Annotated in this window: 56 protein-coding genes, 1 tRNA gene and 1 other RNA gene (2 of these 58 cut by a window edge); 14 read left to right on the top strand and 44 right to left on the bottom strand. The window is 38.4% G+C overall.

Annotated elements, in window-relative coordinates:
* The 10 genes from BMX18_RS07640 to lacA form a co-directional block, all read right to left on the bottom strand.
* Positions 1-835, bottom strand: partial view of a glycoside hydrolase family 53 protein gene (locus BMX18_RS07640; RefSeq protein ID WP_093815932.1) — the 5' portion only. It extends 776 nt beyond the left edge of the window; 835 of the gene's 1,611 nt are visible here — the first part of the coding sequence; it begins with the start codon at positions 833-835; the stop codon falls past the left edge of the window.
* Positions 836-858: 23 nt separating this feature from the next.
* Positions 859-2,544 (bottom strand): PTS lactose transporter subunit IIBC, encoded by a 1,686-nt coding sequence (locus tag BMX18_RS07635; protein ID WP_074965336.1) that lies wholly within the window; start codon positions 2,542-2,544, stop codon positions 859-861.
* 89 nt (positions 2,545-2,633) lie between these two features.
* On the bottom strand, positions 2,634-2,945 hold the full coding sequence (locus BMX18_RS07630; RefSeq protein ID WP_074965335.1) for a PTS sugar transporter subunit IIA: 312 nt from the start codon (positions 2,943-2,945) through the stop codon (positions 2,634-2,636).
* Between the two features lie 13 nt (positions 2,946-2,958).
* Positions 2,959-4,359 (bottom strand): 6-phospho-beta-galactosidase, encoded by a 1,401-nt coding sequence (gene lacG, locus BMX18_RS07625; protein ID WP_093815930.1) that lies wholly within the window; start codon positions 4,357-4,359, stop codon positions 2,959-2,961.
* 10 nt (positions 4,360-4,369) lie between these two features.
* Complete coding sequence (locus BMX18_RS07620; protein ID WP_074965333.1) at positions 4,370-5,206, bottom strand: PRD domain-containing protein; 837 nt, start codon at positions 5,204-5,206, stop codon at positions 4,370-4,372.
* Positions 5,207-5,410: 204 nt separating this feature from the next.
* Positions 5,411-6,307 carry an aldose 1-epimerase family protein gene (locus BMX18_RS07615; RefSeq protein ID WP_093815928.1) on the bottom strand — a complete coding sequence of 299 codons (897 nt, stop codon included), beginning with the start codon at positions 6,305-6,307 and terminating at the stop codon, positions 5,411-5,413.
* Between the two features lie 98 nt (positions 6,308-6,405).
* The gene (gene lacD, locus BMX18_RS07610; RefSeq protein ID WP_093815926.1) at positions 6,406-7,401 is read right to left on the bottom strand and encodes a tagatose-bisphosphate aldolase; all 996 of its coding nucleotides are present in this window, start codon (positions 7,399-7,401) and stop codon (positions 6,406-6,408) included.
* Positions 7,402-7,405: 4 nt separating this feature from the next.
* Complete coding sequence (locus BMX18_RS07605) at positions 7,406-8,338, bottom strand: tagatose-6-phosphate kinase (protein WP_093815924.1); 933 nt, start codon at positions 8,336-8,338, stop codon at positions 7,406-7,408.
* 11 nt (positions 8,339-8,349) lie between these two features.
* The gene (lacB, locus tag BMX18_RS07600; RefSeq protein WP_093815922.1) at positions 8,350-8,865 is read right to left on the bottom strand and encodes a galactose-6-phosphate isomerase subunit LacB; all 516 of its coding nucleotides are present in this window, start codon (positions 8,863-8,865) and stop codon (positions 8,350-8,352) included.
* Positions 8,866-8,881: 16 nt separating this feature from the next.
* Complete coding sequence (gene lacA / locus BMX18_RS07595; RefSeq protein WP_093815920.1) at positions 8,882-9,307, bottom strand: galactose-6-phosphate isomerase subunit LacA; 426 nt, start codon at positions 9,305-9,307, stop codon at positions 8,882-8,884.
* Between the two features lie 299 nt (positions 9,308-9,606).
* Here lacA and BMX18_RS07590 point away from each other — a divergent pair, with 299 nt between their 5' ends.
* Entirely contained in the window at positions 9,607-10,377 is a 771-nt protein-coding gene (locus BMX18_RS07590; protein ID WP_039697489.1) for a DeoR/GlpR family DNA-binding transcription regulator, read from the top strand.
* Positions 10,378-10,515: 138 nt separating this feature from the next.
* Here the strand turns inward: BMX18_RS07590 and BMX18_RS07585 are convergent, their stop codons facing one another.
* The 6 genes from BMX18_RS07585 to BMX18_RS07560 all read right to left on the bottom strand — a co-directional run bounded on the left by BMX18_RS07585 (position 10,516) and on the right by BMX18_RS07560 (position 17,432).
* Positions 10,516-11,649, bottom strand: a complete 1,134-nt coding sequence (locus BMX18_RS07585) for an ABC transporter ATP-binding protein (protein ID WP_074482989.1) — start codon at positions 11,647-11,649, stop codon at positions 10,516-10,518.
* Between the two features lie 100 nt (positions 11,650-11,749).
* The gene (locus BMX18_RS07580; protein ID WP_093815918.1) at positions 11,750-12,598 is read right to left on the bottom strand and encodes a helix-turn-helix domain-containing protein; all 849 of its coding nucleotides are present in this window, start codon (positions 12,596-12,598) and stop codon (positions 11,750-11,752) included.
* A 29-nt stretch (positions 12,599-12,627) separates the two neighbouring features.
* On the bottom strand, positions 12,628-13,071 hold the full coding sequence (dtd, locus tag BMX18_RS07575) for a D-aminoacyl-tRNA deacylase (protein WP_074561204.1): 444 nt from the start codon (positions 13,069-13,071) through the stop codon (positions 12,628-12,630).
* A 385-nt stretch (positions 13,072-13,456) separates the two neighbouring features.
* Positions 13,457-15,679: a RelA/SpoT family protein gene (locus tag BMX18_RS07570; RefSeq protein ID WP_039697485.1), complete on the bottom strand. Its 2,223-nt coding sequence runs from the start codon at positions 15,677-15,679 to the stop codon at positions 13,457-13,459.
* 141 nt (positions 15,680-15,820) lie between these two features.
* Positions 15,821-16,684: an ROK family protein gene (locus BMX18_RS07565; RefSeq protein WP_074561203.1), complete on the bottom strand. Its 864-nt coding sequence runs from the start codon at positions 16,682-16,684 to the stop codon at positions 15,821-15,823.
* Positions 16,685-16,718: 34 nt separating this feature from the next.
* Positions 16,719-17,432: a GntR family transcriptional regulator gene (locus BMX18_RS07560; protein ID WP_074561202.1), complete on the bottom strand. Its 714-nt coding sequence runs from the start codon at positions 17,430-17,432 to the stop codon at positions 16,719-16,721.
* A 442-nt stretch (positions 17,433-17,874) separates the two neighbouring features.
* On the opposite strand from BMX18_RS07560, the gene BMX18_RS07555 reads away from it, so the two are divergent.
* The 4 genes from BMX18_RS07555 to panD all read left to right on the top strand — a co-directional run bounded on the left by BMX18_RS07555 (position 17,875) and on the right by panD (position 21,601).
* Positions 17,875-19,317, top strand: a complete 1,443-nt coding sequence (locus tag BMX18_RS07555; RefSeq protein WP_093815916.1) for an RICIN domain-containing protein — start codon at positions 17,875-17,877, stop codon at positions 19,315-19,317.
* A 174-nt stretch (positions 19,318-19,491) separates the two neighbouring features.
* Complete coding sequence (gene panB, locus BMX18_RS07550) at positions 19,492-20,319, top strand: 3-methyl-2-oxobutanoate hydroxymethyltransferase (protein ID WP_093815914.1); 828 nt, start codon at positions 19,492-19,494, stop codon at positions 20,317-20,319.
* A gap of 23 nt (positions 20,320-20,342) precedes the next feature.
* Positions 20,343-21,185 (top strand): pantoate--beta-alanine ligase, encoded by an 843-nt coding sequence (gene panC, locus BMX18_RS07545; protein ID WP_074561199.1) that lies wholly within the window; start codon positions 20,343-20,345, stop codon positions 21,183-21,185.
* Between the two features lie 14 nt (positions 21,186-21,199).
* On the top strand, positions 21,200-21,601 hold the full coding sequence (gene panD / locus BMX18_RS07540; RefSeq protein WP_074561198.1) for an aspartate 1-decarboxylase: 402 nt from the start codon (positions 21,200-21,202) through the stop codon (positions 21,599-21,601).
* A gap of 55 nt (positions 21,602-21,656) precedes the next feature.
* Here panD and manA read toward each other — a convergent pair whose 3' ends face one another.
* The 3 genes from manA to celB all read right to left on the bottom strand — a co-directional run bounded on the left by manA (position 21,657) and on the right by celB (position 24,741).
* Positions 21,657-22,607: a mannose-6-phosphate isomerase, class I gene (gene manA, locus BMX18_RS07535; protein WP_093815912.1), complete on the bottom strand. Its 951-nt coding sequence runs from the start codon at positions 22,605-22,607 to the stop codon at positions 21,657-21,659.
* Between the two features lie 87 nt (positions 22,608-22,694).
* On the bottom strand, positions 22,695-23,420 hold the full coding sequence (locus BMX18_RS07530; RefSeq protein ID WP_093815910.1) for a GntR family transcriptional regulator: 726 nt from the start codon (positions 23,418-23,420) through the stop codon (positions 22,695-22,697).
* Between the two features lie 52 nt (positions 23,421-23,472).
* Positions 23,473-24,741 carry a PTS cellobiose transporter subunit IIC gene (gene celB, locus BMX18_RS07525; protein ID WP_093815908.1) on the bottom strand — a complete coding sequence of 423 codons (1,269 nt, stop codon included), beginning with the start codon at positions 24,739-24,741 and terminating at the stop codon, positions 23,473-23,475.
* Positions 24,742-24,891: 150 nt separating this feature from the next.
* Between celB and BMX18_RS07520 the strand changes: the two genes are divergently transcribed.
* A complete protein-coding gene (locus BMX18_RS07520; protein ID WP_074603457.1) occupies positions 24,892-26,292 on the top strand; it encodes a glycoside hydrolase family 1 protein in 1,401 nt (466 codons plus the stop codon).
* 187 nt (positions 26,293-26,479) lie between these two features.
* Here BMX18_RS07520 and BMX18_RS07515 read toward each other — a convergent pair whose 3' ends face one another.
* Both BMX18_RS07515 and BMX18_RS07510 read right to left on the bottom strand, forming a co-directional pair.
* Positions 26,480-26,800 carry a PTS cellobiose transporter subunit IIA gene (locus BMX18_RS07515; protein WP_014334244.1) on the bottom strand — a complete coding sequence of 107 codons (321 nt, stop codon included), beginning with the start codon at positions 26,798-26,800 and terminating at the stop codon, positions 26,480-26,482.
* A 16-nt stretch (positions 26,801-26,816) separates the two neighbouring features.
* Entirely contained in the window at positions 26,817-27,131 is a 315-nt protein-coding gene (locus tag BMX18_RS07510) for a PTS cellobiose transporter subunit IIB (protein ID WP_074561193.1), read from the bottom strand.
* 219 nt (positions 27,132-27,350) lie between these two features.
* Between BMX18_RS07510 and nrdI the strand changes: the two genes are divergently transcribed.
* Positions 27,351-27,833, top strand: coding sequence for a class Ib ribonucleoside-diphosphate reductase assembly flavoprotein NrdI (gene nrdI / locus BMX18_RS07505; RefSeq protein ID WP_093815906.1), 483 nt, complete (start codon positions 27,351-27,353; stop codon positions 27,831-27,833).
* 101 nt (positions 27,834-27,934) lie between these two features.
* Entirely contained in the window at positions 27,935-28,972 is a 1,038-nt protein-coding gene (locus BMX18_RS07500; protein ID WP_093815904.1) for a M42 family metallopeptidase, read from the top strand.
* A 54-nt stretch (positions 28,973-29,026) separates the two neighbouring features.
* Here the strand turns inward: BMX18_RS07500 and BMX18_RS07495 are convergent, their stop codons facing one another.
* The 7 genes from BMX18_RS07495 to BMX18_RS07465 all read right to left on the bottom strand — a co-directional run bounded on the left by BMX18_RS07495 (position 29,027) and on the right by BMX18_RS07465 (position 36,221).
* The gene (locus BMX18_RS07495; protein ID WP_074482899.1) at positions 29,027-29,197 is read right to left on the bottom strand and encodes a DpnD/PcfM family protein; all 171 of its coding nucleotides are present in this window, start codon (positions 29,195-29,197) and stop codon (positions 29,027-29,029) included.
* Positions 29,198-29,338: 141 nt separating this feature from the next.
* Positions 29,339-30,154: an endonuclease/exonuclease/phosphatase family protein gene (locus BMX18_RS07490; RefSeq protein ID WP_159427432.1), complete on the bottom strand. Its 816-nt coding sequence runs from the start codon at positions 30,152-30,154 to the stop codon at positions 29,339-29,341.
* A 102-nt stretch (positions 30,155-30,256) separates the two neighbouring features.
* Positions 30,257-32,437 (bottom strand): PTS transporter subunit IIBC, encoded by a 2,181-nt coding sequence (locus BMX18_RS07485; protein WP_093815902.1) that lies wholly within the window; start codon positions 32,435-32,437, stop codon positions 30,257-30,259.
* Between the two features lie 262 nt (positions 32,438-32,699).
* Positions 32,700-33,713, bottom strand: a complete 1,014-nt coding sequence (locus BMX18_RS07480; RefSeq protein ID WP_093815900.1) for a LacI family DNA-binding transcriptional regulator — start codon at positions 33,711-33,713, stop codon at positions 32,700-32,702.
* Positions 33,714-33,809: 96 nt separating this feature from the next.
* Positions 33,810-34,553 carry a 16S rRNA (uracil(1498)-N(3))-methyltransferase gene (locus BMX18_RS07475; protein ID WP_093815898.1) on the bottom strand — a complete coding sequence of 248 codons (744 nt, stop codon included), beginning with the start codon at positions 34,551-34,553 and terminating at the stop codon, positions 33,810-33,812.
* A complete protein-coding gene (prmA, locus tag BMX18_RS07470) occupies positions 34,554-35,507 on the bottom strand; it encodes a 50S ribosomal protein L11 methyltransferase (protein ID WP_180366648.1) in 954 nt (317 codons plus the stop codon). It lies immediately after the preceding gene.
* 243 nt (positions 35,508-35,750) lie between these two features.
* Positions 35,751-36,221, bottom strand: coding sequence for a DUF3013 family protein (locus BMX18_RS07465; protein ID WP_003067791.1), 471 nt, complete (start codon positions 36,219-36,221; stop codon positions 35,751-35,753).
* Between the two features lie 63 nt (positions 36,222-36,284).
* On the opposite strand from BMX18_RS07465, the gene BMX18_RS07460 reads away from it, so the two are divergent.
* The 4 genes from BMX18_RS07460 to BMX18_RS07445 all read left to right on the top strand — a co-directional run bounded on the left by BMX18_RS07460 (position 36,285) and on the right by BMX18_RS07445 (position 38,412).
* Positions 36,285-36,779 (top strand): GNAT family N-acetyltransferase, encoded by a 495-nt coding sequence (locus BMX18_RS07460; protein ID WP_093815896.1) that lies wholly within the window; start codon positions 36,285-36,287, stop codon positions 36,777-36,779.
* Positions 36,769-38,037, top strand: a complete 1,269-nt coding sequence (locus tag BMX18_RS07455; protein WP_074561183.1) for a replication-associated recombination protein A — start codon at positions 36,769-36,771, stop codon at positions 38,035-38,037. Before BMX18_RS07460 ends, BMX18_RS07455 begins: the two co-directional genes overlap by 11 nt.
* Positions 38,038-38,146: 109 nt before the next feature.
* Positions 38,147-38,337: non-coding RNA, 6S RNA (gene ssrS / locus BMX18_RS07450), on the top strand.
* Positions 38,338-38,339: 2 nt separating this feature from the next.
* Positions 38,340-38,412 (top strand) — tRNA-Lys (locus BMX18_RS07445).
* Between the two features lie 101 nt (positions 38,413-38,513).
* Here the strand turns inward: BMX18_RS07445 and BMX18_RS07440 are convergent.
* The gene (locus BMX18_RS07440; protein ID WP_093815894.1) at positions 38,514-39,938 is read right to left on the bottom strand and encodes an isopeptide-forming domain-containing fimbrial protein; all 1,425 of its coding nucleotides are present in this window, start codon (positions 39,936-39,938) and stop codon (positions 38,514-38,516) included.
* 624 nt (positions 39,939-40,562) lie between these two features.
* Here BMX18_RS07440 and BMX18_RS07435 point away from each other — a divergent pair.
* The gene (locus BMX18_RS07435; protein WP_093815892.1) at positions 40,563-41,129 is read left to right on the top strand and encodes an NAD(P)H-dependent oxidoreductase; all 567 of its coding nucleotides are present in this window, start codon (positions 40,563-40,565) and stop codon (positions 41,127-41,129) included.
* 30 nt (positions 41,130-41,159) lie between these two features.
* Here the strand turns inward: BMX18_RS07435 and BMX18_RS07430 are convergent, their stop codons facing one another.
* The 3 genes from BMX18_RS07430 to BMX18_RS07420 form a co-directional block, all read right to left on the bottom strand.
* Positions 41,160-42,194, bottom strand: a complete 1,035-nt coding sequence (locus tag BMX18_RS07430) for an aldose epimerase family protein (protein WP_093815889.1) — start codon at positions 42,192-42,194, stop codon at positions 41,160-41,162.
* A 154-nt stretch (positions 42,195-42,348) separates the two neighbouring features.
* Positions 42,349-44,850 (bottom strand): leucine--tRNA ligase, encoded by a 2,502-nt coding sequence (gene leuS / locus BMX18_RS07425; protein WP_093815884.1) that lies wholly within the window; start codon positions 44,848-44,850, stop codon positions 42,349-42,351.
* Between the two features lie 118 nt (positions 44,851-44,968).
* A complete protein-coding gene (locus BMX18_RS07420; protein WP_093815882.1) occupies positions 44,969-45,826 on the bottom strand; it encodes a patatin-like phospholipase family protein in 858 nt (285 codons plus the stop codon).
* A gap of 108 nt (positions 45,827-45,934) precedes the next feature.
* Here BMX18_RS07420 and BMX18_RS07415 point away from each other — a divergent pair, with 108 nt between their 5' ends.
* Positions 45,935-46,651, top strand: a complete 717-nt coding sequence (locus BMX18_RS07415) for an ion transporter (protein ID WP_093815880.1) — start codon at positions 45,935-45,937, stop codon at positions 46,649-46,651.
* A 44-nt stretch (positions 46,652-46,695) separates the two neighbouring features.
* On the opposite strand, the gene BMX18_RS07410 is transcribed toward BMX18_RS07415, so the two are convergent.
* The 12 genes in view from BMX18_RS07410 to BMX18_RS07355 are tightly spaced (at most 56 nt apart) and all read right to left on the bottom strand, a layout consistent with a single transcriptional unit that may run on beyond the window.
* A complete protein-coding gene (locus tag BMX18_RS07410; protein WP_180366647.1) occupies positions 46,696-47,241 on the bottom strand; it encodes a CylK protein in 546 nt (181 codons plus the stop codon).
* The gene (locus BMX18_RS07405; RefSeq protein WP_093815878.1) at positions 47,213-48,436 is read right to left on the bottom strand and encodes a glycosyltransferase; all 1,224 of its coding nucleotides are present in this window, start codon (positions 48,434-48,436) and stop codon (positions 47,213-47,215) included. The genes BMX18_RS07410 and BMX18_RS07405 overlap by 29 nt, the downstream gene beginning before the upstream one ends.
* Positions 48,437-48,445: 9 nt before the next feature.
* Positions 48,446-50,638 carry a beta-ketoacyl-[acyl-carrier-protein] synthase family protein gene (locus tag BMX18_RS07400; protein WP_093815876.1) on the bottom strand — a complete coding sequence of 731 codons (2,193 nt, stop codon included), beginning with the start codon at positions 50,636-50,638 and terminating at the stop codon, positions 48,446-48,448.
* Positions 50,638-51,588, bottom strand: a complete 951-nt coding sequence (locus tag BMX18_RS07395) for an aminomethyltransferase family protein (protein ID WP_093815873.1) — start codon at positions 51,586-51,588, stop codon at positions 50,638-50,640. The genes BMX18_RS07400 and BMX18_RS07395 overlap by 1 nt, the downstream gene beginning before the upstream one ends.
* A 2-nt stretch (positions 51,589-51,590) precedes the next feature.
* Positions 51,591-53,558 carry a cylE protein gene (locus tag BMX18_RS07390; protein ID WP_093815868.1) on the bottom strand — a complete coding sequence of 656 codons (1,968 nt, stop codon included), beginning with the start codon at positions 53,556-53,558 and terminating at the stop codon, positions 51,591-51,593.
* Positions 53,555-54,433 carry an ABC transporter permease gene (locus tag BMX18_RS07385; protein ID WP_093815865.1) on the bottom strand — a complete coding sequence of 293 codons (879 nt, stop codon included), beginning with the start codon at positions 54,431-54,433 and terminating at the stop codon, positions 53,555-53,557. The genes BMX18_RS07390 and BMX18_RS07385 overlap by 4 nt, the downstream gene beginning before the upstream one ends.
* Positions 54,426-55,355, bottom strand: coding sequence for an ABC transporter ATP-binding protein (locus BMX18_RS07380; RefSeq protein ID WP_093815863.1), 930 nt, complete (start codon positions 55,353-55,355; stop codon positions 54,426-54,428). The genes BMX18_RS07385 and BMX18_RS07380 overlap by 8 nt, the downstream gene beginning before the upstream one ends.
* Positions 55,345-55,821, bottom strand: coding sequence for a 3-hydroxyacyl-ACP dehydratase FabZ (gene fabZ / locus BMX18_RS07375; protein WP_093815861.1), 477 nt, complete (start codon positions 55,819-55,821; stop codon positions 55,345-55,347). The genes BMX18_RS07380 and fabZ overlap by 11 nt, the downstream gene beginning before the upstream one ends.
* Positions 55,808-56,110 carry a phosphopantetheine-binding protein gene (locus tag BMX18_RS07370; RefSeq protein ID WP_074564877.1) on the bottom strand — a complete coding sequence of 101 codons (303 nt, stop codon included), beginning with the start codon at positions 56,108-56,110 and terminating at the stop codon, positions 55,808-55,810. Before BMX18_RS07370 ends, fabZ begins: the two co-directional genes overlap by 14 nt.
* Positions 56,103-56,825 carry a 3-oxoacyl-ACP reductase FabG gene (gene fabG / locus BMX18_RS07365; RefSeq protein ID WP_093815859.1) on the bottom strand — a complete coding sequence of 241 codons (723 nt, stop codon included), beginning with the start codon at positions 56,823-56,825 and terminating at the stop codon, positions 56,103-56,105. The genes BMX18_RS07370 and fabG overlap by 8 nt, the downstream gene beginning before the upstream one ends.
* Entirely contained in the window at positions 56,822-57,607 is a 786-nt protein-coding gene (locus BMX18_RS07360; RefSeq protein ID WP_257609279.1) for an ACP S-malonyltransferase, read from the bottom strand. The genes fabG and BMX18_RS07360 overlap by 4 nt, the downstream gene beginning before the upstream one ends.
* Positions 57,608-57,663: 56 nt before the next feature.
* Positions 57,664-57,671, bottom strand: partial view of a cylX protein gene (locus BMX18_RS07355; RefSeq protein ID WP_093815855.1) — the final stretch only. It continues 301 nt past the right edge of the window; only the last 8 of its 309 coding nucleotides appear in the window; its start codon lies off the right edge, out of view; it ends in the stop codon at positions 57,664-57,666.

The raw sequence follows: 57,671 nt of genomic DNA, 5'->3' as shown, positions 1-57,671 counted from the left end.
TTTCAACCACAACCACTTTTTTATTGTAGCTTTCGCTGATATTATCCATGTTGGCTGAAAGATCAGCTAGGCTACCATGCCAATAAGGATAATAAGAAATGCCAACAATATCAAAGTCAACGGATTGATTGGTAATCTCATCTAACCACCATTGAAAAGTTGATTGGTTACCACCGTCTGCTAAGTGAAGCATGATTGGAGTGTTACTACTTTGGGTGTCTTTTACCGCTTGAACACCAGATTTTAGAAAAGTGGCTAGGCGGGTAAATTCTTTTCCATCACCGCCCCAACTTTTTCCATATGGCCATAGCATACCGCTGTTTAATTCGTTTCCGATTTGCACCATGTCAGGGTAAATGCCTTTTGCTTTCATCTGATTAAGGACATCAGCTGTGTAAGAATAGACACTTGAATTTAATTGTTCAAAGGATTGATTTTGCCAAGCTTTTGGAAGATTTTGTTTTCCTGGGTCTACCCAAAAATCACTGTAGTGAAAATCAAGTAAGACTTTTAAGCCTTTCTTTTTAGCACGTTTCGCTAATTTTAGTGTTCTGTTTAAGTCATTCGTTCCTGCACCGTAAGGATTGCCATTTGCATCATAAGGGTCAACCCACAAGCGCAAACGAACATAGTTGACACCATTATCTTTTAAAATGGTCAGCGGATCTTTTTGAGTTCCATTACTTTTATAAACCGCTCCGCTATTTTCCATTTCATCAAGAATGGAAATATCAGCTCCGTTGATAAAGTCATCGGCTTTGACTAGGCTAGCATTTCCTGCCGTTAAGCCTAGTACAGCCGCGCTTACTAAAATCAGTTTCTTTAGCTTTTTCATAATCGTATCCTGCTTTTGTTCTTTTAAGCAAAGTAAGACATTACGAAGGCTACAGCACCTTCTGGGTCACGCGTTAATTTAATGTATTCAGCACCTTTTGTGGCAGCTAGTTTGATACCAAGGGCATCAGTATCTTTCTTGATATCTTCGTAGAATGAGTTAACTTGCGGAGCAAGGACAATCATATCGAAGTTTTTCATGATTTCATAGTGTGAGCCATAAGCACCAGCTGAAGCTGTGATATTTGCGCCTGTGGCAGCAGCACCTTCAGTAAGAGCGTTAGCAAGCATTGCACTGGTACCAGCACCAGCACAAAGGACCAAGACGTTAATTGGTTTATCAGTTGTGACTGTTACAGCTGGTTTAGCGTCAGCAACTTCTTCTACAGCTTTGACTGGTTTAACAGGAGCTTCACTTTCACTAGCAGTTTCTTGCGCAGCATTGGCAGCTTCTTCTTCAAGAAGAGATGCGTCGTAAGCTTTGATGAATGGGAAGTAGATAATCGCATCAACAGCGATAAGAACAAAGACAAGGACAATAGCTAGAAGACTAACACCTGTACCAAGAACAAGTCCGATTGGAGCTGGAGTTGCCCAAGGAAGAACGTACATAAAGCTGTTCATCTTAAGCACGTCAACGAAGAATTTGAAAATCCAAACGTTGGCAATCGGTGCCAAAAGGAATGGAATAAAGAAGTAAGGGTTAAGAATGATTGGTGTGGCAAAAAGCAAAGGTTCATTTACCGCAAAGCTGACTGGAATAAATGAAGCTTTACCAACAGCTTTCAATTGTTCTGATTTTGCAAATAGTAAGAATAAGAATGGCACGACAAGTGTGGCACCAGTACCACCCATAGTACCAACGAAGTTACCAAGACCAACAGTCAAGACGTTTGAAGCATGTTCACCAGCTTTAAACAATTGAAGGTTAGTTTCAACATTGGCATAGATAATAGCTGCAATGGCTGGTTCTACGATTGATGGACCATGCACACCAACGAACCAGAAGAGGGCCATAGCTCCCCAGATAATGGCAATTCCAAGATAACCATCAGCTGCTGTGAACAATGGTTGAAGAAGAGTGATAACAGCTTCGGCAAATGATGTGCCAAAGAAATGACGGATAACCGTATCAATGATAACCGCAGCAAACACTGCAAATGAGAATGGGAAAATGTCACGGAATGTTTGAGAAATAGTACCAGGTACTTCTTTTGGCATCTTGATTGTGATGTCACGAAGCACACAGAATTTATAAACATTGACAGTGATGAAGGCTGCTACAAAGGCTGCTAGGATACCTTTTGTCCCCATGTATCCAGTAGCAAGACCACCTTCGATTTCATCAGCACTCAACATCAAAAAGCTGACGATTGAGGCAAGCATGACAGATACCGCATTGATTTTTTTATTGCCAGGCATCTTACGGTTAACAGATTCAGCCAAGCAACGTGCAGTTGTTGATGAAACAAGAAGGGCAACCACACCCATTGAATAGTTGTAAATTTTCCAAAGCCAGTTTGAAAAGTCTTCTGGTAATTTGACACCAAGAACATCTGGAATAGATGCAATCAAGATGAAAATACTAGAAAAGAGAATAGCTGGCATAGCAGCTAGGAAACCATCACGAATGGCACCTAGATAAATATTTCGAGAAACTTTTTCAAAAAAAGGTTTTCCCTTTTCAATTTGTTGAATGAGTTTGTTCATGATACAACTCCCCAAAAACCTAGGCTTGGCAAATGAGAGGAGATTATACAGTTACCAAGCCCTAGTTTTCTTCCTTTCTTTTTCAAAAATTAACGATTTTTATATAATTCAATAAAATCCGAAATGATATCACGCAACAACAAAGTTGTCATCAAGTGGTCTTGACCGTGAACGAAGATAAAACCAAGTTCCAAATCTTCACCACCTGCTTCTTGAGCTAACAGAGCAGTTTGTGCATTGTGGGCTTTTGCCAAATTGTCATCAGCGTCCTTGAGCGCTTTATCGATATTGTCAAAGTTGCCAGAACGCACTTCTTTGAGCAATTGAAGAAGTGTACTTCTTGCATCACCTGAGTAAGCCACAATTTCAAAACCCAACATTTGTAATTCTTTTTTATCCATTTTCAAAATCCCCTTATTCTACAATTTTTGTATCGCTAATGTGTTTGTACCAATATGCTGACGCTTTTGGATAACGTTTTTGTGTTTCAAAATCCACATAGAACAAACCGTAGCGTTTATTATAGCCATTTGACCATGAGAAGCAATCCATCAATGACCATAAGAAATATCCCTTAACATTAACACCTGCATCGATTGCTTTAGCAAGTGATTGAAGGTAAACTTTCAAATAATCGATACGCGGTTGGTCCATGATGATGCCGTCATCAAATTCATCTTTGTAGCCCATACCATTTTCTGTGATGTAGATTTTATTATAGTGTGAGTAATCTGCTTTGATACGAAGAAGCAAGTCATACAAACCTTCAGGATAGATAATCCAGTCCCAATCTGTTCTTGGAATTCCTTCTTTGTAAATACGTTCCCCGATACCTTTCACTTTGTAAACTGATGTTCCTTTATCACCTGTACCGTTGTGATGAATAGCATTTTCACCATTGTAGGCTTTAACAAAATGACATTGGTAATGATTGATACCAAGGTAGTCATTACGGTGACTAGCTTTTTTCATTTCTTCAAAGTCACTATCAAGAAATTCGTAACTTGCATTGTTAGCAGCACATATTTCTTTAAGCGCTTTCATTGTTTCGTTTGAATAATAACCTAGGTAAGTTGCATCAAGTAAGAAACGAATTGATAACGCATCATCTAGGAAAGCGGCATGTTTATCTTCTTCACTATCAGTTGCAGGGTATTTGGTTTCAAGAGAATGAACCACACCAATTTCTCCTTGGTAGCCACCATCTTTAAACAAGTTAACCACACGCGCATGCGCATACATCATATTGTGCAAACATTGGATAACTTTTGAAAGGTCATATTTGATTCCTGGTGGGAAAATTCCAAGCAAATATTGGTTGGTTGCAACTGGATAGATTTCATTAAAAGTACTCCAGTGACGAACTTCTGTGAATTCTTCAAAACAGAATTTAGCATAATCGACAAATGCCTCAATCGTGTCACGGTTTAGAAAATCACCATTATCAAACAAAACTTTTGGCGTATCAAAATGATGAAGGGTTACGAAAGTTGTGATACCACGTTTTTCACATTCTGCAAAAACTTTGTGGTAAAAATCAACACCTTCTTGGTTAACCTCACCTCTACCATTTGGGAAAATACGACTCCAAGCAATCGATAAACGGAGTCCATTAACACCAAATTTTTCACAAAGCTCAATATCTGTTGGGTATTGGTGATAAAAATCGCTAGCTGGATTTGGACTGAAACGTCCTTGTTCTGCTAGGAAATCATCCCAAGCCACAGGTCCTTTGCCACCTTCATTTGTTGAGCCTTCAACCTGGTAAGCTGCTGTTGCGCCACCAAAAATAAAATCATCAGGTAATTTGTACATTATTTTCTCCTTATTTTAATAAACGTTGAATATGTATAACCAGATAAACACGTTCACTGCGTGATAAATCCAGCTGCAATTCTTCTTCAATCAAGTTGTAAATGGCTCGACCAATTTGATAAGCTTTTGGATAATCTGCTTTAACAAATTCTTCCATGCTTATCAAAGATGTTTCATCTTGCTGATTAGTCTGTAATCGATTGATTAGATAAGTGAGATGAATCATTAAGCGGTCGTAAAGATTGCCATTAGCACTACTACGCTTGATACCATTCTTGGCTAATTCATCCTCGACTAATTCCAAGACGCGTTTTCTAGCGCTCTCTTCTTTCGTCGCTGAAACATCGTAGTCACCTTTAGCATTAATGAAATGCAGTGCCATGCGCCCAACTTCGTCATCAGGAAAAGTTACTGATAACTTTTGACTCAATATCTCAACAGCTTCTCTTGCCATCTCAAACTCTGTCACGTATTCTTTCGAAATGTCTGGCAAATGACTTTCTTGATAGGTCCCTTTTAATAACTTCTGATAAACAGAATAAACGTGATCGGTAAGCGTGACATACAAATATTCTTGCACAGGGAATTGATGTTTTTTCACCAATTCATCAATCATATTGTAAGTAACCGTTAAGATATCAAGCGGAATGTTCTTCAAGAGCGTTAAAAAGTTTTCCTTAGATTCCTCAGTTTTTAAAGAAAAGACTTTTTCAACTTTATCTGGTGTGATTAAATCACCTTTTCTCTTGTGAAAAACAATTCCTAGTCCCATAACGACAGCCTGTTGTCCTTGTTCATTTTTAACTAGGGCAACATTATTGTTGAGCGCTTGTATAATCCGAAACATTCTACCCCTCCCCAGTGGTTTAGACAAATAAAAAACCACAAACAAGCTAGACTTCTTCCGTCTAGATTATTTGCGGTCTTGCCTAATGTCTTAGTTACAATCCACTCTATTTAATTTCTATGGTTATAATATATCACACATTTTTAGTTTTGTAAACCCTTTCTTGTTTATTTTTTGAGTTTTTTTGTTTGTTTATAAACATTTTCAAAAAATGGTAATAGCAAAGGATTTTTCACTCGTTTGACCGCTATCCACAAAAGTAACCTGACGTTTGTCTTCTAAAACATCACTTTCATCTAAGGATGTTGACAAGCCACTCCAAGGTTCCAAAGCGATAAAAGGACTCTTATTAGCTGTCGACCATAAAACCAAGTTTGGAAAATCAGCAAAGTCTAATCGCAAACCTTTAGCATGCTTGTGAGATTTCAAAGAAATGCTGCGCGAAGCTAAACGATCCAAAGTAATAGCATCTTTAGCAAACAAAGCGTAATCTAGCTCTAGCACCTTTTGATGGTTTAAAAATGGCGTCCGCTTTGTCACATCAAGTAAACCAGTCTCTGGAAAAGTTTCTGGTACCGAGCAAGTTTCTTCTTTTTCAAATTCAAGATAATAATCTTCGTATTCCTCATCATTTAGCAAAGGACAGTTAAAGCCTGGATGTCCCCCGATAAAATACGGCATCCGCTTTTCTGGCTCACGATTGCTAACTTGATAAGTCACCTTGATAGTCTTTTCAATTAAGGTATAAATGATTTTAAGTTCAAAATCGTAAGGATAATTCGCTAACATATCACTGTCGGGTGTAATGCTAAAAGCAACACTGTCTTCTGATATGAGGTGATAATTAAAATTTTTCTTACGCACCAAGCCGTGACGTGGGATGATTCCTGTAAAATGCGGACGAACATTTGGACGATAAATCGCTTCATCATCACGTAAGCTACCACAAATCGGAAAGAGGACAGGTGCCTGTGAACTCCAATATTTTGGATTTCCTTGCCACAAATATTCGATGCCGTCTTTATCTTTGATAGAAGACAAAGCTCCCCCAAATTCTTTAAATTGAACTGTCAAGAAATCATTTTTTAATTCGATGACCATAATTTCCTTCCCTTTCTAAAAAAGGGAATGTTCATCCTCACAATCAACATTCCCAGTATCAAAAAACAAAGTATATCAAAGAAGTTTTGCTAATTGCTTTAGGCAAAAGCAACTTCAACTACTTTCTCAGTCCAAGGACTAGCTGTCTTCACAAGCACTTTATTGAGATCTTCAATATTTTTGCGTCCTTGCGTTTGAAGCCATTCACGCGCAGCAGCTTCACCTTGTTCAATATAGATTTGAACACAACCAGCCCATGTCGCACGTCCACAAAGCACACCATTGAAATTAGCACCAGATTCAGCCGCAAATGCCAACGTTTCTTGGAAAAGTTTTGCTGACACACCAGCACTTAGGTAGATATATGGCAAATGGCTAGCCGCTTCTTGGTCTTTAAAGGCTTGTGCTGCTTCTTCTCTTGTGTAAACCACTTCACCATCCGCAAAACCTTCAACATATTTCATATTGACAGGGACTTCAACTTTTAGCACATCGATACCAAAACGTTCATCTGAGAAGACTTTCATCGCTTCATTAACTTTGTGTGGTTTGACTTTGGCAAATGCTGTGCTAGTATTGTCAGAAATGTTTTCATCATAAGTCAAGATTTCAAGGAAGAATGGCATGTCTTCAGCCTTACATTCATCACCAATGCGTTCGATATAAGCTTGCTTTTGAAGATTAATGTATTCATCGCCATCGACATCATAGTAAAGCAAGAATTTCACCGCATCTGCGCCTTCTTCTTTCAGGCGCTTAGCTGACCATTCTACCAAGCAATCTGGTAAGCGGCTAGTTGTTGTGGTATCATAGCCTGTTTTTTCATAAGCCAGCAACAATCCTGCATTGCTATCTCTGACTTTGCTTGCAGGCAAGCCATATTCAGGGTCAAGAAGAATAGATGAGGCATATGGTGTTAATTCTTCAGAAACCAAGGCTTTCAATTGTTCAATTTGTGCAACACTTGGTTCTTCAGTTTGATATTTTGCCATCATGCGCTTGAGAGCCCCACGTTGGTCAAATGCCAAAGCAGAAATAACACCCTCACGACTAAGTTTTTCCAGTAAGTTACGTTTTCCTTGTGTTAATACCATTTTTCTATACCTCTTCTACCTGAATTTGATTAAATAAATTTTCGTAATGTTTCATATTGACATGCCCAGTCATTTTTTCTTGAGCGTTTAACATTCCAAGAACATTAGCATGGCATAAGAAATCTTTATCTGAAAGGCTGTGAGTAATTGCTGAAGCAATCCCAGCCACTGTCGAATCCCCTGAACCGACCGGATTTACCACATCGATTTTTGGAATAGTGACGCGATAAAAATGATTGTCATGTTTTGCAAAAGCCCCTTTGCCACCAAGTGAGACAACCACCCAATCAATGCCATCAAATAAGTCATCTTGCAAGATTGCTTTTAGCTCTGCTACATCATCAGTAACCGTTTTTCCAACAAGTTGAGACAACTCTTCGGTATTTGGTTTGATAACAAATGGTTTGTCAGCACCAGCTAAAACAGCTTCTAACGCTTTGCCAGAACAATCCAGCACAACTTTTTTACCTTGAGAATTTGCTAGACTAATCATCTTTTGATAGTAATTATCCTCAAGACCAGCTGGAAGACTTCCTGAAATCGTGATGACATCATACGACGGGCAAAGATAGCGGAAATGATTAAGGAAACCATCTGCTTCATCTGGGTCAATCATGGGACCAGCTTCTAAAATTTCTGTTTGCAATCCGTTATGTAAAATCGCAATACAATTACGCGTCTCACCATGAATCTTAAAAAAGCGGTGATTAATCTGACTTTTATCCAATTGCCCTGTCAAAAAATCTCCTAGCTTTCCACCAACAAAACCTGTTGCTGTCACATGGTCGCCAATCTCTGATAATACTCGAGTGACATTCAAACCCTTACCACCTGCTGTTTTTCGTACGTCAGCAACACGGTTTACAGTATCCAACTTTAAATCATCTAGCGGATAAGAAATATCAATCGATGGGTTCAACGTTACAGTAAGAATCATCTGATTTTCTCCTAATCGTGATATTCGCCACGGTCCCATTTTTCAAGAAATTCATCAAAGAAATCTGGTGAACTTTGTTCTTCGTTGATGGTTTCAACTGCTGCAATTTTTTCAATTAAAGCTTTATTTTCTGCTGTTGGTTTGTATTCAGCCTTGATGAAAGCTTCGATAATATCACACATCAACAATTCACCAGTAATTTTGCCACCAAAGCCAATGACATTCGCATTCAACTCTTCTTTGGCATAAATGGCGGTTGTCATATCACGCACCAAAGCTGAACGAATACCTGGAACTTTATTGACAGAGTTGTTAATACCAACACCTGTACCACAGATACAAACTCCCAAATCTGCTTGACCGCTTGTTACAGTTTCACCAACTTTTTTACCAAAGATTGGGTAGTGCGTACGTGTATGGTCATAAGTACCACAATCAATGACTTCATAGCCTTTTGATTTCAAAAAGTCTGACACTGCCATTTTTTCTGTTGTTACGATATGGTCACATCCAATTGCAATTTTCATTTTATCTTCCTCGCTCCTAGCACATTTTATTTAACATATCGACACGGATTTGGTGACGACCACCGTCATAGTGACCTTCCAAAAATCCTTTGACAATGTTTTTAGCTAATTCAACCCCAACAATTTCTGAACCCATGGTAATCATGCGCGCATTATTGTGAGCACGTGTCATATAAGCAGAGCGTTCATCTGAAACTTCAGCACAAATCATCCCTTTGATTTTTGTAGCTGTCATAAAGCTACCTGCACCATAAGCATCAATCATGATACCTAGATTTTCATCTGATTCATTGACACCTGCTGCAACCGCAAGCGTATTATCAACAAAATCTTTTTTGACATCTGTAACGTCTTTGACGTCATAAGCATTTTCAAGCAGGTAATCTTTAATAATGTTTTTTAAAGTTTCCCCTGCAGCATCTGAACCAAGAATAACTGTCATTTTAACACCTCAAAATTTTTCTTTTATCTAGATAATTTTTTAAAAACGTTTTTTTATGTTTATATAATAATTCTAAAACAAACATTTGTCAACATATTTGTTTAATATTTTTTTAAAAATGTTTGTTGCTTTGTGTTTGTTTCATTTTGAGAAACTCTCGAAAAACGCTTTAACTTCGGTACTTTTCATGATTGTTACAAAACTGTTTCAAAATGTTTCTTTTTTTTCTTATTTGTTGAGTTACCAGTCTCTTTGTGATATGATAGTGACAAGGAATAAAGAAAAGAAAGGAGATTGACATGCTGAAAAAAGAACGCCTCCAGTGGATTCTTGAAAAAATCAACGTCAAAGGTGTTATTACAGTAAATGACATCATTAAAGAACTTGGTGTTTCTGACATGACAGTTCGTCGTGACCTTGACGAGCTAGACAAAGAAGGCTTATTGATTCGTATCCATGGTGGCGCACAAAGTATTGATACACCAAAAGTAAAACCAAAATACGAAAAATCAAACACTGAAAAACAAGAACTACAAATCGAAGAAAAGCGTGCCATTGCTAAGTTCGCCAGCACACTCATTCAAGAAGGCGAAACAGTCTTTATCGGTCCCGGAACAACGCTGGAACATTTTGCTCACGAACTTGTTGCCAAAAACATCCGTGTCGTGACAAATAGTTTGCCAGTATTCACCATTTTAAATCAAAATAAAAGCACCGATTTAATCTTAACCGGCGGTGAATACCGTGATATCACAGGTGCCTTTGTTGGCTCACTGACTGCTAACTACTTGCAAAATCTCAAGTTCTCAAAAGCCTTTGTTAGTGCTAACGGTGTCTTTGGGGATTCTGTAGCTACTTACAGCGAAAGCGAAGGAGAAATTCAACGCATTGCCCTTGATAATGCCTTTGAAAAATTCCTTCTCGTCGATCATGAAAAATTCGATAAATACGATTTTTATGATTTCTACAATGTCAGCAAAATCGATCACCTGGTCACTGATTCAGGTATTTCTGAAGATGCCAAAGAAAAATTTGGTCAATTAACTGATATTATGGTTGCCGACGAATAAATTTAGACAATGAAAAAGTTACTTATCATCTGGTAAGTAACTTTATTTTATGATGAAAACCCAAAAAAGCCCTACGTCGTTAGACGTAAGGCTTTTTGGGTTGTATTCTAGAAGAGTTCTGTTTTGGATAGCGTTAAATTAGCGAATAGCTGCCTCCGTTTCTGGGTCAAAGAAGTGACCTTTGGCAACATTCAATGTCAATTCCACTTTTGAACCTGGTTGGTAAACATCACGCGCATCCGCACGAGCAACAAGTTCAGTGTTACCTACTTTAACGTAAAGCATTGTTTCAGCACCGAGTAATTCAGAAACAGTAACTTCAGCTTCAAGAGTTGCTCCTGGGTATGTTTCACGAGCTAGTGGGTTGTTTGAGATATCTTCTGGACGAATACCGAAGATAACTTTTTTACCATTGTAACCTTTTGTTTCAAGCAATTTCTTTTGACCTTCTGGCAAAGTAATTGTGAAACCTGAGTCACTAACCAAAGTATTGTCTTTAACTGTTCCTTCAAAGAAGTTCATGGCTGGACTTCCGATGAAACCAGCAACGAATTTGTTAGCTGGACGGTTGTAAAGTTCTTGTGGTGTACCAATTTGTTCAACGCGACCGATTGTTCCTGAACCGTCAGGGTTTTTAGTAGAACTCATGATAACAATACGGTCAGCAAGTGTCATGGCTTCTGTTTGGTCGTGAGTAACGTAGATTGTTGTTGAACCAATACGACGGTGAATTTTTGCGATTTCAGCACGCATTGACACACGAAGTTTGGCATCCAAGTTTGACAAAGGTTCGTCCATCAAGAATACTTTGGCATCACGCACGATAGCACGACCCATGGCAACACGTTGACGTTGACCACCTGAAAGGTCAGCAGGTTTGCGTTCAAGGAATTCTGTCAAGCCAAGAATTTGTGCGGCTTCGCGAACACGTTTGTCAATTTCATCTTTTTTATATTTTCTAAGTTTTAGCCCAAATGCCATGTTATCGTAAACAGTCATGTGTGGGTAAAGAGCGTAGTTTTGGAAAACCATGGCAATATCACGGTCTTTTGGTGCTTTATCATTAACGACTTCGCCATCAATTTTAAGTTCACCTTCTGTGATATCTTCAAGACCAGCAACCATACGAAGCGTTGTAGATTTACCACAACCTGAAGGTCCTACGAAAACGATAAATTCTTTATCTTTAATGTCAAGATCGAAATCTTCAACAGCATAGTGGCTTGCATTTGGGTATTTTTTGTAAATATGATTAAGATTAAGTTCTACCATTTTTTAACTCCTTTGATCTATGTGGCTTTATTATAGCAAAGATAACGCTTACATGATATAGACAGGAGTCACAAGATTTTTTGTGCAATGTGCCCAAAAACTAATTTTCCATAATTAAAAGATACGAAAATGCCAAATCATTAAGATTTTTCAAATTCAAACCTGACAGGAGGCGAAATTTCTCGATTTTATAATGCAAGGAATTACGGTGAATATAAAGATTTTGTGCTGTTTTGGCAAGATTGCCCTGTTCTTGCCACATGGTCATGATAATCGGTCTGATGTCTTTACTATCATCAATAGCCTGTAACATTTTATGTTTAATAGCTGGCAAATCAAGCTGGTGCGCATAAGCTAGCAGCAACATTTGTGAAAAACTGACTGTTCGTTCATTACCACGGAAATGTCTCATATTGGCAAACAAGCGACTTTCTTCACGGTAAAAAGCTGGCAAATCATCTGCTTGAAATTTACACCAGACATTGCCAAAGAAAATGGTTAACTTGATACCAAAGTCACTTTCCAAAGTCGGCAGCACATCATCGATTAAATCTTCTGCTTCAATCATCTCTTCTTGATCAAGAATGAGTAATGTTCTAGTCTTTGAAATGACCACCGTCGCAAGTAAATTGGGTAACAAGGTCACAAAAAAATCACACAGTTCTTCTGGCAAGGCTTCCTTGTGATCGATGTAAATGATTTGCAAGGCTTTATAATCTTTTGCCACACTCAAATCATCTTGAATCAAATAACGGTACCAAGGATTCTCAGTCACCTTGTCTTCTAAAATACCGTCATTTTGCAAAGCCAGTAATGCTTTTTCACGCTCACTCAGATTTGCTAGAGGAAGGTAATACGTTTGCCCATTTTCCTCAACAGCTACCCAATCTTCTGCATGCTCAACCTTGCCAGCTTCAACAGCTTCTGGAAACAATCGCTCTAATGACATCTTCCACCTCCGTCCCTTCTTAACTCAACTTAACGTGATTTCGTATCTAAAATAATGGTAACAGGACCGTCATTAACTAGGCTAACTTGCATATCTGCACCAAAAACGCCTGTTTCAACAGGAACGAATTGGGCAAGGGCTTCATTAAAGTCGAGGTACATTTTTTCAGCTTTATCAGGTTTTGCGGCACCTGTAAATGCCGGACGATTGCCTTTTTTGGTATCCGCAAACAAAGTAAATTGAGACACTGATAAGATACTTCCTTTAATATCTTGGACAGATAAATTCATCTTGCCCATGTCATCTGAAAAGATGCGCATATTAGTGATTTTACGAACAGCGTAATCAAGGTCTTCTTGCTCATCATCTGGTCCTACTCCAACTAACAACAATAAACCTTGATTGATATCTCCAACCAGTTCATCATCAATTACAACTTGTGCCTCTTTAACACGTTGAATGACTACTTTCATATCTATTCCTTTCTGAAAATAAATTCGCTTTCATTACTGCCATTTTAACATTTTCAGAAAAATAAAAAAAGCACTTACCACATACTCTTTCAAACAAAAAATGAGCTGATTGTACAGCTCATTTTTTAAAGAAAAATTCTTTTTCGATGCTTTCCTTAGGTGGTGCGGTCGGCAGCGACTTCCTTCGGAATTCCATGCCTAAGTTTTGAGCCTAATGTCTCAAAACTTCCCGATGGCTGAATTATTAATACTACAGCCACTTCCACCACGGCAGAAAGCATCCTTTGGACAAGAGCAAAGCTCACAAATAACCATAAGACAAAACTGTAATAATAGTAATTTTAAATGATGCGAAAGTTTACTTACATTTTACAGCTCATTTTAGTTATCCATTTGTACGTTTGACAGAATAAACGTCTGGAATGATTTTAATTTTATCGACAACAGCAGTCAATTCCGTCAAGTTTGGAATTGTGAAGCTAACGTGAATATTCGCAAATTTCATATCCTTACTTGGTTGGGCATTGACGGTTGAAATGTTCTTAGTAACGTTTGAAAGGACTTGAAGAACATCATTTAGAAGCCCTGAACGGTTAAGACCATAAATATCAATTTCAGCGATGTAATCATTATTAGCGCTAGTAGCATCATCCCATTCGACCTCGATAAGACGTTGCTCATAGCCTTCTTGGCTCTTAATATTGTGGCAATCCGCACGGTGAATGGCAACTCCACGTCCTTTGGTAATATAACCTTCAATTGGGTCACCTGGGACTGGGTTACAACATTTGGCGATACGCATCAAAAGACCTGAAGCACCTTGGATGATAACGCCATTTTCGCTGCGGACTTTCAAGACTTCTTTATTTTCTGTCTTGATTTCGCCACCATTCATGAGTTCATCTGCTTCTGCTTTCGCTTTAGCGCGTTCTTCTTCGCGGCGTTCTTTTTCTGTTAAACGATTGAAAACAGCTGCCGCACTAATTTCACCGAAACCAACAGCCGCATAAAGAGCTTCTTCGCTACGAACACTGAAACGTGGCAAAATGGCTTCAAGGTGTTTTTTATCCAAGTATTTGTTAGCCACATAGCCTTGGTCTTGGAAATAATCTACCAAAAGCTCACGACCCTTGTTGACTGACAATTCCTTATCTTGATTCTTCAAGAATTGGCGGATGCGGTTGCGGGCTTTGTTTGTCTTAACAATTTTAATCCAGTCGCGACTTGGTCCAAATGAATTTGGATTGGTTACAATTTCAACCACATCGCCTGTTTTAAGTTTAGCAGTTAAAGGCACCATACGACCATTAACCTTAGCACCAACGGCCTTTTCACCAACTTGTGTGTGAATGGCGTAAGCAAAATCAATTGGCCCAGAGTCTTTTGGCAATTCTTGAACGGCACCTGTTGGGGTGAAGACATAGATACGTTCTGAGAAAATATCTTGTTTAACTGAATCGACAAAGTCTACTGCATCACCGTTTGACGCGTCTTGCAATTCAACCAATTCTTTAATCCAGCTCATGCCGACAGCTTGTTCTTGACTGTCAACCTTGCCTTTAATCCCTTTTTTGTAAGCCCAGTGAGCAGCAACCCCGTATTCAGCGACTTGGTGCATTTCTTTGGTACGGATTTGAATTTCGATTGGTCCTTTTGGTCCGTAAACAGTCGTGTGGATAGATTGGTAACCATTGGCTTTAGGCGCAGCAATATAATCTTTGAAACGCCCTGGCATTGGACGCCACAATTCATGAATGTAACCAACCATAGCGTAAACATCGCTAGGTGTTTCCATGATACAACGAATGGCAATCAAATCATAGATTTGGTCGAAACGTTTCTTTTTATCACGCATTTTGCGATAAATAGAATAAATGTGTTTTGGACGACCGTAAACGTCTCCGTAAAGCCCTTGTTCTTCAGTGTAGTCTTTGATTTTCTTGACGATTTCATCAACCAAGGCTTCACGTTCACGACGTTTTTCGTTCATCATGTGAGAAATCTTGTAGAACTCAATTTCATTAAGGTAACGGAATGACAAATCTTCCAATTCCCACTTGATGCGGCTAATCCCCAAACGATGAGCAAGGGGAGCATAGATTTCCATGGTTTCACGTGAAATACGCGCTTGTTTGTCCTTACGAAGATGCTTCAAAGTGCGCATATTATGAAGACGGTCAGCAAGTTTTACCAAAATGACACGGATATCTTTAGACATGGCCATAAGCATCTTACGGTGATTTTCAGCCAATTGCTCTTCGTGTGATTTGTACTCAACTTTACCAAGTTTTGTCACGCCATCCACGATGATACGCACATCTTTACCAAATTCGGCTTCGATTTCATCTAAAGTAATCTCGGTATCTTCAACAACGTCATGCAAAAAACCACAAGCCACTGTCACCACATCAAGATGAAGATCTGCTAAAATACCTGCAACTTGGATAGGATGGATGATATAAGGCTCGCCTGATTGCCTAACTTGTGAGATATGTGCTTTTGTCGCGTAATCCAATGCTTTTTGAACAATCGCTACATCAGATTCGCTCATATATTGGGCCGTTAGGGCAACGACCTCTTCACCCGTCAAATTCACAATTTTTGCCATAAGGACCTCTTCTTTGCATACAGATTTATATTGTATATTATTTTAACACTAAACGCCCCAAAATACCAATGCCTTATCCATTTTAAAGACTTTGTTTACTAAATAAAAAAGAGGCTTGAAAATTTATCAAGCCTTAAACTATTATTTGCTATTTAAGAAATTAGAAACGGCTCCTAAAAGATTGGCATCGTTTCGGAATTGGCAAGTTTTTACTTGGTATTCTAATCCGTGAGCATCGGTTTTTTCGACCAATTTTTGCAGACGTTTTTCAAGTTCTGGCACCAAATCTTCACGCGCAGAAATACCGCCACCAATACCAACCAAATCAGGGTTAATGCTGACAAGGCAGTTGAAAATGCCGATAGCAATAACATCATACATTTCTGACAAAGCAGCCTTAGCATCGCTATTGCCAGCATCTGCCAAATCAAATAAATCTTTGCCTGTAAAATCAGTCAAGCCATGTTCCTTAGCGTATTTTTTAGCCACAGCAACGGGACTAGCTAAATTACTAAGCGTAATACCGTCTTTGATAATCATGAAACCAAATTCACCACCGTAAAGGCTACTTCCTTTGTACAATTTACCATCAAGGCAAACCGCACCACCGATACCTGTTCCAAGGATGAAGTAAATTGATTTTTTGCTGTCTTTTCCGATACCAAATTGACTTTCAGCAAGGCCAGCACAGTTAGCATCATTTTCGATGGTCACAGGTAGGCCAAACATTGCTTCCAATTCATCAATAATCTTGAAATGATGAATGTATGGGATAGCACTAAAGCCTTTAATCACACCTTCTTCAGTATCCACAGCACCAGGGCTAGAGATAGCAACTCCTTTGGTATCAGCATCCGCTAATTCTGTGAAGACACGATGCAAGTTTTCTTTCATTTCTTCCCATGTTTTGGGAGTTGGAAAGGAACCTTTTTTATCAATGGCACTGTCTTGGTAGCGACCATATTTCACAGAAGTTCCACCAATATCAAACACGACTAAATTCATTTTCTTCTCCATTTCTACCTAGCAAAAATCACCGCTAGTGGTGTGTTAAAACAATCTCCAATGAAAATTCATCATAACGATGTGTACTAATTGAGTATTCAAACGCAGCACCATTTGTTAAATACCCCGTTTGAACAGCTACTGCTACTGGGTCACCTTTTTCAAGTGACAAGTAATCAGCTTCCTCATCCGTCGCACGACGAACAGTAATAGTACGGTGGCCTGATTGAATTTTTAAACCAAGGTCATTTTCAATGTAATCGTAAATCGAATTTTCCACATGCTCAATTTTCAAACCTGTAATCAAATCGATTGGCATATAAGTTTCTTCGATAACCGTTGGTTTATCATCAACTAAGCGGACACGATGAATTTTATAAACAAAGCTTGTTTCCTTAATTTTTAGTTTTTCTGCAATTTCCGCGTCTGCTTTCACAACCGTAAAATCAATCACGCGACTTGTAATTTTTTTATCTGGATAAAATGCTGTTGTCCCCATCATTTGGATATCCATCAACATTTTCTCCATTTTTTCAACTGACAGGTCCATGACAAAAGTCCCTGCTCCACGACGTTTGTAAATCAAACCTTCTGTAACGAGAATATCTAAGGCTTTTTTGACCGTCATCTTACTAACCTTGTACGTGCGACAAAAATCTTTTTCAAAAGGCAGCTGTTCATTCGGTTGATAAACACCTTCTAAAATTTTCTTACGCACATCATTTGCAATAAGGTTATATTTTTCCATTGCTTCTCCTCTAAATCTAATATATAAACTAATGCATATTATTATCTATATTTTAAACTAGAAGAGCTAAAGTTCCAAATGTTAATTGATAATTTGTTGTAAATGATACTTTTTCCCATAAAATGTAACCATAAAAAACCAAAACAGCCCAGGAGATTTTAAAAGTTGCTCTGATTTTTATGGTTAACTAATAAAATTCTTTAATTATCGGATAATAAATTTGTCAATTAATAAGCTATTCACCTCCTCCTTCTTTTGACAGCTTCATTTTATCATTTTATTTTATAAAAGTATATACTTTTATAAAGAATTATGTTATACTTTTTTTGGATGCGCTTCCTGAAACTTTTTTTGATTATTTGTATACAATTGCTTTATTTACCGCGGAAAAAAGTTATATTCAAAACATAAGGGCCTAAAACTTTTTAGGGGGAGAAAACTAATGAAAAAAACACTCATTGGATCTTTAACGGCACTAACATTACTTTCTGGTATTGTAGCAGCTCATGAGGTAAAAGCTGATGCGATTATTTCAGGAAATACTTACAAAATCACAGCAAAGCACAGTGGGAAAGTTCTTGATGTCGCTCGTGGTGCAACTAATGCGGGCGCTAACGTCCAACAGTGGGACGACACTGACGGGACTAATCAAAAATGGACAGTCCTTGATACTGGCGACGGCTATTATAAATTGGTATCTGTAAATAGTGGAAAAGTACTCGATGTTGCTTCTGCTGCAACATATGATGGCGCTAATGTGCAGCAATGGGACGATACTAACGGGACTTGTCAAAAGTGGAAAATTGTTGATAACGGCGACGGTTCTTACAAGTTAGTCTCTGCTGTTAGCGGAAAAGTACTCGACGTCGCTCGTGGCGCAACTAATGCAGGGGCTAACGTCCAACAATGGTCTGATACTAATGGAACCAATCAAAAATGGGAATTTACCAAAGTAGGTGAAGATCATCCCAACCCTAATCCGGTAGTCACAACTAGTGGCTTTTACACAAATGGAACAACACTCTATGATGCCAAAGGCAATCCATTTATCATGCGTGGTATTAACTACCCTTATGCTTGGTATAAAGGGCAGGAGGACACTGCCATTCCTGCTATTGCAAGAACTGGGGCAAACTGTATTCGTATCGTTATGGGAGATGGGCAACAATACAGCAAAACTTCACTAGCAGAAATTCAAAAACTATTGCAGCTTTGTAAAGACAACCACTTGATTGCCATTGTTGAAGCGCATGATGCTACTGGTTCCGACAACATTCAAGATTTGGAAAATGCCGCTAATTATTGGATGGAAATGAAAGATGCTCTAATTGGAAACGAAGACCATGTCATCTTAAACATCGCCAATGAATGGGGCGGTGCCTGGGATAGCTCAAATTGGGCAGCAGGTTATCAACAAGTTATCCCCAAACTTCGTAACGTTGGGATAAAAAATACCATCATGGTTGACTGCGCTGGCTGGGGGCAATATCCAAAATCAATCGCAGATGCTGGCCAAAGCGTCGTCCAATCCGATTCAGAACACAACCTTATTTTCTCAATCCATATGTACGAATACGCTGGTGCCTACGGTGCTGTACAAAACAATATTGACTCATCATTAGCCGTTGGGGCACCGTTATGTATCGGTGAATTTGGTATTAAACACACAAATGGTCCAATCGATTACAAGACAATCATGAGCTACTCTCAAGCAAAAGGTGTTGGGTATCTTGGCTGGTCTTGGAAAGGAAATAGCAGCGAGCTTGCTTATCTTGATATGGTTCAAGACTGGGCTGGTACACAATTGACTGAGCAAGGTAACGCCATTATCAATGACACAAATGGTATCAAAAACACCTCAAAATCTTGCAGTATTTTTGACTAATCATTTCACACTCAGAGTCTGAACTACGCTTCAGGCTCTTTTATGTTAATAGCAATGCTTTCTCACTACTTATTTTCGACCTACAATTTAAAATTTTCTGAATATTTGATATAATGTTAGCTAGACATGTTTTATTCTAAAAGTTTTTGTGGCTTTTGGTGAAAGGAGACTCTCATGAAAAATACCGTATTGAGCTTTCAAAAAGCTAAAGCAGACGGTAAAAAGTTAACCATGTTAACCGCCTACGACTATTCAACAGCAAAGTTAATCGATAGCACTGGTATCAACAGCATTCTTGTTGGTGATTCTCTTGGCAACGTCATGCTAGGCTATGATGACACTATTTCAGTAACCATGGAAGATATGATCCATCATGGCAAAGCAGTCTGCAGAGGGGCTAAAAACGCTCTAGTTATCGTTGATATGCCTTTTATGTCTTATCAAGTATCGGTTGAAAAAGCTGTGGAAAATGCTGGGCGCTTGATGAAGGAGACTCATTGCCAAGCCGTTAAATTAGAAGGTGGTAAAAGTGTCTGTCCACAAATCAAGGCAATGGTGGAGGCTGGGATTCCAATTTGTGCTCACCTTGGTTTAACCCCACAACACATCAATGCCTTCGGCGGTTTCAAAGTTCAAGCCAAAACCGAAGCTGCTGCCAAACAACTTCTAGAAGATGCCAAAGCTGTTCAAGAAGCTGGTGCTTTTGCCGTGGTTCTTGAAGCTATCCCAGCTAAACTCGCCCAGCTTGTAACCAAACAGCTAGATATTCCAACCATTGGGATTGGCGCTGGTAATCAAACTGATGGGCAAGTGTTAGTTTACGCTGATTTGTTGGGGTTATTCTCTGATTTCACACCAAAATTCGTCAAACGCTACGCCAACATTGGCGAGCTCATCTCCGACGCTGTCAAAAACTATATCGAAGATGTTGACGCTCAGAAATTCCCAACACCTGATAATGAATATCATATTGATGACAGTATTATTGAAAAGCTCTATTAATTAGAAAAGAGGCATGACATTACATGAAAATCGTTCACACCGTTGAAGACGTTCGAAAAGCTGTTCAAGCTTGGAAAGCAGATGGAAAAACTATCGGACTTGTTCCCACAATGGGCTACCTTCACGAAGGGCATAAGAGTTTGATTGACAAAGCTGTTTCTGAAAATGACCACGTTGTTGTCAGCGTTTTTGTCAATCCAATTCAATTTGCTCCGACTGAAGACCTTGAAAGCTACCCACGTGATTTGGAACAAGATGCCAAACTCTGTGAAGCCGCAGGCGCTAGCCTGATTTTCAATCCAGAACCTAGCGACATGTACTCTCCTACTTTTTCAAGTTTCATTGACATGTCAACGTTGACGAAGGGACTTTGCGGGAAAACACGCCCAATTCATTTTCGTGGAGTTTGTACCGTCGTTGGAAAACTCTTCAACATTGTGGAACCAAATAAAGCCTACTTTGGTCAAAAAGATGCGCAACAACTGGCTGTCATCAAACACATGGTTGAAGATTTGAATTTCAACCTTGAAATCGTTGGTTGCCCAATCGTTCGTGAGGCTGACGGACTTGCTAAAAGTTCCCGTAATACTTACCTTTCAGCTGACGAACGAAAAGCTGCTCTTGTTCTTTCACAAAGTTTGGCTCTTGCTGAAAAGATGATTTCTGATGGCGAAAAAGACACTAGCAAATTAAAAGAAGCTATGACTGCTTTTATTGAAAAAGAACCGCTAGCAAAGATTGATTATGTCGAATTTGTGGACTGGAAAACTCTAGAACCCGTTAGCGAAATCGACCGTCCTGTCCTCAATGCCATTGCGGTTTACATTGGCAAGACACGCTTAATTGACAATCACATCTACGAGTAAGGGAGAAAAAAATCGTGCACATTCAAATGTTAAAATCAAAAATTCACCGCGCTGTCGTAACGGGTGCTGAGGTGGATTATGTTGGTAGTATCACCGTCGACCCAGAACTTTTTGAACTAGCTGGTATGGTGGAATACGAAAAAGTACAGATTGCTGATGTCGAAACCGGCAGCCGCCTTGAAACTTACATCATTGCTGGCGAACCAGGGAAAGGCGAAATTTGCCTTAACGGTGCCGCAGCAAAACTCGTCAATGTCGGTGACCACGTCATCATCATGTCATACGCTGACTTCACACCTGAAGAAGCCAAAACGCACAAACCACGCGTCGTCTTCGTTGATGACAATAATAAACTCGCACGCTTTACGCGCTACGAAAAAGCAGGGCGTTTGTATGACCTTGAAGTTGAAAAATAAGCTAAAAATGAATCCGAAAATTTCGGATTCATTTTTTATTTATGTCTACTTATAATTAGTTTTCATTTGGGTGACTAGCAATGATTTCTAGGTCGCCATCAAATTTCCAAGTTTTCACATCATTTGGAAGAATGAAGTGGTCACCTTTTTTCACGTTATAAACACAGTTATCAACAGTTAAGCTACCTTGACCAGACAAAACACTAACCAAAAGATATGGAGCTGTTTGACTAAAAGCAACCTCACCAGACACCACCCATTTATAAACCGCAAAGAATTCATTTGACACCAAAAGGCTTGAAGTCAAGTTATCCACACCTATAGTCACAGGGGTGCTGTTAGCTGGCTCACCGATAGTTAGAACATCGATAGATTGTTCAATGTGCAAATCACGAAGATTCCCTGCAGCATCTCGACGGTCAAAATCGTAGACACGATAAGTTGTATCACTTGATTGCTGTGTTTCCAAAATCAAAATGCCTTTACCAATGGCGTGCATTGTGCCGCTTGGTACGTAGAAGAAATCACCTGCTTTGACTGGAACTTTTGTCAACAAATTATCCCATTCACCTGCTTCAATCATCTTGGCAAGTTCTTCTTTGGATTTGGCGTTATGACCGTAAATAATCTCAGAATCTTCATCCGCTGCGATGACATACCAGCATTCTGTTTTACCAAGCTCACCTTCATGCTCAAGAGCGTAAGCATCATCTGGGTGAACTTGGACACTAAGCCAATCGTTGGCATCCAAAATTTTAGTTAACAATGGAAAGACTTCTGATTTTGGATTGCCAAAAAGCTCTTTGTGCTCACGATAAAGTTTATCTAAGCCTTGTCCTTTATAAGTCCCATTATCCACAATCGACACACCATTTGGATGAGCTGAGATTGCCCAGTATTCACCAGTCGTTTCTGTTGGAATATCGTAACCAAACTCATCACGAAGCTTAGTTCCACCCCAAATTTTATCGTGCATTTGCGCTTTTAAAAATAATGGTTCTGCCATAATTTATCCTTTCTTTCGGGGGATTTCCCCGTTCAGCAGTTAAGCCTGGAGACTTTTCTCCAGACTTAACCGTTACCCTATCGACTCTTAACTATTTTTAACATCTAGCAATGAATACCCGCGGACATCATAACGATTTCGCGTACGTGAATACTCAATCGGTCTACCATTTTCCAAATAAACCACTTGCTCTACTTGCAAAATCGGGTCATCATCCTTGCAAGCAAGGTAATCTTTGTCATAGTGGTCAGGCTTTTCAGCCGTAATATGACGATAAGACCCAGCAAATTTAAGTTCCAAAGTATTCCAAAGGTAATCATAAACGGATGCTAATAAAATACTATCATCCAGACCTGGAACTAAATCGCAAGCCATGTAAGTATGCTCAAGCGCATACGGCTCACCATCTAAGAGACGTAATCGAATAATCTTATAAACTGGCGTTGATTCTTCCACTTGAAGGCGCTCAGCAATTTCCGCATCGGGAAATTCAACCGTAAACTCAATAATTTGACTCGTTAATTGTCGAGGGTCATCCTTCAAATCGTTACTTAAACCATTGTAGTTGTTCAATCGAAATTTTGAATCCTCTTTGTCCCAAAATGAGGAGTTCAAAACCTTGGTGCCATTTCCTTGTTTTGAAATGACCAAGCCTTCGATAGTTAACATCTCAATAGCTTTTTTCACCGTCATTCGACTGACGCCAAATTCCTTAGCCAAATCAGACTGAATCGGCAACATGGAATCAATCGGATACGTTCCATCTGAAATTCTAGCTCGAATAATCCCTGCAATCTCTTCATATTTTGACATAGATCGCTCCTACTCTACTTGTATAGACTAATAATTTTAAACTATAGTCATATTATAGCGCAGAGTCAGGTTGTTTGTCCAGCATATGCAAGAATGGTAGCCAAATACAGCCAACAATCAAGCAGTCCACAATTTGAAGAAGTCCGCCAGCAAGTGAGTTTGTCGCAATCATTCCACTAAAGAAGACAGGTACTGTCCAAGGAACTGAGACCCCAGTTGGTGCAGGAACAAGACCAATTGACATCACAAAATAGTTAAGGGCTGTGACAATAATTGGTGAAATAACCCATGGAATAAGAATTGTAGCATTCAAAACGATTGGCAAACCAAAGATTACTGGCTCATTAACGTTAAAGATACCAGCACCAAGTGCCAAACGACCAACATCACGATATTGTTTTTTCTTCATGATAAAGGCCATGATAATAACAACTGCAAGCGTCATCCCTGAACCACCAAGACCAACAGTGAATGTTTCCATGAATGGTTTTGAGATAATGTGAGGAAGGTGTTCACCTGCCTTGTAAGCTTCCAAGTTTTCAAACATCAATGTATTCCAAACAGGGTCCATAACTGAGTTCACAAGAATTTGCCCATGAAGACCGAAGAACCACAAGAATTGAATAAAGAAGATTGCAACCAAAGTTGCCCAGATACTACTTCCAAGACCAACAAGCGGAACTTGAATAACGTTATAAATCACATCATGAAGATTTGTTTTAAAACCAACTGTCACAACAGCATTAATCGCTGTAAAGAATGAAAGTGTCAAAATAGCTGGAATCAAAGCCGCAAAAGACTTAGCAACTGCAGGGGGTACACTGTCGGGCATTTTAATTTGCCATCCTTTTTTGCTCGTGCGGCTGTAAATTTCAGCAGCAAGAAAAGCAACAATCATCCCAAGAAACATTCCTTTTGCACCAAGGCGATCAAGACTCAAAACACTTGAAACTTTTTCGCCACCATCACTTGTTGTGAAAAACGGTGTCAAAATAAGGAAACTTGCAAATGAAATAGCACCCCCGAAAATTCCCTCAACATCGTAAGATTTAGAAAGATAATAACCAATACCAAAAGTAACGAAGACTGTCATAATCGACATGGTAGCACTTTGACCACTACCAAGCAGGTCGTTTAAAAGCGCTTTCGTACCATCGTTTAAAAAAGGAAGGTTACAAATAACCACGACAATTGACCCAAACATGGTCAAGGGGAAGGCAAGCATAAAGGCATCACGCAAAATCGATAAATAACGATTTGAAGCGAGCTTGTTTGCCAAAGGCAAAAGTTTGTCACTGATAGCATCTAGAAACTTGTTCATAAACACTCCTCTTTCCATTTATTTGTTTTTACATTATCATTATAACTTATTTTTTGTAAAAGTCTAGTCTTTTTATATAAAAATATTGTCTTTTAATTTTAAAAGTGTATAATTGTACTTGTAAAACCAAAACTTATTAAGGAGAATCCTATGGCAACTTACACTTTTCCAGAAAATTTCTGGTGGGGAGCTGCGACATCTGGACCTCAAAGTGAAGGACGTTTCAATAAGAAACATGCTAATATGTTTGATTATTGGTATGAAATTGAACCTGAAGCTTTTTACAACCAAGTTGGACCAGACACAGCCTCTAACTTCTACAATAGTTATAAAGAAGATATTGCTCTAATGAAAAAAGTCGGTTTAAATAGTGTCCGTACTTCTATTCAATGGACACGTTTGATCGATGACCTCGAAAAAAATACCGTTAATCAAGATGCAGTAGACTTCTATAATAACGTTATCGACTGCTTCATCGAAAATGGCATTCGTCCAATTATGAACCTACATCATTTTGATTTACCTGTCGAGCTTTATCATAAATATGGTGGTTGGGAGTCACGTCATGTGGTTGACCTTTATGTAGGCTTTGCTGAACAAGCTTTCAAGGCTTTCGGTGACCGCGTCAAAGACTGGACAACTCACAACGAACCAATGGTTGTTGTCGACGGTGAATACCTCTATCAATTCCACTATCCAAAATTAGTTGATGGTAAAAAAGCTGTCCAAGTCGCTTACAACTTGAATATCGCATCCGCAAAAGCCATCGCTAAATTCAGAGAACTTGGCTTAGACAAAGACGGTGGTCGCATTGGTACAGTTTTAAACTTAACACCAACTTATGCTGCTTCTGATTCTAAAGAAGACCAAGCTGCTGCACACTTTGCTGAACTTTGGAATAACAAAATGTTCCTTGAACCGGCCATCAATGGACATTTCCCAGAAGAACTTGAAGAAGTTCTCAAAAAAGATGGCGTCATCTGGCAAACAGAACCTGAAGATGCTCAAATTCTTAAAGAAAATACCATTGATTTCTTAGGTGTTAACTTCTATCACCCAAATCGTGTAAAAGCACCAGACATCGCACCAAATTCTGTCGGTGCTTGGATGCCAAATCGTTATTATGACGAATACCATATGCCAGGACGTCGCATGAATATTGATAAAGGCTGGGAAATTTACCCAGAAGCTATTTATGATATCGCCATTAACATCCGCGACAACTACAATAATATTCCTTGGTTCGTCTCTGAAAATGGTATGGGAGTCTCTCGCGAGGAACGCTTCATGGATGAAAACGGTCAAGTCCAAGACGACTACCGCATTGATTTCATCAAAGAACACCTTGCTTGCCTTCACCGTGGTATCCAAGAAGGTTCAAATTGCTTTGGTTACCATCTTTGGACACCAATTGACTGCTGGTCTTGGATGAATGCTTACCGTAACCGCTACGGATTCATCTCAAATAACATCCACACTCAAATCAAAACCATTAAAAAATCAGGTGAATGGTTCAAACAAGTCACTATCGATAATGGTTTTACCGATTAATCCCTCCTAATCCCATATTTCAATCCTCCAATTAAAATTAATATTTATGATTATCACCCATCCTCGGTAATCAAAACTTCTATCCTTTTATTAATTCAAACAAAAAGCTCCCTTCCTCTAACCAAGGAAGGGAGCTTTTTGATGATGATAAAAAGAGCGAGTTTGTCACTCGCTCATCTAATTTCAGTTATTTAAGTGCAAATCTTTGATACATTCCCATCATCTCGATAGCAACTTCTTTCAAAGTCATTGTTGTCATCAAATGATCTTGGGCATGTACCATGATAATTTCAATTTTAATTTCGGTACCGCTTGCATATTTCTGCAACAAATCTGTTTGAGCATGGTGAGCCTGTAATAATTCTTCATCAGCAGCAGCTAATTTTTCTTCCACCACTTCAAATTTACTTTCTTTCATGGCATCAAACGCTTCATGAACGTAAGTTCTAGCTGTTCCACTGTGTAAAATAATCTCAAAAGCGGCTAGTTGTAATTCTTCTTCTGTCATATCTTGCAATCCCTCATTAAATGCTTTCTAAAATTAAGTTAGCCATTTTTTCAACTCCCATTGGAATTGGAACATAAGCTTGTGGTGGCACTTTAACGACTGGTCGTCCTGATTTTTCACCAGCAGTCGCAAATTGGTTGTAGTACATAGTTGCTTGCGGGCTAACAAGATACAAATCATAAGTAGCATCCGTAATCACGCGCTCACCTTCGTTAGAGCTAATCGCTTCAACAGTAATATCTTTACCTTGATTTTTGAAGAATTCTGTTGTTTTTTGAGCCATAAGTGATGATGACATTCCAGCAACACAAATAATTAATGCTTTTGACATGGGCATTCTCCCTTTTTGAATATAAATATTAGCTAAAGATGTTTTCACTCCCCAACATCTTTACAAAAAGTATATCACAGGTATTTTGATAAGTCTAGTCTTTTATTTCAAAAGAACAAACTTTTTAAAAGATCACATTTAAAATCCAACTAATTTCTCCAAGCTAATCATTTGTCTCTGCCCTTTCATTATGGTAAATTGACTAAAAACACTATTCACATGAGGTGTCTTATGACAGAAAAAACACTAACCATCGTCTACATTAGCTTAAGTGGCAATGTCCAGAGCTTTGTGAAACGTTTAGGAGAATATCTTCAGAACCATTATCAACTCTCCAGTAAAGCCATCAATATCAAAGATCTTAACCACGAAACCTTTCCCGTTGCCTCACCTTTTGTGGCAATTCTACCGACCTACCTTGAAGGTGGCAATGGCGTTGATTCGGGTGATGTTGAAATTTTAACCAATCCACTGGGAGATTTTATCACTGCTCACGATAACTACAAACATTGTTTTGGTATTATCGGCTCAGGCAACCGCAATTTCAATGAACAGTACTGCTTAACAGCCAAACAATACGCCAACCGCTTTGGATTTCCCATGCTTGGGGACTTTGAACTCCGCGGCACAAGCTCAGATATTGAACGACTGGCAGAAGTTATCATCGACCATTATCAAAACTTTACTCAAGCTCAATCATAATGACTTTCCCCCTTAGCAGAAACAAAGTTACTGATAAATGTTATAATAGCATTAGACTATCGGAAAATACCGATAAATGACTAGATTGTATTGGAGAAGCAATGAAAACAACAGTTGATTATATTACAAAACTTGCAAATATCCCTTCACCGACTGGCTACACAAGTCACATTATGAATTACGTGATTGCTGAACTTGAAAGCTTTGGCTACGCTCCTGTCCGCACAAATAAAGGTGGCGTTATGGTCACTGTCACTGGTAAAGATGACAGCAAACACCGCGTGGTCACAGCTCACCTTGATACCCTTGGTGCCATGGTTCGTGCTGTCAAACCAGATGGTCGTCTTAAAATGGACCTTATCGGTGGTTTTGTCTACAACGCTATCGAAGGTGAAAATTGTACCATCCACGTTGCTAAAAATGGTAAAAAAATTAGCGGTACTATCCTCATGCACCAAACTTCAGTTCACGTCTACAAAGACGCTGGTACTGCTGAACGCAACCAAACTAACATGGAAGTTCGTCTTGACGAGAAAGTAACCAACGAAAAAGAAACACGTGCTCTTGGTATTGAAGTTGGTGATTTTATCTCATTTGACCCACGTGTAGTCGTTACTGAATCAGGTTTCATCAAATCACGTCACCTTGATGATAAAGTATCAGCAGCTATTCTGATTGAATTGCTTAAAGAATACAAAGCACAAAATATCACCTTACCATACACAACACACTTCTACTTCTCAGCATTTGAAGAATTAGGTCACGGAGCCAACTCAAGCATTCCAGCAGAAACCGTTGAATACCTTTCTGTCGATATGGGAGCAATGGGAGATGACCAACAAACAGATGAATACAGCGTATCAATCTGTGTCAAAGATGGTTCTGGACCTTACAATTTCGAACTTCGCCAACACCTCGTTGAATTGGCAAATGACAATAAGATTCCATACAAATTAGACATCTACCCATACTATGGTAGTGATGCCTCTGCAGCTCTTCGCGCTGGTGCCGAAGTCAAACACGCCCTTTTTGGAGCTGGTATCGAATCAAGTCACTCATACGAACGCACACATATCGACTCTGTCCAAGCAACAGAACGCCTCGTTGATGCTTACCTAAAAAGCCCAATTGTGGAGTAAAAATTAAATACAAAAAAATAAGAGTGAATGTTATGTTCACTCTTTTATCGTTCTCTATTCGGATATAACCCTAAGTTCATGACCTTTATAATCATTTTCGTCTAGGACAATATTTTCTTTCCTATACTGTTCGCTTACCAATTTCAAAGCTTCGTTTTCATCGCTTGCCTCAATTTCTACAATTTTTTGAAGCACTTCTTCGATTTCTACGTTAAATTTTTTCATTTTTATCTCCATAATTAATCGTTTATTATTTTAATGCCATTATTGCGGATCCATTATAACACACAACACCCAAAATCGCCCCTGAAATCAGGAGCGATTTTTTTACAAAAAACAAACAAATAATTAGGAGGTAAGAATTAATTAGTAGTTAAGTTCGACAGCAAGACCAAAATGGTCACTGACGATTGGAGATTCACCGCCATCAAAGACAACGGTTGAAGATTGAATCTCGATATCTGTACTTGTAAAAACGTGATCAACTTTGAGTGACTGTTTATTGCCTTCCCAGCCATCAATATCTTCAATAATAGTATGATCACCTTGAATGTTTTGAGCCACTTTATGGCTATCTTGTAAATGAAGTGGGCTCTTCATAATCATATCATAACCAGCAGTGTCAGTAGGATTATTAAAGTCTCCCATCAATACCAAAGGTTTTGGATAGTCAAGCAAGGCTGACTCCAACTTTTGCCATTCACTTTCAAACCCTTTCCCAAACCAAGACATATGAAGGCTCACCACCGTAATTGGCTTGCCATCAACTTCTGTCTCAGCCACTAAGACACGTCTCGTATGATAATCTGTTTCATCATCCACTTCAGATACTAAGATGTCGTGAACTTTGATTGGATTTTTAGAGAGAATAACGACACCTTCATTATATTTATCATAACCAATATGGTTATAAGCCCAAGACCAGTAATAATGTCTTCCTTGGCTTTTAAGATAGTTAACCAATTGAAGAGCGTAATTATCACGGTGTAATTCAGGACTTCCAGGTAATTTTTCATACCCTTCAACTTCTTTAGTTACTAACCCACGAATATCTTGGTTGATTTCTTGAAGGCAAATAATGTCATAATTTTCACTATAAATCGTTTCAGCTAAATCGAATAATTTTTTTAACGAATTTGCCTCTAACCAAGAATGCGTATTAAGTGTTAAAAATTTTGCCATATCTCTTCCCTTCAAGTTAAAGGAGAGTCCGAGATGCCTACCTCGGACCCCCTTCTATTTAGTTTTAACCTCAATCTCTATATCACTAATAGTAATATATGCTTAAAGTTCTACTTTTGCAACAGGGGTTTTAGCAGAGACGTTTCCTGTTTGTGTTAAATTGACTGCTTTAATTTCTGCTGTATTTGTGAAGGCAACAATAATTGTTGTTTCACGTCCCGCTGAACTGATAGCTGCCAAATCAGCTACCACCAAAAGATCACCTGCTTGAACACGTTGACCTTCTGTTACCTTAACAGAGAATGGCACACCGTTAAGAGCAACGGTATCAAGTCCAATGTGAACAAGAACTTCAAGGCCAGCATCTGTCAACAATCCAAAGGCATGTTTTGTAGGGAAGACGCTTGTCACAATACCTGAAACTGGTGCGTAGACATTACCATTTTCAGGTTCTACAGCGAAGCCATCACCCATCATTTTAGCTGAGAAGACTGGATCTTTCACTTCAGTGATCGCTTTTACTTCACCATCAGCAACAGAAAGAACTTCTTCTGTCACGCCTTTATATGAAACTTTAGTTACATCATTTCCTTTAACTTCTGCTAAATCGATTGTTGGGATTTCAGCACCTGAATCAAGAAGGTCTTGAATATCAGATTTCAAGATATCTGCTTTTGGTCCATAAACAGCTTGAACACCTGAGCCTTTGATGATAAGACCCATAGCACCTGCTTTTTTCCAAGTTTCTTCATCACCAACTCGTGCGACATCTTTGACGGTTACACGAAGTCGTGTCATACAAGCATCAACATCTTCAATGTTATCGCGTCCACCAAGGAGATTAATGATTTGAACGATTTGAGAATTTGCAGATACTGTCGCACCAGTTGTTGATGCAGCAGCGTCATCATCCATATCGTCGTAATTACCGTTACGACCTGGAGTAGCAAAGTTAAATTTCTTAATCATGAAGTCTGCGATGAAGTACATCACAACACCTGATAAGATACAGCAAATAACAAAGTTAATTAAGTCACCACCAAGACCTGCTTTAAGAGCCATTGGTGTACGTGTCAAAAGTTCGATATTACCAAATGAATGGAGACGAAGGTTAACTAAATCAGCTAAAGCAAATGTCACCCCTTGAACAACTGCGTATACAACGTAAAGTGGCATTGCAACAAACATAAACATGTATTCGATTGGTTCTGTAACACCTGTCAAGAATGTAGCTGCTGCTGTTGAAATAAACATAGCAGTATATTTTTTCTTCTTATCAGGATCAACGTTACGGTACATAGCAAGACTAAGTCCCATAAGAGTACCAGTTGCACCAATCATCTGTCCAACTTTAAAGCGGGCTGGTGTTACATTTGCCATAAGATCATGGTAAGCAGAAGGATTTGAACCTTTAAGATTGATAAGGTCTGTTACCCAAGCCAACCAAAGTGGGTCTTGACCGAAGACTTCAGTACCTTTTTGAGCACCAGTCATAATTTCATAAGTACCACCAAGTGAAGTGTAGTTCATTGGGATAGTAATCATGTGGTGAAGACCAAATGGAAGAAGCAAACGTTCCAAAGTACCATACAAGAATGGTGCCAAGAATGGAGCTGAGTTTTGTGATGACGCAATCCACATACCAAATCCATTAATTCCTGATTGGATGATTGGCCAAACAAGTGCCATAAACAAACCAACAAGAACTGAACGATAGATAACAACGAATGGTACGAAACGTTTACCATTGAAGAATGAAAGAACATCAGGCAATTTGCGGTAGTTATAGTATTTATTGTAAGCTGTTGCCCCAACAAAACCTGAGATAATACCTACAAAGACACCCATGTTAAGCGCTGGTTGACCAAGCACATTGACAAAGTAGTCAGAGACAAGCATCTTGCCACCGAGAACATTGTGAACAACACTTTTACTATCAGCAATCATATCAAGTGATACACCGTAAATGTGACCAGTGATCAAGTTGATAAGAATAAATGCGATACCAGCGGCGAATGCACCACCAGCACGTTCTTTTGCCCAGCTACCACCAATAGCTAGAGCAAACAAAATGTGAAGGTTATTGATAATCCCCCAACCAATTTGTGCGATAACATTACCAACAGTAGCAAGTACAGCTGAGTCAGCATTGATTAGCGGGAGCGAGTTACCAATACTAACCATCAAACCGGCTGCCGGCATAACGGCAATAACAACCATCAAGCATTTACCGAATTTTTGCCAAAATTCGAAGCTGGTCAATTTTTTAAATGCCTTCTTCATGAAACGACTCCTTAAAACTTTTTCTCGGAAACCATTTGCTTTACAAATCAAGCAAGAACGTCACTAATATTACTTGTTTTTTGTAAAATAAATGATTTGTGAGTTGAATAATTTACGCAAACGTTTGCGTTGTTTTGATGATTTTATTATAGCACGTATTTTTATTTTGTAAAGCGTTTTCGAGAAAATTTTTTTAAACAAAAAAGAGCAAAGAGACCTTTTCCCAATGAAAAAAAGCTTTCTTTACTCTTTTCATTTTTAATTAAAAACGCAAGGTTGATTCTCTTTCGATGATTTGATGAGGAATGATGACTTTCTGGCTTACGCTTTTTCTAGATTTTTCCAAAAGCAATTGCGCTGCTTTTTCACCAAGCTGATAAGGAAAAATATCAACCGATGTCAAAGCTGGATTGGCAATTTCTGTAATCAAAGAATTATTAAAGCTAATCACAGCATAAGACTTTTCTTGTTTGCCATTTTTAAGCAAACGTTGCAAACGGATAGCCATGATGTCATCACAAGCAATAAAAGCTTGCGTTTTTGGGTGTTCAGCTAAAAACTGCTGTAACTTAAGAATATTCTCATCTTCTTTGACCCTTGAAAAATGAAGAGACAGACTGTCTTTTTGATGTTCTTCCAGATAGTCGCGACAGCCTTGATAACGCTCAGTCTGCACCAATTCATTCATGTCAGTATAGGCAAAGACAAGATGTTCAAAACCTTTATTCACCATAAATTCAGCAACATCTCGCCCTGCCTGATGGTTATCATTATCCACAAATTGGACAGATTTTGGGGCAATTTTTTCATAAGAACTCCCGACAACTACACAAGAAACTTTTTTCTGTTTCTTGACAAAATCAAAAACAGGGTCATCTTTGTGAGAATACAAAAAGATAAATTTGCTAATATTTCCGCTGCGAATCAGTGCCTGACAATTTTTGCGTAGCTCATCTACTGTACGCCCACTTGCCAAGCTAACCATATAATCATACTCACTACAAATGCTTGAGATGCCTTGGATAATCTGCATGAAAAAGGGGTTATTACCAAGAGAGTCTTGGCTCTCGCGAACTGGCAGAACAATCCCTATGGTGTTAGTCGTGCGGTTAACCAAATTTTGCGCAGAATAATTTGGTGAATAATCTAATTCTTGCATAGCACGACGAACGCGTTCCTTAGTTGCTTCACTAATCATGTCACTGTTATGCAAAGCTCTTGAAGCTGTTGACGTAGAGACGCCAGCAAGCTTTGCTACATCCTTTATCGTTGTCATTTTCTATCCTCATCTTGAAATCGTTATCTATAGGATAAGAATTTTTTAAAGCGCTGTCAATTAAAAAATAAAATAAGAGCGAGAAAAATCCCACTCTTATTTTAATAATTCTAAAGCATAGCTGACGCTTGATAAAGCATAAAGCGGTGCTGTCTCTGCGCGCATGATACGCGGACCTAAGCCAATTTTCAGACCACCTTTTTCCTCAAATGCTGTAATTTCTTCTGGGGAAATCCCACCTTCTGGTCCGAAGATAAAGAGAATTTTCTCTCCTGCTTTAACTTGTGACAATTCACGCGCTAAAACAGCTGTCTCACCTTCTTTAGCAGATTCTTCATAAGCGATAAAAATCTTATCGAACTGCTCTAATTCTGCTAGAAAGGCTGCTTTTTTCTCAAAAAGAGTCACTTGCGGGATACGATTACGTTTACTTTGCTCCGCAGCACCAAGAGCAATTTTTGCCAACTTGTCTGCTTTTTTAGCTAATTTCTTGCCATCCCATTTGACGACAGACCAATCCGCTGGGAACGCCCAGAGGTTTGCCATACCAAGCTCAGTACCTTTTTGAGCTAGAAATTCTAACTTATCCCCTTTTGGAAAACCAGCAGCAATCGTCACCTCAACTGGCATTTCAACATTGTTATCCAGTTCTTCAAGGATTTCAAAACGATGCTCAGCACTGTCGATAACCTTTGCCAAACGTTTGATATGGTCATCAAAAACTAGCACCACTTCTTCATCTTCAGTCAAGCGCATGACATTGAACATGTGTTTAACCGTGTCTTTATCTGTGATTGTCACCACATCTTGAGCCTGTCCAGCTACAAAATATTGTTGCATTTATCCTCCAATTACACCTGAAATATCATCTGTTTTTTTGAAAACACAAGCATTCCATTCCCCTTGAACCATATGTGTTTCAAGGAAGAATCCTGCATCCTCAGCTGATTTACGAACCATTTCCCATTTATCAGAAATAATACCTGACATAATAAGGTAGCCTTCATCTTTCACAAGACGATAAGCATCTTCGGTCATGTTAACCAAGATATCCGCAAGGATATTTGCCACAATAACGTCAGCTTTGATGTCTACACCTTGCAAAAGGTTACCAGTAGCCACGTGGATATTTTCAGTGTTGGCATTAAGGTCAATATTTTCTTGTGCCACGCGCACAGCCACTTCATCAAGGTCATAAGCGTAGATATCTTTAGCCCCAAGAAGTGAACTTGCAATTGAAAGCACACCTGAACCAGTACCCACATCAATCACAGTTTCACCACCACGAAGCACTTGTTCGAGTGCAAAAAGACTCATTTTTGTCGTTGGGTGAGTTCCTGTACCAAAAGCCATACCTGGGTCAAGACGAATCGTCTTTTCACCTTCACTAGCTTCATAATCTGTCCAACTTGGAACAATTGTCAAATCATGGCTAATACGTGTTGGCTCATAATATTTCTTCCAATTTTCAGCCCAATCTTGTTCAGCCAATTCTTGTGTCTCATAGTGAACCTCACCAGCATCCACACCAAAATATGTCAATTCAGCCAAACGTTTAGACGCTTCTTTTTCAACTTCTTCAATGTCAATGTGTTCAGGGTAGTAAGCCGTAATTTTCACAGTTTCTACTTGTTTAATTTCTGGGAAAACTTCACCGTATTTCCCGACGTGTCCAAGATAATCAGCACTATCATCGATAGCAACCCCTTGACTACCCAATTCAATCAAAATATTTGACGCAGCCTCTTCTGCATCACGCAAGACCTCAACAGTCAACTCTTGCCACTTGTCCATAATTCTGATACAAAGGACGACTAGAAAACGACTGAAAAATAGGAAGCTTGATGGCGTGTCGACAGACACTAGTCAAGCTTATCTTTTTTCCGAGTTTTCCGTCCGTGTTCAAAGCTGAACACTTATCCTTACACTCCTTTTCTATTTTGTTTCGGGCGGGTTCAGTTAAAATACTAACCGAACCTTTTCCTTTCTATCTAATCTATTCAGGCGGAGCTATTAACTCCCGCTCACTAACTTTGCTTAATATCTCGGATATGCAAAGAATTCTGTTTCTTTTAACTCTGCTTTGCCTTTTTCAAAGCTTTCAGCATCCCATTCAAGGGCAAAGTCGGTTGCATTTTCATCTGCTAAAAAGTCCATCAAATCATCAAGACCTTTAGTTGCAACGTCGTTTAATGTTTCTGCAAAATACGCTAAAAATTCGCGAGAGAATCCTTTTTTAGCATCAAAAGGAACAGTCACCAAGTAGTCATCATGGTCAACTTTAGATTTTGCTTGGTTGTAAAATAGCACGTAATCTTCAAAAACGATATCCTCGCTGCTAACCTCACCTTGGTCGTCCACGGTTTCAACAGCAGCTTGGTTCTGCGCTTCCAAAATAAAAGTCACTTCCACCGCATGATTTTTCTTATTCCAATCGATGGCATAATCAAAGGTGAAGTGCTTATCCATTTCTTCTTCTAATACTGATAAAAAGCCAAATTTAGCCATTAAAAATTTCTTCCAATCTTCTTTTGTGTTACAATTATTTTATCATACTTAAGGGGAAATGACATGCAAATACGACCAATGAAGCTAGAAGACATTGAACAAGTCGTTGCCATGGAAAATAAAACTTGGGACAACTTCAATACACCTGCTAGCTTACCAGCCGCAAATAAACATAAAATCATTCAAGCCTTTCAGAATCATTCACATTATCTCGTTGCTGAAGAAAACGGGGTTATTTTGGGAGTTCTTGATTATCACGCTTACTATCCTTTCCCTAGCGCACGTCACGTGGTAAGTTTCATTGTCGCAGTCGACAAAGACACTCAAGGTCAAGGCATCGGACACTCGCTTATCCGAGCTTTCTTTGCCATGGCCAAATCTGATAATTACAAAAAGGTTGTTATCCACGTGCTATCATCAAATAAAAACGCCTGCCGTTTCTATGAAAATTTAGGATTTACTCTAGAAGCAACCCTTAAAAATCAATTCTACCTAAACGGCACTTACGTCGATGACCTCATATACAGTTATTACTTGGAGGAAATACATGCCAAATAATCTCGCTTTACGGATGCGCCCCAAAAACATCGATCAAGTTATCGGGCAAAAGCATCTGGTAGGCGAAGGAAAAATCATTCGCCGCATGGTCGAAGCCAACATGCTCTCGTCCATGATTCTCTACGGTCCTCCCGGCATCGGGAAGACCTCAATTGCTAGTGCTATTGCCGGAGCAACCAAGTACGCCTTTCGTACCTTCAATGCCACAACCGACAGTAAAAAGCGCCTGCAAGAAATCGCTGAAGAAGCCAAATTTTCTGGTGGTCTGGTTTTACTCCTCGATGAAATTCATCGTCTTGATAAAACCAAACAAGACTTCCTCTTACCCCTACTTGAAAATGGAAACATCATCATGATTGGGGCAACCACAGAAAATCCATTTTTCTCAGTGACACCTGCCATCCGCTCCCGCGTACAAATTTTTGAGCTAGAACCACTATCAACCGACGATATCAAACAAGCTCTTCAAACGGCTTTATCAGATAAGGAGCGCGGCTTTGAATTTGATGTTGATATTGATGCGGATGCTCTTGATTTCATCGCAACAGCTACCAACGGTGATTTGCGCTCTGCCTTTAACTCTCTAGATTTAGCGGTCATGTCAACCAAAGCTGATGACAAAGGCATTCGCCACATTAACCTTGACACCGTTGAAAATAGCTTGCAGCGCAGCTACATTACCATGGACAAAAACGGCGATGGACACTACGATGTGCTCTCAGCCCTTCAAAAATCCATCCGTGGTTCTGACGTTAATGCTAGCCTGCATTACGCAGCTCGCTTAATTGAAGCTGGGGATCTGCCAAGCCTTGCTAGAAGACTGACTGTCATCGCGTATGAAGATATCGGTCTTGCCAATCCCGATGCCCAGATTCATACCGTCACAGCCCTTGATGCCGCTCAAAAAATCGGTTTTCCTGAAGCCCGCATCTTGATTGCTAACGTCGTGATTGACCTAGCCTTATCACCAAAATCAAATTCAGCCTACACAGCTATCGACGAAGCTATCGCTGATTTGCATAAAAATGGCTCACTACCAATCCCACGCCATTTGCGTGATGGACACTATGCTGGTAGTAAAGAGCTTGGTAATGCCCAAGATTACAAATACCCTCACAACTATCCTGAAAAATGGGTGAAACAACAATACCTTCCAGATAAATTGGTCGGCAAAAATTATTTTGAACCCAACCAAACAGGCAAATACGAGCGTGCCCTCGGTGCCAATAAAGAACGCATCGATCATTTATCAAAATAATCACGACCTACTTTCTGTAAGTTTTCTTGAACTTTTTCAAAAAACGCTTTCTAAAATTTCAGTTTATCCCTTGAAAAAATTTTTTAAAGTGGTATCATAATTACATAGGTTATTGCTGTGGCATACGAATTCACATCAATGTGTTGACCGACTAAATTTTTGTATTTCGGGAAACAGTAGTCTTTCTCCAGTATGCAAGCCGTCACACGCGGAAGCGACTAAGGAGAAGCGAGTTGCCCACCTGCTTTAAGATCGCGGGTTCAATACAAAGCGTGAATCACGGTGCCAATACAGCTTCTCATCCTTCCTTAGCTCAGTTGGTAGAGCAGTGGACTCTTAATCCATGGGTCATAGGTTCGAGCCCTATAGGGAGGATTTTCCCACATCCCTGAAGCCTTGCTATTGCAAGGTTTTTTGTTTGTAAAACAAAGGCAAAGCAAAACCCCACACTAGACTAGCGTGGGGGTATTTTTATATTAATTTCTTTCCATACGTTTTTTCGTAATTAATAGAATAACTGCGACAAGAACAAGGATTGAGCCTACAAGATAAAGGATTGTTGTTCCCATACCACCAGTTGATGGAAGAAGAGATCCTTTACGGCTAATGATTTCAGCGGTCAGTGACCCTGCATCAAGGTTTGACTCAAAGCTTGCATCTTTTGATTCTCCTGAAAGTTCTGTAGGCGTATCTAATTTTTTATCATAATTAGCCACAACTTTGAATTCAATTGGTTTAATAGTATTGTAACCATCTGGTGTTTTGGTTTCTTCAAGGATGTATTTACCAGCATCAAGTCCTTTGAAAGAGAATTTTTCTGTTTCACCAACTGTTTTTTTATCAACTTCTACTTTTTTATAAGTGTCGCCATCTTTTACGACTTTGTAAAGCGTAAATTCAGCACCTTTCAAGCTTTCTTTGTTTTTATCAACTTCTTCAAAGATTGCTTCGTAGGTGTAGACTTTGACAACTTTCTCAGGAGTTTTACCTGTACTTGCTCCGACACCAGTATTATTAGGGTTGTTTGAGTAAATCAACTCAACGCTACCTGTGTTACCAGCTGAACCCAAAACAGCATTTTCATTAAGAGTTGCATTATATTCAATTACGATTTTTGATGATGACGTAAGCTTACTAAGCGATTTTAAATTATCAATTTTAAAATTTAAGCCATCGAGTTTAAAGTATTTTGTAACATCTATTTGATTTTTTCCATTAACAAGATAAACCGTTGCATCACCATTGTAAGTCAATCCTGGTGACAATTTATCTGCTAACTCAAAATAGTAGCTCTCATAAGAGTCTAGGTTATCTGGCAGAGTCGCTGTCAATTGAAAAGGAATTTTATCTTTCACATCATAGTCAGCATAGTCTTGCCAGTCACTAACAGTACCAGTTGTGTCATTAGTTTCTTTAACTTTTTTAGTAACACTTGGAGTTGATGTTTTTGGGGTTACCTTAACATCTTTGACGACTTCCAAGATGTAGTTCGTGTAAGCTTCGTTACTTCCAACTGTCTTATTTTGGACAAGGTAATAACCAGCCGTATGACCAGTTAGACCAGATGCGTTTTGAAGGTATTGTCCTGCTGTTTTAGCAAATTCTTCTGCGTAGCCAGAATTTTCTTTATTGGCATCAAGTTTTTCAGCTACTTCTGCGGCAGAACTCACGCCATATTTTGCTTGAAGAGCTGCTTGACCAGCTGGTGTAATCCCATCTCCCCATTTGATATTGGAAAGAGTTGTTTCATCCGATGACAAATCACCAGTGAAGATTTGGTAGGTTTCATAAGTTCCTGAACCACCGTTAGTAACCGTGATATCATAAGCTAAAGCTTTCCCACCAACAAAAATAAAAAGAGCTGCCATTAGGGTAGCAAGAATAAGTTTAATCTTTTTCATATTAGGTCCTTTTTCCCATTTGAAGAAGATAAAGTCACATTGAACTCAACACTTCTAAATCTTCTATCACTTTCACTTTTTTTCAAAAACTATAGGATACTATTATATCATAAAAATTTACTTTGATAGTTAAAAGTTGCTCATGATTATCACACTTTTGTTAAATATTTCTTTAGTTTTTATTATTTTAGATACAAAAAAGCGCGCTAGTATAGCGCGCTTTGATAGTTATTGAAAAAAAGAAAAGTTTTAAAGGATTAATGCTATTGTATCACATTTCTTTCTTCCAGCAACATCAGCTTTTAATATAAAGATTGTCACAGTGTCAATTCAAACCCATCACAGTTAAATTAACACAAAAAGAGAACCACTAAAAACGTATTATAGTATCACCATCTCAAAACAAAATGTTTAGCTTATCTCAACAAAATCGGCACTGTCCCCAGTGCCAATGGAGATGTAAACAATAATGTTTTGGATAAATTTATTTTATCATAATTAAAGCTTACCACATCAAAATTCCCCAAGAAATATCTTGTCAGTCTGACAAGAGACAGTTTCTACTCTCTTTTTTGAAGCTATTGTGCTAGAATGTAGGTGAAAAAATTGTTCATGGAGGTTACAATGGATACACTCATTATTTACGCGCACCCTTATGACAAAAGTTTCAATCATGCAATCTTAGAAAATGTCGAAGGAACTTTGATGCAAAGTCAAGAAAGATTCAACCTCGTCGACTTATACAAAGACCATTTCAATCCAGCCTACACCAGTGAAGAACTGGCTTTATTTAAGGACGGGAAAACCACTGACCCGCTTGTCGAACAGTACCAAAAATTTTTAACCTCTACTAATCACGTCATTTTCATCTTTCCTATTTGTTGGAATGACACACCAGCAATGATTAAAGGCTTTATCGACAAGGTTATGAAAAAAACATTTGCCTACGAGGTCGGAAAAACTGGCCTTATTGGGCATTTGACCCACATCGAAAAAGTCACAATCCTCACCACATCTACTTCACCAACTTGGTACTTAAGACTTTTTTGTGGCGATGCCATCAAGCGCGTTTTCATCAACGCTACCTTAAAACAACTCGGAATTAAGCATATCACATGGCAAAATATGGGAAATATCGATAAAAGCACCGCACAAGATCGCCATGACTTTCTAAATAATATCAACCTTTAAAGCAAATCAGCACCCATTGGGGTGCTGATTTTAATTGTCTTTATCATATTCAAAAGCAATGGTGTAAGTCTTTTCTTCATTAGCTTGCAAGACAATATCGCCAAAACCATCATGATTAATCGCATTAGGTAAGAATTGAGCTTCAAGAGCTATCGCTTCAAATTCTTTTGCCATTTTACCCTTATCACGCGCTGGGTAAATCCCATCAGGAATACCAACCATACTGTAAGCAACCCAAGCATTACGATCTGAATAAAGTTTAACAGCATCGCCACTTTCTTCATCTTTTAACTCACCACAAGGTGCATCAAGTGAAGCTGGGACTAAAAAGGCATCATCAAAACCGCCTGTTGCCTTAATGGCATCTCCAAGATTTCTGCCAGCTCTAAAATCATAAGCTGTTTCAGAAACGTCAATGAGTTTTCCTGTTGGAATTAGGTCATCACGCGTTTCCAAATAATGGTCCGCTGCCAAAGTAAAGACATGTTTTGTCAAATCTTGTCTTTCTCCAAGGTTAAAGTACACATGATTCGTTGGATTAAAGAGTGTCGCTTGACCGCCATTTTTACCAGTGTATTGAATCGTAAAGCGATTTTTATTATCTAGGGTAAAGCGCACTGTGACAAGCATATCACCTGGAAAACCATCCACACTTTCTTTAGCATTATAAGTCATGACAATGCTAGTTTGATTGCGTTCTAAATCAACACAAGCTTGCCAAATTTGCTTATGAAAACCTTGAGGCCCACCATGAAGCGTATTGCCATTTTCATTTTGCGGAAGTTGCATGAGCTTTCCATCAAGTTTAAACTGACCATGATTAATGCGTCCAGCAACACGACCAATAGATTGTCCAGCGCACAAAGTATTCTTGCCATATTCATCAGGATCATCAAAACCAATGATGATATTTTTGTGTCCACCTTTTCCATCTGGCACCAAAAATTCTTGCCAAGTTGCTCCCAAAGTTAACAAACCAACTTGCACATCATTGTCATTGACAATCGTGTATTTTTCAATATTTTTCCCATTAATTGTTGCTACAATTTCTTGTACTACTTTCATTTTTCTCCCTCTTTCTTAGGTCTTGTCTTTATTTTACTCCTCCTAAAATTTTTTGTAAACGTTTTCTATCCATCTTTACCAAGGTTTTACTAAAACTCAATTTTTACCAACAAAAAAAATCCTGCCCTTAAGGACAGGATTTATCTATTTAAACTTATTTCACAACAATATTTACAAGTTTATTAGGCACCGCAATCACTTTGATAATGTCTTTACCAGCGATTTCATCTTGAATTTTTTCGTTTGCAAGAGCAAGTTTTTCAAGTTCTTCACGGCTTGAGTCTTTTGGTACAACAAGTTTTGCACGAACTTTACCTTTGATTTGGATAACAATTTCAACGTCGTTTTCAACGAGTTTTGATTCGTCCCATGTTGGCCATGCAACGTATGAAATTGATTCACCTGAATGTGTCAATTCTTGCCACAATTCTTCTGAAAGGTGTGGTGCAAATGGTGCTAACAATTGTACAAAGCCTTTAGCGTAGTCAGCAAAGAGTTTATCTTCTTTGTTAGCAGCGTTAACGAAGACCATCAATTGTGCAATAGCTGTGTTGAATTTCATTGCTTCAAGTTGTTCAGTAACAGCTTTGACAGTTTCATTATAAACTTTATCCAAGTTTCCGTTGTTTTCAGCTACGACTTCTTTTGTTGTCAACAAGCGGTAAACGCGGTCGAGGAATTTACGTGAGCCTTCAAGACCTTCTTCAGACCAAGCGATTGAAGCATCAAGTGGTCCCATGAACATTTCGTATACACGAAGAGTGTCGGCACCGTAACGTTCAACTACATCGTCAGGGTTAACAACGTTTTTAAGTGATTTAGACATTTTAGCTGGTGCTTGTTCAAGTTCTTCACCAGTTTCGATGTGGAAGAATGAACCGTCACGTTTTTCAACTTTATCAGTTGCTACAAGGGCACCACGGTGATCGCGGTAGCTTGTTCCCAAAATCATACCTTGGTTGAAGAGTTTTTGGAATGGTTCTTTAGTTGGAACAACACCTAAATCGTAAAGGAATTTGTGCCAGAAACGAGCGTAAAGAAGATGAAGCACAGCGTGTTCAGCACCACCGATGTAGATGTCAACTGGTAACCAAGCTTTAAGAAGCTCTTCGTCAGCCAATTTTTCATCGTTGTGTGGATCGATGTAGCGAAGGAAGTACCAGCTTGAACCAGCCCATTGTGGCATTGTGTTTGTTTCGCGACGACCTTTAACACCATCTTCACGAGTCACTTCAAGCCAATCAGTCAAGTTAGCAAGTGGTGATTCACCTGTACCTGAAGGTTTGATGTCTTTTGTCACTGGCAATACAAGTGGTAGTTGATCTTCTGGAACAGCTGTTGTTGTACCATCTTCCCAGTGGATGATTGGGATTGGTTCACCCCAATAACGTTGACGTGAGAAGAGCCAGTCACGCAAGCGGTAAGTCACTTTCTTGTTACCAACACCTTCTGCTTCAAGCCATTCAACCATTTTGTCAATAGCTTGCGCTTTATCAAGACCATCTAGGAATCCAGAGTTGATGTGAAGACCGTCTTCTGTGTAAGCTTCTTCTTCAACATTTCCACCTTCAAGAACTGGAATGATTTCCAAATCGAATTGTTTTGCGAATTCCCAGTCACGTGTATCGTGAGCAGGAACAGCCATGATAGCACCAGTACCGTAGCTTACAAGAACGTAGTCTGCAATCCAGATTGGCATTTCTTTACCATTAACTGGGTTGATAGCATAGCTACCAGTCCAAACACCAGTTTTTTCTTTAGCAAGGTCTGTACGAGCAAGGTCAGATTTAAGGCTTGCTTGGTGTTTGTAATCAGCAACAGCTTGTGCTTGTTCAGGTGTTGTAATTGCTTCAACAAGTGGATGTTCAGGTGCCAAAACAGCGTAAGTTGCACCAAATAGTGTATCTGGGCGAGTTGTAAAGACTGTAAAATCTTTGTCGCTATCTTTAACTTTGAAGGTTACATTAGCACCAGTTGATTTACCAATCCAGTTACGTTGCATATCTTTGATTGATTCTGGCCAATCAAGATCATCCAAATCTTCAAGCAAACGTTCTGCATATGCTGTGATTTTAAGCATCCATTGACGCATTGGTTTGCGGACAACTGGGTAACCACCACGTTCAGATGTTCCGTCAGGAAGCACTTCTTCGTTGGCGATAGCTGTACCTAATTCTTCAACCCAGTTAACTGGTACTTCAGCTTCGTATGCCAAACCTTTTTCATACAATTTTGTGAAAATCCACTGAGTCCATTTGTAGTAGTTAGGGTCAGTTGTGTTCACTTCGCGGTCCCAATCATATGAGAAACCAAGTGAGTTGATTTGACGTTTGAAGTTAGCAATGTTTTTAGCTGTAAATTCAGCTGGGTCATTACCAGTGTCCATTGCGTATTGTTCTGCTGGAAGACCAAAGGCATCCCAACCCATTGGGTGAAGAACGTTATAGCCTTGAGCACGTTTGAAACGGCTAAGAATATCTGTCGCAGTGTATCCTTCTGGGTGTCCTACGTGAAGACCAGCTCCAGATGGGTATGGGAACATGTCTAATGCGTAGAAGTTTGGTTTATCCGCATCTGTTCCTGTTTTAAAAGTATGGTTATCAGCCCAAAAGGCCTGCCATTTTTTCTCAATCTCTTTGTGATTATAAGTTGCCATGTCATTTCTCCATGTTCTTAGTATTGGTTACTATTATACCACGAAAAGAATAAAGAAAAAAGGCGAAATCACGGGGGATTTCACGCCTTTTAGTAGCCAATCAAAAAATTTTTGCAAATCAAAGATTTCCTGATTCATCTGACAGATATTCTTTCAATTTCGCCATATCATTTTTGGCATCTGCTAAGCCGACTTGGTAAATTTCTTCGTATTTTTCTGGGTTTGTTTCGAGTCGTCCGATTTCAAGGTTTTGGCTTGGTCGAATGGCAAAAAGTTCGCCTTTATTTTCCAAATCAATAATGTGCTCAACCGTGTCATTATAGTGCTGATAACGTTTGGAAGCCACTTCTACGAATTTTGGATATTTTCTATAAAAGAGTTTGTAAAGACGACCACTGCTTGATTTTTTACGGTAATCAATCGGGCGTGTTAGCACCACAATCAATTTATCAAAGCCAAGACTTCTAGCAAAATCAACTGGAATACTATCTGACAAGCCACCGTCAAGATATTTTTGTCCTTTCCATTCTACGATTTTTGAAGCTAATGGCAGAGCAGAGCTAGCTCGGAGCAACTCCATTTGGTCAAAGACATTATCAACTTTGTGGTATTCGGGTTTTCCAGTTGCTAGGTTCGTCACCGTTGCGTAAAAAGGAACTCCTGACTCTTCAAAAGCTTTTTCATCAAAAACATCCAATTCCATTGGAACCTTGTAATAGGCAAAGTCTTTATTAACGACATTTCCTGTTTTTAACCACGAACGAAGCCCCATATAATTTGGGTAAGAAGCGTATTTTTTATTGTAACGAATGGCACGACCTTTTTGTTTTGACAAGAAATTAACACCGAAAAGTGCCCCTGCCGACACTGAAACAACACCGTCGACCTTAATCCCTGCCTCTAAAAACGTATCTAGCACACCTGCTGTGTATAAGCCACGCATGCCGCCACCTTCTAGTACTAAACCAACAGACATTCTCTTCCTCCGTTCTTTCTAATTTTGTTACTTATTATACCAAAAACTGAGCTATTTAGATGGATTTTGCTATGTTATAATAGTCCTAAGAATTCAAAGGAGATAGTTATGCGAAAGAAAATCTACAACATTATCGAGCCAACTAAAAATATAACTACCGTCGAAAAAATCTATGATATTTTCATGATTCTTGTCATCATTGCAAGTTTACTTCCGCTAACTATCAAAACGCATTTTACTTTTTATGCGATTCTGGAAAATGTAACCACTCTGATTTTTATCATTGATTACGTATTACGCCTGATGACGGCTGATTTCAAACTCAAGCAAGGAAAAATCTCTTTTATCAAATACCCTTTTACTTTCCTTGCGATGACAGACCTTATTGCCATTTTATCTTCTTTATTATTTTGGAATAACACTTTTCGATTATTCAAAATCGTGCGTATGATTCGTACCATTCGCGTTTTCAAACTCTTTCGTTATTCTAGAAGTATCAACATGCTCATCCATGTTCTTAAAAAGCAAAAAGAATCTTTGTTAATCGTTGGAGCTTTAGTGGTTATCTACATTTTCATCTCTGCTCTAGTCATTTTCAATGTCGAGCCAACGACTTTTGCCAACTTCTTTGACGCACTTTATTGGGCAACTATCTCTCTGACAACCGTTGGCTACGGTGATATTTATGCCGTTTCTGCTATCGGAAAATTAATCACCATGATTTCATCAATCCTTGGCGTGGCAATCATTGCGCTTCCTGTCAGCATTATGACCGCAGGCTATCTTGAAGAAATCGAAACAAGACGCCACCGACACAAACATTAAATAACTAAAAAGCTGAACTCTTAAAAGAGCTCAGCTTTTTGATATTACAATGTCAGATGAACAATTTCTGATGTATCTTCAAAAAAATAACCTAATAGATAATTCTCAAATGACTCATAAGTGATTTTATCCGTGCTTGGGCATTTAAAACGAATTTCCTTTTCTAACCATTTTTGATAAAAAACTAGCTTTTTATCAGCAATTGGTTGATAACCTAAAAATTTATCGTAAACTGTTTCAGAACGATCACGATATTCTTCCAAATCAACTCCACAAAGACCACTTGGAGAATAGATTAAAACATGGTAATTGCTTGAATTAGAATAAGAGATGTGCCCTTGTGGTAATGAAATTAGATATGTACTAGCTACCGAAAAAGCTTTTTTACAAACTTCTTCTGAAAAGCCAAGCACCTTTAAAGCGCGATAAACAAAATGACTCCCCTGCAACAATTTTTCTCTTGTTACCTCTCGACTAGCAGTCTGATAACGAGCTAAACGCTCACCCGTCAGACAATTTTCCAAATCATGACTAACATTTTGAGATAGAATAACAACATTACTATTTGTTCTGTGAGATAAATGCTGCAATTTCCGCCTCCGCTTTTTCTAAAGAATGCTGCGCTTCTTCTTTTATCTGATGAGTTAGTGCTAACATATTTTGCTTATAGTCAGTTAAATGCTCAGTAAAATCACTAATTACCCCAGTTAAATTTTGTGCTGTCGGATTTTCAAGCAAAAGCGCTGCCTGCTTCTTGCTAAATTTTTTAATATTCCAGAATTGTTCATTAAAAAAGGGAATACCAATAAAAGGGATGCCTTGTGCAGCCATAGCATAGACTGTCCCTTGACCACCGTGAATAATTGAAAATTCAATATTTGAATCAAGTGTTGAAAAATCAAGGAAATCAATTGCCTGAATATGTGAACCAGGTAACTTTATTTTTCTGCCACAAGTCGTTAAAAGATAGCAACGATTTTTTGGTAATTTAGTCAAAAATTCCTCAACCCATTCTTTTTTAAAAGATGTTCCAAAACTTAACAGAATTTTTGAAGTTTCTTTTTCCATGTGCGATGAGAATCCAACGTCATCAATCAAGATTGGACCAATAGTTTTGTAAGTAGAGTTGTCTGGAAAATCATAGAATTTGGAATAATCTGCAACCAAATTAAGATTTCCTTTAAACAGTTCTAGTGCATTGTTAAAAGGCACCCCACCATTTTTCTTGAGGTAAGTGTTCCAAGTACTGACGTTACTTGAATAAGAGGTAATCATCTTCTCAACAGTCTTTTTCATTTGTTGCTGATTGAGCTGAGAACGCCTGCGAGTTGATTGAAAATATTTGTTATTAGAAAATAGACCTTCTGAATTTTCAACAATTTCACTAATATGTGTTGCCCCAGAAATAATCCAAATAAGAGGTGTTTCTTCTAGACGACAACTCGTAACCATGCTAAGACGATAACCCGTTACCACCGCATCAAAGCTTTCTTGGCGCAATAATTTTCTCTCAAAATCACAAACCATTTCAATCTCATCTTCCGTCAAAAAGTTAAAATCAGTCGACAAAGAGAAGAAAAAATCATACCGTTCTTTGTTGTAAATGGCATTATCAGCAGAGCAATGATGCCAAGTATAAGCCGCATTATTGAAAATGAAAGGATAATATGAGTTCCCAATAATATGAATCTCATGACCTTTTTGCCACAAATGGTCTGCTAGTTTTGATAAACGTTGACTCTCACCAAGGTTCATCATAAAGGGGGCAAATAAGAATTTACTCATAGTTACCACCTATTTTTCAATAATAGCAAATGAAATCCCGCCAAATTTTGAATACGATAATACTAAATAATATCCTGACGACAAATCTTCATTAACTACAAAATCAATCTCTTCACCAGCACCATTTGAAGCAAATGAAAATTCATGTTCAGCCAGATTTTCATAACCATAAGTATCCATCAAGGATTTCAAAAAATCATAATCTTTGCTATCAATTTTTTTACATGAATTCCAAACACATGCCTTAATATCTTGTGACGTCAAAGATAATTTTTTCAATAATTCTTGGAAGGCTTGGTCAAAAATCGCTGCCACTTCTTGCAAGGATTTTCCCTGATATTTCAGCTGACGGCTTCCTAAAATGGTTGCTGTCTGCTCTGCTTGTTCACGTGAAAGAATTTGCACTGAGCAATAATCTGCACACACAAAATCACTACTATCGTAGCGCATCTGTTGCCACCACATCATGCTAAATTCAGTCCATTGATTAGCTGAAACAAGAATCACCTGATTAAGGTCATCATGCTTCATCATTTCCTTAGCGTACTGAATACCATCAATAGCTCCACTATTACTTGAAATGACAGAAACTGGTCCTTTGATTTTAAAGAGAATAGAAAGCATACCAGCTGCCGCATTCATAACCGTAAATGGAAAACGTGAAGCAGAAACATGAGCATAGCCTTCTTTAGTGATTTGTTCTTCAATACCTTCGACAACTTCAACAGGTCCTGATGGTGTCACAAAAACAATCCCGACTTTTGAAGTATCCATTTTTTTCAAATTAAGACCACTGCTTCGCAAGGCCTTATCTGTGGTTAAAGCGACCATTTTTGAAAAGTCATCCATCTTGCGGAACTGCGCTGGATTAATAGTCTTAGGTGGCATAGCTTTTTTGAAGCGATAAGCTTTAAACTCATTAAACGCATTGTCACAAAGCTGATATTGCTTGCTGTCTGCTGCAGTTTTGTCAAGTGAGCTAGCTGATGAAAGAATAGCTAATGTCATATCGTCTGTGACTGAGAATGTCTCCAAATCAGAATCCAAAGACGACAAAAGAACCCCGCTGTTATTTCCACCAAAAGCAAATGAAAAATTCATGACATTTTTGATAACATGTTCACGTTTTTGATTGTAAACAAAATTATCTGGGAATCCTTCATGACCGATACTATTTTTCGTTGCAGGAACAGTTTGTTCTTCAATAGCAGCCAAACAATTAATCAACTCGATAATTCCTGCTGCACCAAGCGTGTGACCCGTCTGACCTTTGGTACTGCTGACAAGTGTTGTTTCTGGGAAAAATTTATGGTACATATTCTTTTCCATTTTATCGTTAGCTTGAGTACCTGTACCATGACCATTGATATAATCAACATCTTTAAAATCAATGCCTGCTTTTTCCACTAAAGTCTGAGCAATATGTGCTGCACCTTCACCAGTTGGTTTTGGAGCAGTAATATGATAAGCATCCGATGTAATCACACCACCGATAATTTTTCCGTATTTGGCCAAAGCCTTATCTTTGACCAAAATAACAAAACCTGCTCCTTCACCAAGATTAATCCCTTTTCCAGATGAATATGGCTGACACGCCATGTTGGCACTGATTGCACCAAGCGAAGTAAATCCTGCTAATGAAATATCACTCAGTTCATCACAACCGCCACAGATGGCGAGATCACATTCGTCATCTTGTAAAAGCTGCGTTCCTAAAATAACAGCATTATTACTAGCTGAACATGCTGTTGAAATGACATAAGTTTCACCTACAATATCATGGTAAGCCATCAATTCATCAGCAATATGGTGAACGGATGTCTCAGCCAATAAATCTGCTTCAACCTGATAGTCACCATCAAGGAAACGATAAAGTGCTTCTTGCCCAGCAACCTTACCTCCAAGTGACGTTCCCAAACACATGGCAACTCTGTGATACTTTTTCAAGTCAATTCCCGAAGAATCAAGAGCTTCTTGCAAAGCTGAAAAAGCAAATTTAAAGTTGCGAGTCTCATTTTGATAACAATCAGGAACTTTTGGGTCGTCAAACACACGTCCTGTGTAAGCTTCCAAAGTCCAACCATGGTTGTTATAAGTATTTTTTGTAATGCCTTCTTTCATGGCAAAAAGATTAGCTTTATGCTCAGCATAATTTTGCCCAAGTGAAGAGACAATTCCTAAACCACTAACATATACTGTCATTATTTATTCCAACTTTCTGGGATGCGATATGGGCTTGAGAGGGTTGTCAAAACTTGACCAGATTCAACAACAAAATAAACGCCTGAATGTGCGAAGTCTTTTTTGATAGTCATCAAGCCTAAGTTGCTTTCATTGCTACTAACATCATCTGCTGACCAAATTACCTTTCCGACAACTTGGCCATCAAATAAAACCTCTGTTCCTTCGGTAATCTTTTCAGTAGACTTGAATCCAACACTACGTAAATTAGTCATCTCTGCAGTTTCCAGGAAAGCGTCTCTACCACGAAATTCTTCCTTAGTAAAATCAAGATTCCAAGAATAACCGAGCTCATAAAGTGAATAGTCAGCATTTTCGTAAATGCTTGTAATTGGTTGACCAACCTCAAAACGAAGAAAATCATCCAAATCTCCATCAAATGTGGCTGTATCAGCAAATACCTCTGCAAGAAACTGGTCAAACACAGCAGTAGGTAAGAAGAATTGGTAGCCAAATTCACCTGAAAAACCAAAACGTGCTAAATAAGCTGCTTGGTCTTGGTAGGTCATCTCAGCCATACCACGGAAATTCAAAGTAGAAATGTCGTATTCGTAAAATGCTTGAGCAATATCACCTGATTGTTTACCTTCTACTTGAACCATTTTATAATCAGCAGAAATATCGGTCATTGAAAACTCAAAATCAATACCTGCAAAATAATCTTCTAAGGCTTTATGACTAGCCAGCCAATAACTATCCTCGAACTTATAAAAAGTGACTTCATCAAAAACTTTTCCTTCTTCATCAAGCAAGAAAGTATAACCACAAGTATCAGTATCTGCAAAAACAATATTTTTTGGTAAAACGAGATCTAAAGCTTCCTCGCACTCATCACCAGCAATCTCATAAAGATAACCATCGTAGATTTTATAAGCTTTATCTGTTCGTAATGTCGTATAAATGCTTGTCATATTTAACTCCTTTTATATTCTGTTATTCTCACATTGACAGCGTGAGTAAGGCTGGTGTCAAAAACACATCTGATTTTTAAACTATTATTTTCCTTATATGAGTAAAAAACACCATCTTTACAAGCGAAACAAATATAACGATCTTGCTTTTCATCATAGACCACTAACTGCTGCTTGCTTTCTAAAATGTGCGATTTATTTTGATAAGGAATACTCTCATGAAAGCGTAAGGCTTTAAGATTTCCTTTTATTTTGAAAGTAAATGAAAGTGAAGCATAATCACAATCTTTCGGAATAGCTTTGTAGGGAATAACCAGTTGATTATGTGCTAACACTAACCGACTAGTCGCATAACTTTTACGATTTTTTAAAAAACGCTTCGTTCCATAACCATGCTCTTGTTCTAAAGTTAGTTGGCTTATGTATTTTAAAAGATTTTTAGAACTTGGTTGATAGCCCAACTTGTCAAAAAATGGCTGAGTTTTTGGCAAAGTTAAATCCGAAAATGTAATCTGGTAAGATGAACCAGCAAACTCATCTGGAGAACAAATGCTCAATGGACGAAATTGCATTTGATTACTAGCTTTTCCTAAAGGAGAATAGTGAACATGGCAGTCTTCACTTGGAATCTCGTAATCAAAACTTTCCCCAACAAAGGCTTCTGCCCTCAAAAAATCATCATGTTCTTGTGGATAATAACCTGGACGATTTGCTTTATAGGTCGTTTGCTCCTTAATCAAATGTTCTTGATTAAAAATCCTGAATCCTTGCTTAATTAGCTGAGGCATCATGTCTTTAGCAGTTGCATTGCAATCATATCGACAAATCATGGTGTCCTCAGAAAAACTGATAGTTTTTTTGATACGCGCTTTCTTGTAAGACCAGATAATTTCAAGATGATTTGGCTTTTCTTTTACCTTGAAAGTCAAAGTTAAGGGCTTACTAAACATGATAAAAGTATCCTCAAAGACCACGCGCTCACCTTTACAAAATAGCAAGCTCCCTTCGTGCGACACTTTTAGTCTATAGCCGCTAAAGTTTTGTTTTAAAAGATGATTTTTTCCTACCGACTGGTTACGACAGCGCTCCAACTGCACTGCAATCGTCCCTTGCTTAGTCACAATATTTGCCTGTACGAAATAGCGAGAAGCTAGTCCAAGTGACAAACGCTTGTGCTTACGATCCAATCTTGCCAATCGCTTACCAATTTTGACCTGAATCTTTTCAATGTCTTCTGATAAAGAATCAACCTGCAAATAAAAACGCCCTGATTCCTGCACAATCTCTAGCTGAAACAATGCCATTTTTAAAAAATAAGGAAGTGTCGCTTCATCTTGCACCTTAAAAGACAATTCTTCTTTTGAAATCTGTGTTCGAATAAAGGTTTCCTTTCGAGTTGAATCCTCAATTTCCTCTAAAATCTCAAAAGTCGACAAATCATATTCCTTACCATAATAATCTGATAAACAAAAAGTTTTAATCACTTTTGGTAAATTGCTACGAAGAGAACGGCAATGTAAAATATCTTCATAAGTTTGGCTATATTCTCTAAAACCATTCAAACGAGATAAGGAAAGCGATGGTTTATTGTACTTACTAATCTCAGTAAAAAGATTTGAAAAACCAAGCTGAGCAATTCGTTCTAAAATCGTTCGGTAGAGATAAGAAATCGCTTGGCCACCACGATTTTCAGAATCAATCAGCAAAAAGCCACTAAAACTACTGTCTACATCCAAGCACTCATGCGTAATAAATTTGAAGAAAGCTGATGTTCCAATTAATTTCTTTTGCTGACGTAAGAGAAAAAATGGTTCAACTTCTTTAACTTTCATGGTCAAATCAAAATCTTCTACGCTCAGAGGTTTACCATCTGGGAACTGATAGACTTTATTTTTATTAAAGAGATTAATGATTTCAGGATAATCATCAAACTGTGCCCTAAAAACCTCTAATTGATTTTCTTCCATCATTTTTTAACCTTTTTAATCACAAAATGTAGCACAAGAAAAGCTACGATAATAATCAAACAGTATTCCAACATAAAATGATTAGATAGAGCTTCTCCACCAGTGTCTTTTAGCACCAAGCCATAAGATTCCTTATAATCTGCCACAACAGAACTATCTGCCTTATCAAAAACGTTTTTTAGCGATTCTTTCATCAATACCTGCTTTAACAGAGCATTAATCTGGGTCAATGGAAACCAAGTCATCACCTGTTGCAAAGTTTTTCCGACAGAACCAATTGATAAATAAACACCTGAAATAAACCCAATGAAGGTTCCGACAATCGTACTTAAAGTTGTAAAAGCTGAGCTAGATTGAATAAAAGCCAAAATCGGCAAAATAATCGCTGCTGAAAGCACTGTTCCTAAAGAAATAATGCCAAAAATTCTAAGGTAATCCGCAGCTGAAAAATCAAGTAAAGATGAGAATCCATTGAAAATCCCAATCGCAAATAAGCACGAAAACATTGTAAGCATAATTCCAAAAAGAATAGCAAAAATGGCATATGACAATTCAATCGCTGAATTTGGCATTGGACTAACTTTAAAATCTTCACTTAATTTCTTTTCACGGTCAGCTACCATTACACCAAAAGCTCCAAGAGTACCAGTCATCGAAACAATGGTAGTCAACCCGGCAATCAACCAATAATTCACCATTTGAATCGTATCACTTGAAACCGTGTCGCTATGCAAAGCTGCTTTAATAGCATCAATTTGAATTTGCCCTAAGAAAACTTGGTAAACCAAAATTAGAATAATAACTGAGAGAAATGACATAAAAAATGCCATACGGTCACGCGTATAAACCTTGCGATTTCTAGAAATTAATTCAAGCATTAACCTCTCCTTCCTTTTCCTTCAGCAAGTTCAAATAAGCTGCTTCTAGGTTAGAATAAACCACATCAAACTTTTCAATAATAGCTTGATCTTTATTATCAGAAATAATTTGCATCATCTCATCAACAGTGACGTCTCTAAAGACAATCTCTCTTTCAGACAAAACTTCACTCTTCATTACAAAAGATGCTACATCAAGGGAAGTAACCGAATGACCTTCTTTGACTCGCAATTGCAGATTAGTCGTTGAATGTTCCTTGATAAAGCCCTCAATGTCTCCTGAATAATAAAGTTTACCAGCAATTAAAACATTTAAAACATCACAAGCAGCCATTTCCTCAAGATAGTGCGTAATCAAAACAACTGTCATATGAGCTTCTTTATTCAAATGACTGATGGCCTCCCACAAATCATGCCTTGACTGGGGATCAAGCCCTGTCGTTGGCTCATCAAGTAAAAGTAAAGATGGTTTTGGTAAAAGAGCACGCGCAATATCAACCTTACGTTTTTGACCGCCCGAAAGACTTCCATAAGCTCGCTTTCTAAGGTCACGCAAATCTAAATAAGCTTGTAACTCTTCAAGACGCTTACGAACAGCTGCTCTTGATAAACCATACAAAGCGCCTCTAGCTATCAAGTTCTCTTCAACACTGAGATTATCATCTAAACGATTACTCTGAAAAACAATCCCAATGTGCTTATAAAATTCTCTATCACTCAGTACTTTTCCATCGACTTCCCAAGTAATATCTCCAGAATTTGGTTTAAAATTTTTAATCAAAAGATTGAAAAGTGTTGTCTTTCCAGCACCATTTGGACCAAGTAAGCCGTAAAACTTACCCTCTTCAAATACCAAATCAATCCCCTTTAATGCCTCGAAAGAACCATATTTTTTTCGGATATTTTGTAACCTAATCTCCATTTTCAGACACCAACATCCTTCCCGAAGCCACTTCTTGCTTATTTTCATCTCGAATAATCGCCTGAATTTCAAGGAGCTGACCTAGTTTTGATTGTGACTTGCAAGTGATTGTCAATTGATCACCCGGCGTAGCAATTTTTTTAAATTTGAAATTTTTCACACTTGCCAAATACCCAACTTTTTCAGCCACATTTTCAGCACTTAACTCCTCACCGCTTACTTCTTTTCCGCCAAGAGAGTCTAAAATATAGAGTAATGCTGCTGATTGTGCAGCCATTTCAATCATTAAAACACCAGGTACAATCGGACGTTCAGGAAAATGCCCTTGAAAAAAAGGCTCGTTAATCGTGATATTTTTTCGACATTCAATAACACCCGTCTTATACTTTAAGACTTTATCAACTAACAAAAAAGGATAACGGTGCGGCAACATATTGATAATGTCTTCACTGTTAATCTTCACCATTAAACTCCTCACTGTTTTCAATCACAAAATCAGCTAATTTATTAACTGATGATAAAACAGCCATGTCATCGTCATTGATTTCAACTCCAAAAGTTGTTGACAAACCAATTGACAATTCCAAAGCATCAATCGAATCAAGCTCTAAACCACGTCCGAACAAAGGCTGATCGTTCATGATTAGCTCCTTGTCCAAATCCAACATTAACGATTCAATCAAAACATCTTTGATTTGATCAACTACTTCTTGACGGGTTTTAATCACTTTTTTCTCGTCATTCCAATTAATCATTAATCATCCCTCCATCAATTACCAAATTTTTTCCTGTAATGTAATTTGCTTTATCACTCACTAAAAATGCAACTGCCCACGCAACCTCTTTCGGATGCCCGAAACGTCCAAGAGGAATCAAATGCTCTGCAATCTCATCCTTATTTTGAAGTTCACTAGTCATATCAGTCTCAATAAATCCAGGACTGACACAATTCACAGTGATTTGATCCTTAGCAAATTCTTTGGCTAATGTTTTAGTTAGCGCAATAATAGCCCCTTTACTTGCTGAATAATTAGCCTGTCCAACCTGACCAGCGACACCGCTCGTTGATGAAATATTGACCACCTTACCATGAATGTGTTTAGCTTTCATGATTCGCAAAACTGCTTTAGTCATATTCACCAAGCCCATCAAATTAACATTAAGAACATCCTGCCATTTTTCTTCAGACATCATCAAAAAATAGCCATCTCGAATAATCCCTGCATTATTAATCAGACAATCAATGTGTCCATACTGACGGAAAATGCTTGTCACTAATTTTTGAACAGCTTTGGCGTCTGACACATCACATTTATAGGCTTCAAGACCTGGTAACTCTTCTTTCAGAGCATTAGCTTTGGCGTCATTTCCAGCATAAATAGCAATAACTTGATAACCTTCCTTATGCAATTCTGTTGAAATAGCCTTACCAATGCCACGTGTGCCACCAGTAACAATCGCAACTTTCATTTTTTGCCCTTTCTATGTTGCAGCTTCATCAATTGTTTTGAAATGAATTTATTCGGCGATAAATCTAAAATATTTGTGTCTGTACTTAAAATATCTTCCTTGATTTTTTGCCAGTTAAACAAATGATGCCACTGGTAAATAATTTCTTCCTCTAAGTCATCACAGTGAAAAACATACTTGTATGCTTGATTCTGTTTGATATGTAATTCCTGAACTAATTTTCGGTAGTTTTCCTGAGAGTCACTCAAAAAACTTGTATGATAAGGTGCCTTAACACCCAGAGGTTTTACCTTCAATAAAAGGCCTGCTTCTTTCGCAGAATCCTGCAAAAGAGGCAAGTCTTCTTGTCTCATAGCTAAGACTCCCGATTTCTCATCTGTCAATATGGCTAACTGAAATTTATCTGGAAAATCCTTTAACACCTTTTGCTTAAAAAGTTCCATATCTTCTGTCATCACCAAATGTAACTCTTCTAAACAAGAGAGTGATTCTACCAGTTGAGCACGCTTCTTAATAAAGGCTAAAATATCTTTAAAACTAGCACTTCCACTAGCTAATAAAACATTAAAAATACCTGCACTATGTGCTGAAAACTGTGTCCCAACCTCAACCATATCTTCTGGAGTTATCCAAGCATTATAAAGAAAAGTCGTTAACATAGCAGCATACAAGTTTTGTAAATTAACCTTCTTAGCCAGAATATCTTGAAATAACTGATAAGCTTTTGGGTCACAAGCTTCCAATTGTAAAAGTAAATTCTGACCTTTCTCAGTCTTAGCCATCTGATGCAAATGTTTCAATTGAACATTTCCTTGACCACCATAGATTACTGTCGACATCACCTTT

The organism is Streptococcus sp. 45 (genome assembly GCF_900108865.1).
Lineage (GTDB): Bacteria > Bacillota > Bacilli > Lactobacillales > Streptococcaceae > Streptococcus > Streptococcus ruminicola.
The sequence above is the reverse complement of the archived record's forward strand: the minus strand, read 5'-3'. Positions and strand labels throughout refer to the sequence as shown.

Bases quoted from the DNA above. Each gene is read 5' to 3' on its own strand.
- BMX18_RS07635 (WP_074965336.1), bottom strand. From the start codon at position 2,544: ATGAACAAACTCATTCAACAAATTGAAAAGGGAAAACCTTTTTTTGAA.
- BMX18_RS07630 (WP_074965335.1), bottom strand. From the start codon at position 2,945: ATGGATAAAAAAGAATTACAAATGTTGGGTTTTGAAATTGTGGCTTAC.
- lacG (WP_093815930.1), bottom strand. From the start codon at position 4,359: ATGTACAAATTACCTGATGATTTTATTTTTGGTGGCGCAACAGCAGCT.
- BMX18_RS07620 (WP_074965333.1), bottom strand. From the start codon at position 5,206: ATGTTTCGGATTATACAAGCGCTCAACAATAATGTTGCCCTAGTTAAA.
- BMX18_RS07615 (WP_093815928.1), bottom strand. From the start codon at position 6,307: ATGGTCATCGAATTAAAAAATGATTTCTTGACAGTTCAATTTAAAGAA.
- lacD (WP_093815926.1), bottom strand. From the start codon at position 7,401: ATGGTATTAACACAAGGAAAACGTAACTTACTGGAAAAACTTAGTCGT.
- BMX18_RS07605 (WP_093815924.1), bottom strand. From the start codon at position 8,338: ATGATTCTTACTGTAACGTTGAACCCATCGATTGATATTTCTTATCCG.
- lacB (WP_093815922.1), bottom strand. From the start codon at position 8,865: ATGAAAATTGCAATTGGATGTGACCATATCGTAACAACAGAAAAAATG.
- lacA (WP_093815920.1), bottom strand. From the start codon at position 9,307: ATGACAGTTATTCTTGGTTCAGATGCTGCAGGGGAAACTTTAAAAAAC.
- BMX18_RS07590 (WP_039697489.1), top strand. From the start codon at position 9,607: ATGCTGAAAAAAGAACGCCTCCAGTGGATTCTTGAAAAAATCAACGTC.
- BMX18_RS07585 (WP_074482989.1), bottom strand. From the start codon at position 11,649: ATGGTAGAACTTAATCTTAATCATATTTACAAAAAATACCCAAATGCA.
- BMX18_RS07580 (WP_093815918.1), bottom strand. From the start codon at position 12,598: ATGTCATTAGAGCGATTGTTTCCAGAAGCTGTTGAAGCTGGCAAGGTT.
- dtd (WP_074561204.1), bottom strand. From the start codon at position 13,071: ATGAAAGTAGTCATTCAACGTGTTAAAGAGGCACAAGTTGTAATTGAT.
- BMX18_RS07570 (WP_039697485.1), bottom strand. From the start codon at position 15,679: ATGGCAAAAATTGTGAATTTGACGGGTGAAGAGGTCGTTGCCCTAACG.
- BMX18_RS07565 (WP_074561203.1), bottom strand. From the start codon at position 16,684: ATGAATTTAGTCGTGTTTGATATTGGTGGAACTTCTGTGAAATATGGT.
- BMX18_RS07560 (WP_074561202.1), bottom strand. From the start codon at position 17,432: ATGGAAAAATATAACCTTATTGCAAATGATGTGCGTAAGAAAATTTTA.
- BMX18_RS07555 (WP_093815916.1), top strand. From the start codon at position 17,875: ATGAAAAAAACACTCATTGGATCTTTAACGGCACTAACATTACTTTCT.
- panB (WP_093815914.1), top strand. From the start codon at position 19,492: ATGAAAAATACCGTATTGAGCTTTCAAAAAGCTAAAGCAGACGGTAAA.
- panC (WP_074561199.1), top strand. From the start codon at position 20,343: ATGAAAATCGTTCACACCGTTGAAGACGTTCGAAAAGCTGTTCAAGCT.
- manA (WP_093815912.1), bottom strand. From the start codon at position 22,607: ATGGCAGAACCATTATTTTTAAAAGCGCAAATGCACGATAAAATTTGG.
- BMX18_RS07530 (WP_093815910.1), bottom strand. From the start codon at position 23,420: ATGTCAAAATATGAAGAGATTGCAGGGATTATTCGAGCTAGAATTTCA.
- celB (WP_093815908.1), bottom strand. From the start codon at position 24,741: ATGAACAAGTTTCTAGATGCTATCAGTGACAAACTTTTGCCTTTGGCA.
- BMX18_RS07520 (WP_074603457.1), top strand. From the start codon at position 24,892: ATGGCAACTTACACTTTTCCAGAAAATTTCTGGTGGGGAGCTGCGACA.
- BMX18_RS07515 (WP_014334244.1), bottom strand. From the start codon at position 26,800: ATGACAGAAGAAGAATTACAACTAGCCGCTTTTGAGATTATTTTACAC.
- BMX18_RS07510 (WP_074561193.1), bottom strand. From the start codon at position 27,131: ATGTCAAAAGCATTAATTATTTGTGTTGCTGGAATGTCATCATCACTT.
- nrdI (WP_093815906.1), top strand. From the start codon at position 27,351: ATGAGGTGTCTTATGACAGAAAAAACACTAACCATCGTCTACATTAGC.
- BMX18_RS07500 (WP_093815904.1), top strand. From the start codon at position 27,935: ATGAAAACAACAGTTGATTATATTACAAAACTTGCAAATATCCCTTCA.
- BMX18_RS07495 (WP_074482899.1), bottom strand. From the start codon at position 29,197: ATGAAAAAATTTAACGTAGAAATCGAAGAAGTGCTTCAAAAAATTGTA.
- BMX18_RS07490 (WP_159427432.1), bottom strand. From the start codon at position 30,154: ATGGCAAAATTTTTAACACTTAATACGCATTCTTGGTTAGAGGCAAAT.
- BMX18_RS07485 (WP_093815902.1), bottom strand. From the start codon at position 32,437: ATGAAGAAGGCATTTAAAAAATTGACCAGCTTCGAATTTTGGCAAAAA.
- BMX18_RS07480 (WP_093815900.1), bottom strand. From the start codon at position 33,713: ATGACAACGATAAAGGATGTAGCAAAGCTTGCTGGCGTCTCTACGTCA.
- BMX18_RS07475 (WP_093815898.1), bottom strand. From the start codon at position 34,553: ATGCAACAATATTTTGTAGCTGGACAGGCTCAAGATGTGGTGACAATC.
- prmA (WP_180366648.1), bottom strand. From the start codon at position 35,507: ATGGACAAGTGGCAAGAGTTGACTGTTGAGGTCTTGCGTGATGCAGAA.
- BMX18_RS07465 (WP_003067791.1), bottom strand. From the start codon at position 36,221: ATGGCTAAATTTGGCTTTTTATCAGTATTAGAAGAAGAAATGGATAAG.
- BMX18_RS07460 (WP_093815896.1), top strand. From the start codon at position 36,285: ATGCAAATACGACCAATGAAGCTAGAAGACATTGAACAAGTCGTTGCC.
- BMX18_RS07455 (WP_074561183.1), top strand. From the start codon at position 36,769: ATGCCAAATAATCTCGCTTTACGGATGCGCCCCAAAAACATCGATCAA.
- BMX18_RS07440 (WP_093815894.1), bottom strand. From the start codon at position 39,938: ATGAAAAAGATTAAACTTATTCTTGCTACCCTAATGGCAGCTCTTTTT.
- BMX18_RS07435 (WP_093815892.1), top strand. From the start codon at position 40,563: ATGGATACACTCATTATTTACGCGCACCCTTATGACAAAAGTTTCAAT.
- BMX18_RS07430 (WP_093815889.1), bottom strand. From the start codon at position 42,194: ATGAAAGTAGTACAAGAAATTGTAGCAACAATTAATGGGAAAAATATT.
- leuS (WP_093815884.1), bottom strand. From the start codon at position 44,850: ATGGCAACTTATAATCACAAAGAGATTGAGAAAAAATGGCAGGCCTTT.
- BMX18_RS07420 (WP_093815882.1), bottom strand. From the start codon at position 45,826: ATGTCTGTTGGTTTAGTACTAGAAGGTGGCGGCATGCGTGGCTTATAC.
- BMX18_RS07415 (WP_093815880.1), top strand. From the start codon at position 45,935: ATGCGAAAGAAAATCTACAACATTATCGAGCCAACTAAAAATATAACT.
- BMX18_RS07405 (WP_093815878.1), bottom strand. From the start codon at position 48,436: ATGAGTAAATTCTTATTTGCCCCCTTTATGATGAACCTTGGTGAGAGT.
- BMX18_RS07400 (WP_093815876.1), bottom strand. From the start codon at position 50,638: ATGACAGTATATGTTAGTGGTTTAGGAATTGTCTCTTCACTTGGGCAA.
- BMX18_RS07395 (WP_093815873.1), bottom strand. From the start codon at position 51,588: ATGACAAGCATTTATACGACATTACGAACAGATAAAGCTTATAAAATC.
- BMX18_RS07390 (WP_093815868.1), bottom strand. From the start codon at position 53,558: ATGATGGAAGAAAATCAATTAGAGGTTTTTAGGGCACAGTTTGATGAT.
- BMX18_RS07385 (WP_093815865.1), bottom strand. From the start codon at position 54,433: ATGCTTGAATTAATTTCTAGAAATCGCAAGGTTTATACGCGTGACCGT.
- BMX18_RS07380 (WP_093815863.1), bottom strand. From the start codon at position 55,355: ATGGAGATTAGGTTACAAAATATCCGAAAAAAATATGGTTCTTTCGAG.
- fabZ (WP_093815861.1), bottom strand. From the start codon at position 55,821: ATGGTGAAGATTAACAGTGAAGACATTATCAATATGTTGCCGCACCGT.
- BMX18_RS07370 (WP_074564877.1), bottom strand. From the start codon at position 56,110: ATGATTAATTGGAATGACGAGAAAAAAGTGATTAAAACCCGTCAAGAA.
- fabG (WP_093815859.1), bottom strand. From the start codon at position 56,825: ATGAAAGTTGCGATTGTTACTGGTGGCACACGTGGCATTGGTAAGGCT.
- BMX18_RS07360 (WP_257609279.1), bottom strand. From the start codon at position 57,607: ATGGCTAAGACTGAGAAAGGTCAGAATTTACTTTTACAATTGGAAGCT.